This is a genomic window from Janibacter cremeus, from assembly GCF_013409205.1.
Classification (GTDB): Bacteria; Actinomycetota; Actinomycetes; order Actinomycetales; family Dermatophilaceae; genus Janibacter; species Janibacter cremeus.
Genome location: NZ_JACCAE010000001.1, coordinates 113,874 through 169,167, shown reverse-complemented (window position 1 = coordinate 169,167; position 55,294 = coordinate 113,874). Strand labels below are relative to the sequence as shown.

The window sequence follows — 55,294 nt, the reverse complement described above, 5'->3', positions numbered from 1 at the left end:
GACGCCGGTGACCCGTCGAAGGCCGTGTCGGCCGCGACCACTCTCATCGGCCAGGGCAGCGACATCATCGCCGGCTCCACCTCCTCGGGTGTGGCGCTGCAGGTGGCTCCGCTCGCCAAGGACAACGAGACCCTCTTCATCTCCGGTCCCGCCGCCACGGACGGGGTCACCGGGCTGAACGAGTACACCTTCCGGTCGGGCCGCCAGACCTACCAGGACGTCGCCACGGCGGGCACCATGCTCGGTGACGTCGACGGCAAGAAGGTCACGGTCCTGGCCCAGGACAGTGCCTTCGGTACGGCCAACATCGACGCCGTCAAGGGCGTCCTGGGGGAGAAGGGGGCCGAGGTCACCGCGATCGAGGCGCCGGCCGCGGCCAAGGACTTCACCCCCTTCGCCACGAAGATCAAGAGCCAGTCACCCGACCTGCTCTTTGTCGCCTGGGCGGGCGAGAACGCCACGTCGATGTGGGGAACCCTCTCGCAGCAGGGCGTCTTCGACACCACGAAGGTCGTGACCGGCCTGGACATCAAGGCCACCCACTCCCTGTTCGGCGAGGCCGGCACCAAGATCGACTTCCTGTCCCACTTCTTCAAGGGTGCTGCAGACAACGAGGCCTACACGGCGCTCTCCAGCGGCCTGGAGGAGAACGGCGAGGAGGTCGACCTGTTCAGCAACGACGGATTCGTCGCCGCGCAGATGATCGTCCAGGCACTCAAGGAGGGCGAGGGCGACACCAACGCGATGATCGACGCGCTCGAGGGGTGGACGTTCGAGGGCCCCAAGGGTGAGATGGAGATCCGCGCCGAGGACCACGCGGTCCTGCAGCCGATGTTCACCGTCTCCTTGGAGAAGGACGGCGAGGAGTTCGTGCCCGTCCTCGGCGAGACCGTCGACCCGGCAGACGTGGCTCCGCCCGTCTCCGAGTTCGAGTGATCGCCGCCACCGGGATCGGGTGGCGCATCGGGGGAGCTCGCATCCTCGAGGAGATCAGTCTCGAGGTCGGGGCCGGTGAGCTGCTCGGCATCATCGGCCCCAACGGCGCCGGGAAGTCATCACTGGTGAACATCCTCTCCGGTGTCACCCGCCCCACGCAGGGGCGGGTGACCCTGAAGGACGAGGACGTCACGCGCCTGAGCTCCACCCGGCGGGCACGCCAAGGGCTCGCCCGCTCGTTCCAGACATCGGCACTCTTCGACGGGCTGAGCGCCCGGGAGAATGTGCGACTGGCGATCCAGGCAGCCGGGGCGGCCCCCTTCTCGCCGTTCCGCGCCGCCAGCGGCACGGGCGCCGAGACGATCGAGCTCCTGCTCGCGCGGGTCCGCATGCCGGGCAAGGGGGAGACCATGGCCCGGGACCTCTCGCACGGGGACCGCCGCAAGCTGGAGCTTGCGATGGCCTTGGCCTCGCAGCCGTCGGTGCTCCTGCTCGACGAGCCGATGGCAGGGGTGTCCGCCGAGGACGTCGACGGTCTCACCGAGATCATCGGCGAGGTCCGTGACAGCGGGGTCGCGGTGGCGATGGTCGAGCACCACATGCACGTGGTGCTCGGTCTGGCCGACCGGGTGGCCGTCCTCCACCACGGGCAGCTGCTGGCCATCGGCAGCCCGAGCGAGGTCACCTCCGACGACCGTGTGCAACAGGCCTACCTGGGAGAAGCACTGTGAACGACGACGACACCACCGCCGCAACGGGGGAGGCCGGCGACGGCGCCACCGCCAGCGTCCCGGCTGCTGCCACAGGGGCCGGGCCGGTCCTGACGGTAGCGGACCTGCACGTGAGGTTCGGTGGTTCGCACATCCTCCAAGGTCTCGACTTCGAGGTACCGGCCACCGGCGTGACCGCACTCCTGGGACGCAACGGCGTCGGCAAGACCACGACGCTCAAGGCGATCCTTGGTCTGGCCCCGCGAACCGGCACGATCACCCTGGACGGCAAGACCATCCAGAACCGTGCGACGACGAAGATCGTGCGTGATGGTGTCGGATACGTCCCCGAGGACCGCGAGGTCTTCGGGGGGCTGACCGTCGAGGAGAACCTCCGTCTGGTCGAGCCCGATCTGGGCACCGACACGCCCATCGTCCAGCGACTGTTTCCCGACCTCGTCCCCCGACGCGCGCAGCGCGCCGGCACGCTCTCGGGCGGTCAGCAGCAAATGGTCTCGCTCGCGCGGGTCCTGCTGCGCGACAACCGGCTGCTGCTCGTCGACGAGCCGACGAAGGGATTGGCACCCAAGCTCGTCACCGAGGTGGCCGACGTGCTCGCCGAGGTCGCCCGGAGCACACCGATCCTCCTGGTCGAGCAGAACCTGCCACTCGTGCGCCGCATCGCCGACACGGTCGTCGTCATCGATGCCGGCCGGGTCGTGCACACCGGATCAGCCGCTGACCTCATCGCCGACCAGGAGCTGACCCGCGAGCTGCTCGGGGTCGCCATGCGACGGGAGGGAGCAGCATGAACGAGTTCACCCTCATCCTCGTGACCGGCCTGGGTCTGGGCGCGCTGTACTTCCTCGCGGCCAGCGGCCTCAGCCTCATCTACGGGCTCATGGGGGTGCTGAACTTCGCCCACAGCGCCTTCATGATGGCCGGCTCCTATGCCGGCTGGGAGGTCATGCGCCGACTCCCGGACAGCATGTCGGTGACCCTGCGCCTGCTCCTGGCCATCCTCGCCGCGCTGGTCGTCGGGGCGCTGATCGGGGCGGTGGTCGAGGTGACCCTGATCCGACCGCTCTACAAGCACCACATCCAGCAGGTGCTCGTCACCGTCGGTCTCTCGCTCGCGGCGGTCGCCGTGGCACAGGCCGTGTGGAGCGCCGACCCCAAGCCCATGGAGTCCCCCGAGTGGATGTCGACGACGACCGAGCTCGGTGGCGCACTCCTGCCCAACGACCGGCTGGTCTTCGTCGCCGTGGCACTCGCCCTCTTCCTCGGGTTGCTCGCACTGCTGCGCTACACCCGACTGGGCCTGATCATCCGGGCCGGCGTGGAGAACCGCACCATGGTCGAGGCCTTGGGTATCAACGTGCGCAGCACCTTCACCATCGTCTTCGCCATGGGAGGAGCGGCCGCCGCGTTGGCCGGGATCCTGTACTCCCAGTACGTGGGCGCGGTCTCCCCGGCCCAAGGTGGCTCCCTGCTGATCTACGCCTTCATCGTCGTCGTCATCGGTGGGATGGGCTCCCTCGTGGGCACCGCCGTCGCGGCCGTGGCAGTCGGTCTGGTGCAGCAGATGGCCAACTACTACGCCGCGAGCGGAGCCGGTGACCTGTCGGTCGTCCTGCTGCTGGCGATCGTCCTGCTCCTTCGCCCGGCCTCGATGAAGGGTGGTCACGCATGAGTGCCAAGACGGTGCTCAAGGTCCTTCCCGGTGTGGTCGTCCTGGTCGTCCTCGCTGTCCTGCCCTACATATCGGTGACCATCCCCGGCATCCTGCCGGGACGGGTCAACGGCCCCGGATCGCTGCAACTGCTCGCGGTCTGCTTCATCTTCGCCGGGTTCGCGCTGAGCTACGACGTGATCTTCGGACGCACCGGCCTGCTCAGCTTCGGTCACGCACTCTTCATCTCCGCCGGCAGCTACCTGCTGACGATCTCGCTGTCGACGTGGTCGCTGCCGCTGCCGCTGGCGATCGTCGTCTCCCTCGGCCTGACGACCCTGTTGGCACTCGTCGTCGGCGGTATCGCGCTACGGGTCGGCGGGATCGCTTTCGCCATGGTGACCCTCGCCTTCGCCCAGGCCGGCTCGATCATCATCCTGCGCAACCCGGGCGACCTCACCGGTGGTGAGGAGGGTCTGGTCCTCAACCGCGCGGCCATCCCGTCCATCCTCATCGGCGTACAGAATGCGTCCTACCGGTACTGGCTCGCCCTGGGCTTCGTCGTGCTGGCGTGGGTGCTGGTCGCGTTGCTCGCGCGTTCACGTGCCGGGCACGCCATGGCTGCCGTGCGGGAGAACGAGGCCCGCGCAGCGGTCCTTGGTTTCACCGTCTACCGAGTGAAGCTGCTGGCCATCGTGGTGGGTGCCTTCCTCGGTGGCCTCGGTGGCGTCGTGCACGCAATCGTCCTCGGTGGCTCCAGCCCACACCTGGCGACGGCGGAGTTCACGCTCGCGCTACTGGTCATGGTCGTCCTCGGGGGGGCCGGGCGGTTGTGGGGCGCCGTCGTGGGCGGTTTCGTCTACCACTACGCGGACGCGCGCCTGATCGAGCTGAGTGGATCATCGTTGGTCTCCTCCCTGCCCGACCTCATCGGGCGTCTCCTCGGCGAGCCGCTGTTCATCCTCGGTTCGCTGTTCGTGATCATCGTCTACTTCGCACCCCAGGGGATCACCGGCCTCGCGGTGCGAGCACTGCGAAAGGAACGCGCATGACCACCGATCCGTCCTTCGTCATCGAGCTGCCCGTCGGAAGTCTGGCCATCCACGACCTGACCATCGGCACGGCCGACCCCGGGGTACCCGTGGTGCTGGCCGTGCACGGGATCACCGCGAACGGCCTCTCCTTCCGCCAGGTCGCCGAGGAGCTGCACCGTCGTCACGGTCCCGGGGCGGTGCGTGTCCTGGCCCCGGACCTGCGGGGGCGCGGGGCGAGCCGCGAGGCGCCGGGGCCGTACGGGCTGGCAGCACACGTCGCCGACCTGACCACGGTCGTCGGGGCCTTCGGCGTGAACCCGGTGATCGTCGGTCACTCGATGGGCGGCTTCATCGCGGCACTCGCAGCGGCCGAGCACCCGCGGCTGTACCGCTCGGTCGTCCTCGTCGACGGGGGTCTGGCCTTCCCCCCGCCACCCGGCCTGGACGTGGACGCCGCTCTGGCCGCCGTCATCGGCCCGGCCATGGACCGGTTGTCGATGCGCTGGGAGGACGAGTCGGCCCACCAGGACTTCTGGGCAGAGCACCCGGCCGTCGGGCCCCTGCTCTCCGGCAGTCCGGCCGCCGAGTCGGTGCGGCGCTACCTCGACCACGACCTCGTACCGGCAACGGACACCCCCGGGGCAGTGATGAGCTCGTGCATCCTCGATGCCGTCCGCCGCGATGGTCGGGACGTCCTCGTCGACGAGGACACCCACTCCGCAGCCGGGCGAGCGGTGGCAGCGGGCGTTCCCGTGGAGCTGGTGTGGGCCCGTCGGGGCTTGCTGGACGAGCCCCAGGGGCTGTACGACGAAGGGCGGCTGGCCGCTCTGGACCTGCCCGACCAGCTGGCCGTCCACGGCGTCGACGCCAACCACTACGACGTGATCCTCACGGGCGAGGGACTCACCAGTGTCGTGGACGCCATCGACCGGGGTCTGGCGGTGGACCCGGCGGGCCGGGAGATCGCCTAGATCGCCAGCCCCTCAGGAGTCGTCCAGGAGCCGCCTCAGCCGTAGCGCCAGCTGGATCTCCAGCGCCTGCTCCGGGCGCTGCCAGTGCTCGCCCAGCAGCGCGCTGATCCGGCCCAGACGCTGGGCAACGGTGTTGACGTGCACGTGCAGGGAGGTGGCGGCGTGCCGTGGGCTCGACCCGGCGGCGAAGTAGGCAGCGAGGGTACCGACGAGATCGCTACCGTGGTCCAGGTCGTAGCGCAGCACCGGCCCCAGGACGGTCGTGACGTACTCCTGCACATCCGGATTCGAGCCGACGATCAGTCCGGCGAAGCCGAGCTCGGTCGCCGCGGCGCCGGTACCGGAGCGGCCGAGGGCGATCAGGGCACGGGCCGTGCGCGCCGCCTCATCATGGGCGGCCGGCAGGTCGTCGACATCGCGGATCGGGCCGCTGCAGCCGACGGTGACCGATGCGCCCTTCGCCATGCGGCCGGCCAGTGATCGGGCGAGGGCATCCGCGTCCTCTCCCGGCGCCAGCGCGACGATCTCGTCGTCGTGGGTCCCCACGAGGGAGCGCTCGCCCAGGACCGTGCTCACGGTCAGGGCCCGGGACCGCAGCTGTGTCGGGCCCGCGCCCCGGACGACCAGCAGGCACACGGGCGAGCGGGGATCCAGGCCCGCATCACGCAGGTAGGCGGTGCGGTCTTCGTGGCCACCACGTGCAGCGAGGAGGTCGGTGACGATGCGGTGGCGTGCGCTCTGTCGGGCTTCGTCGGCCTGCCGCTCGAAGAGCAGGACGAGGGCGGTGACGACGGCGGCCCGCTCGACGGTGCGCTGGTCCGCGTCCTCCAGGGTTCGCGGGGCACTCACGACGAGGGTGCCGAGCTGTTCCCGGGCGGCGATGACCCCGATGGCGTGGATGCCGTCGTCCTCGACGAGCCTGCCGATCTCGTGGCGGGCGCGGTCGACGACCGACAGCTGCACGATCGGGTCCGCGTCGGCCCCGCCGTCTGCGGGGTCCGGTGCGGGTCCGAATGCGCTGCGCCGCTCACCCGCGTCGTCGACGAGGACGACCCAGCCGCCGAGCAGCTCGACGAGCGCACGAGTGACGTCGCTGACGCCGCCGCCCTCGAGAACGACCGAGGCGAAGCGGTCGTGCGCGGCTGCGGCCCGCTCGACCCCCAGGGCTTGTTGCCGGACCATCTCGTGGGCCTCGGACAGCGCGGACAAGGCGGTCTGGGCCTCGGCCAGGGCGCGGGTCTGCACGATCGCAACGGCAGCGAGTGCGGCGAGGTTGCCGAGCAGCCCCACCTCGGAGCGGGAGAAGGGGCGAGGGCTGCGGTTGGCGGCGAAGAGCACGCCGACGAAGTGTGACTCGACGATCAACGGTGTGCCGCAGATGGCGACGATTCCCTCGTCGCTGACCCCGCTGTCGATCGCCGAGGTGTGGCTGAAGCGCTGGTCCGCGGAGTAGTCGGCCGTCCAGTAGGGCTTGTGGGTGGAAGCGACGAGCCCACCGAGGCCGTCCCCGAGCTCGAGGCGAAGTGACTGGAACTCCGCGGACACCGACCCGTCGGTCACCCGCATGAAGGTGTCCCCGGCCTGCGGGTCGTAGAGGGTGAGGTAGGTCAGGTCGGTGCCCAGCAGGGTGCGGGCACGTCGCACGATGGCTTCCAGGACGGTGGCCGGGTCGACCTCCGAGGCCAGCTCACGAGCGATGTCCAGCAGGGCCGTCTGGGCTGACTCTCGACGTCGGTGCTCGTCGCGGGTGCCACTGACACGCATCACCAGGTCCTTGATCCCATCGGGCGCCGGCGACGCCGCCAGGCGGGCCATCGATGCGTCCGAGGCCAGCAGTTCGAGCAGCCGGGTCACCTGGTCGATGGGGTCATCCTCCTCGCGCGCCATGGCAGTGATCCTAGGCACGCGGCTCAGTGCGCGGTCCAGCCGCAGTCCACCGGGAGGGATGATCCGGTGATCGAGGTTGCGGCCGGTGAGCAGAGGAAGAGCGCCATGGCTGCCACCTCGTCGACCTCGACGAGCCGCTTCAGAGCGACGGGGGAGAGCATGACCTGCCCGAGAACCTCGTCCTGGGAGATGCCGTGGGTGGCGGCCTGGTCGGCGATCTGCTTCTCCACCAGCGGGGTGCGCACGTACGAGGGGTTGAGGCAGTTGCTCGTGACCCCGTGCTCGGCACCCTCGAGTGCGACCACCTTGCTCAAGCCCTCGAGTCCGTGTTTCGCGGAGACGTACGCCGACTTGAAGGCACTGGCGCGCAGCCCGTGGACGCTGGAGATGTTGATCACGCGGCCCCACCCCCGCTCGTACATGTGGGGCAGCACGGACCGGACCAGCCGGAAGGGCGACTGGAGCATCAACCTGTGGATGAGGTCGAACCTGTCGACCGGGAACTCGTGGACCGGGCTGACGTGCTGGATGCCGGCGTTGTTCACCAGCACGTCGACGTCCGTGGGCAGGGCCGAGAGGGCCTCGAGGTCGGCCAGGTCCATCGTGTACGACGTGAGCGAGGACGCGGGAAGGCTCTCGCCGAGCCGGGCCAGGCCCCCTTCGTCCAGATCGACCGCCGTGACGCGCGCGCCGGCAGCAACGAAGGTTGCCGCGCACGCTGCCCCGATCCCGCTTGCGGCACCGGTGACCAGGGCGTGCCGTCCGGTGAGGTCGGGGACCAGGGCGGCGTTCGGATTCGTTGTCATGACCAGCAAGGTACGAGCCCGCCGATGAGGCGGGAGTGTGCTGCCAGAACGTCGTTTGATCGGCATCGTGTGGTGACACACCCGCAGATGGCACGAGGATCGCGATGGAGGCCCACCGACGTCCGCCACAGCGAAACCGGGCCCCACCGGTGATCCGGTGGGGCCCGGCTTCGCCGTGGTGGCCGGTCAGCCGATGTCGCGGAAGGGCTGCACGCTGGCGCCCAGGGCGTTGAGGCGCTCGGCGAGGTCCTCGTAGCCGCGGTGGATGACGTAGACGTTGCGCAGGTACGACGTGCCCGGCGCGGCGAGCATCGCCAGCAGGACGACCACGCCGGGGCGCAGCGCCGGCGGGCAGGTGACCTCGTTCGTACGCCACCGGCTGGGTCCGTCGACGAGGACCCGGTGCGGGTCGAGGAGGGTGACCTTGCCACCGACCTTGTTCAGCTCGGTCAGGTAGATGGCGCGGTTGTCGTAGACCCAGTCGTGGATCTGGGTCGTTCCCTCGGCACAGGCGGCGATGAGTGCGAAGAAGGGCAGGTTGTCGATGTTCAGGCCGGGGAAGGGCATCGGGTGGATCTTGTCGATGGGTGCCCGCAGGGGCCCTACCTGCGTGGTGATGTCGACCAGGCGGGTGCGGCCGTTGTGGGCCGTGTACTCCTCGCTCATCGTGTACTTCATGCCCATGCCGGCCAGGGTGGCCAGCTCGATCTCGAGGAACTCGATCGGGCAGCGCCTGATCGTGATCTCGGACTCGGTGACCACGGCTGCGGCGATGAGGCTCATCGCCTCGATGGGGTCCTCGCTGGGGGAGTACTCCACGTCGACGTCGATCTCACGCAAGCCGGTGACTTCGAGGGTCGTCGTGCCGATGCCGTTGACCGTGACGCCGAGCTTCTCGAGGAAGAAGCACAGGTCCTGGACCATGTAGTTCGGCGAGGCGTTGCGGATGGTCGTGCGTCCGGGGTGGCGGGAGGCGGCCATGAGGGCGTTCTCGGTGACGGTGTCGCCGCGCTCGGTGAGGATGATCGCGCGGTCCGTGCCGTCCTGGGCGGCGACCTGCGCCTCGTACCAGCCCTGGGTTGCCTGCACGTCGAGACCGAAGTGGGTCAGCGTGGTCATGTGTGGCTCGACCGTGCGGGTCCCGAGGTCGCAGCCACCGGCGTAGGGCAGGCGGAAGTCGTGGAACTCGTGCAGCAGGGGGCCGAGGAACATGATGACGCTGCGGGTGCGCCGGGCGGCTGCCTCGTCCATGGCCTCGAGGTTGAGCTTGGCCGGCGGGACGATCTCCAGGTCGGAGCTGTTCGGCAGCCAGCGGGTCCGGACACCGATGGAGTCGAGGACCTCCAGGAGACGGTTGACCTCCTCGATGCGGGCGAGGTTGCGCAGGGTCGTCGTGCCCTTGTTGAGCAGGGATGCGCACAGCAGCGCCACGGCGGCGTTCTTGCTGGTCTTGACGTCGATGGCACCGGACAGCTGACGGCCACCTTCCACCTTGAGGTGGACCGCGCCGGAGCTGGGGGTGCGCGTCAGCGCGACGAGCTCGGTGTCAAGGGCCTCGCTGATGCGGGCGAGGCTGTCCAGGGTGAGGTTCTGGCCCCCGGCCTCGATGCGGGTGACCGCACTCTGACTCGTCTCGAGGCGAGTGGCGAGGTCGGACTGGGACAGGCCGGCGCGGTGACGCGCCTCCTTGATGGTCGTTCCGATACGGACGAGGTAGTCATCAGACATGCCTTCAACCGTAACTCATATATGAGTTACATGCAGGTTGGGGGTGCCGCGCGTGTCGCAGTCGTGCACAACAGGGACGCCAGGTGCAGATTGCCCGGAGATCGTGGGGTGCCGGTTGCCGGGAGTCCCCTTCGTGCACGTCGGAGACTGATGATCAGCGCCTACGCGTCCGGGTGGTCCTCGAAGGCCGCGACGAGCAACGGCGCGACGATCTCCTGCTGCCACGGGCGCACGCCGCGCTCGGCCAGCGCCGCCTCGAAGCCCTCGACGCTGCGCTCGGTCGGTGGGCGCCACACGACGCGGCGCAGCGGATCGGGGGAGCAGACGTTCTCGATCGGTATCGTGCGCTCATCGGCAAAGAAGGTGAGGGCGGCACGGGTTGCCGTCAGCCGCTCTGCGGCGAGTGGGTCGCGGTTGGCCCACGAGCGCTGGGGCGGAGGGCCGTCGGACTTCACCGTCGCGGGTGGCAGCTCGTCGTCGGACAGGTCCCGGGCACGCTCGACGGCGGCGAGCCACGCGCGCTGGTTGCGCTGGATGGCCCGGTGCCCGCGGGGCAGGTCGCCCGGAGCGGCCGGGGCCGCCTGCGCGATGTCGACCAGGACCGTGTCGGGGATGACCCGCCCGGGCGAGGTGTCGCGGTCACGGGCGATCCGGTCGCGCTCCCACCACAGCTCGCGCACGGTGGCCAGGACGCGGGGTTGGCGGATCTTGTGCAGGCCCGAGGTGCGTCGCCACGGGTCCTGGCGCTGGACCGGTCGCCAGTCCAGCAGGGAGGCGAACTCCTGTCGGGCCCACTCCGACTTGTCCTGGGCAGCGAGGTCGGCGCCCATGAGGTTGCGCACCTCGGTGAGCACCTCAACGTCCAGGGCCGCGTAGCGCAGCCAAGGCTCCGGCAGCGGTCGCGTGGACCAGTCCACGGCGGAGTGCTCCTTGGCCAGGGAGATCCCGAGGTAGTGCTCGATGACGGAGGCCAGCCCCACCCGGGGCAGACCGAGCAGTCGCGCGCCGAGCTCGGTGTCGAAGATCTGTCGTGGCACCAGCCCGACCTCACGCAGGCAGGTGAGGTCCTGGGTGGCCGCGTGCAGGATCCACTCGCCGGTCCCGATCGCCTGGTCGAGGGGCTCCATGTCGGGCAGGAAGACCGGGTCGATCAGCCAGGTGCCTGCGCCCTCCCGCCGCAACTGCACCAGGTAGGCGGCCTGGCCGTAGCGGTAGCCGGAGGCGCGCTCGGCATCGAGGGCGACGGGCCCGAAGCCCGACGCGATCGCGTCCGCGCACTCGATCAGCTCCGACTCGCGCGTGATGACCTCGGGGACGCCCTCGACGGGTTCGCTGAGGAGTGGGAGAGGTGCCGTCGTGGATTCCTCGTTCCCGCCCTTCGCCGGTCCCGGGCTCAACGGCGCCGACCCGGTAGCGCGACGACCCCGTCGGGCAGCGGGGGCAACCCGCCGACCGTCCCCAGCATGTCCACCCATGCGGACAAGTGTGTACCGGCCTCTGCGTCGGCGGGGCTCCACGAGGCGCGGATCTCCATCTCGACGCTCTGCTCGCGGTCATCGAGGTCGCCGAAGGACTCCGACACGACGTGGGTGACGGTCCCGGCGAGGTTGCGGGCCTCGATCCCGTGCGCCTCGAGCGCGTCGGTGAGCCACGACCAGCCGACTGCGCCGAGCATCGGGTCGCCGGCGACCTCTGCCTCGAGCTCGGCCCTGGCGAAGGTGACCACCCGCCAGGCGCCGCTCCACGGCTCGGGTTCGTCCGGGTCGTGCAGCAACACGAAGCGACCCGTTGCGACGTCCTCGCCGTCCGAGGCATCGACGATGTCGGCGGTCATCGCCACTGCATGGGGTGCGAGTCGGGTGGGCGCCGGGACCTCGGTCAGGCGCACCTCCGGGCGCAGCCGAGCGTCGTGCACGCTGCGCAGGGCGTGATCGAAGTCGGACGACGGTGCGCCGGAGATCTGGGATGCCACCCTGTGAGGGTAGGTCGCCGGGGCCGGTGTGGTCGGTAGGCCACGCCGGGGGAGACGTACCGTTGCCCCCGTGACGATCGCCATCGCCCTCGCGGCCTCCGTGACCTGGGGGGCCTCGGACTTCATCGCCGGCCTGTTGTCCGCGCGACTGCCGGCACGCACCGTCGTCACCTGCTCGCAGACCGTCGCTCTGGTCGCGATCTCCGTGGTCGTGCTGGTCGTCGGCCTGCCCCTGCCACCCGGCTCGTGGTGGGTGTGGGGCGCGCTCGGGGGAGTGGCAGAGGGTGCCGGCCTGCTCGCGCTCTACACCGGTCTGGCCCGTGGCCCGATGGGGATCGTCACGCCGATCGCCGGTCTCGGTGTCCTCGTCCCGGTGGTCGTCGGCCTCGTCCGCGGCGACCCGGTGACCGTCCTGCTCGGTGCCGGGATCCTGCTGGCGATCGTCGGCGGTGTCCTCGCCAGCGGTCCGGAGGTCAAGGGCGCAGGCGAAGGGGGTGATGCCACCTCGATCCTCTACGCCGTCCTCGCGGCGCTCGGTCTGGGCACGGCGATGGCCTGCGTCGACCTGGGCAGCCGGGTCTCGGGGATCCACACGTTGTGGGCGATGCGGATCGCGTCGGTGAGCGTCTTCCTCGTGCTCGCCCTGGTGCTGACGACCCGGTGGCGCCTGCCCCGACGGCTGGTCCCGGGCATCGTCATCGTGGGACTCGCGGACCTGTCGGCCACGGCCCTGTTCAGCGTGGCGACCACGCGCGGTCACCTGAGCATCGCCGGGGTCCTCGCCTCGCTCTACCCGGTGACGACGATCCTGCTCGCGTGGCTCGTCCTGCGGGAGCGACTGCGTCCCGTCCAGCTCGTCGGGGTGGCTGCCGCGCTGGTGGGCATCGCCCTCATCGCAGCCTGACCCGCCCCCTTCGCCCGGGGGTCCGACGCGCCGACCTGCATGGGAGGATCGGGAGCGTGAACACCGCAGCCTCGCCCTCCGACAGCCCCCTGGTCCGCGCGGCCCGGGGGGAGTCCGTCCCGCACACCCCCGTGTGGTTCATGCGCCAGGCCGGCCGCTCCCTCCCGGAGTACCGTGAGCTGCGGGCCGGCACCACCATGATGGAGGCCTGCCGCACGCCCGATCTCGTCACCGAGATCACCCTGCAGCCGGTGCGACGCCACAACGTGGACGCTGCGATCTTCTTCTCCGACATCGTCGTCCCGCTCGAGGCCGTCGGCATCGACATAGACATCGAGCCGGGCGTCGGACCCGTGCTGGACGTGCCCTTCCGCTCCCGCGAGGACCTCGACCGGATCCCGGAGCTGACCGCGGACATGGTCCCGGACATCACCGAGTCCGTGCGCCGCATCGTCATGGACCTCGGGGCCACCCCGCTCGTCGGGTTCGCGGGTGCCCCCTTCACCCTCGCCTCATATCTCATCGAGGGTGGTCCGAGCAAGAACCACGAGCACACCAAGTCGCTCATGCACGGGGACCCTCAGTTGTGGCACGACCTGTGCGCGCGCCTGTCGCAGATCGCCGCCACCTTCCTCCAGGTTCAGGTCGACGCCGGGGCGAGCGCGGTCCAGCTCTTCGACTCGTGGGCCGGATTCCTCTCCAAGGCCGACTACCGTCAACACGTCCTGCCGCACAGCAGGGTGGCGCTGGCCGCACTCGCGGATCGCGAGGTCCCGCGCATCCACTTCGGGGTGGGTACCGGGGAGCTGCTTCCCGACATGGCCGCCGAGGAGACCGAGGTCATCGGCGTCGACTACCGAGTCTCCCTGGCCGAGGCCATCGAGCGCGTCGGCGCCGACCGGCCCGTCCAGGGCAACCTCGACCCGGCACTGCTCTTCGCCCCCTGGGAGGTCATCGAGACCCAGGTCCGTCGCATCCTCGCGGAGGGGCGTGCGGCGCCCGGACACATCTTCAACCTCGGCCATGGCGTCCTGCCGGACACCGACCCGGTCGTCCTCACCCGTGTCGTCGAGCTGATCCACGAGGTCAGCGCCCGCTGATGCCGGCCGTCAGGTGACGTCAGTGCGGACCCGCCGGCCACCACGGCGCCGCAGCCACAGCACAGGACCGGCGATCACCAACCCCAGCACAGCGAGGGGGGTGACCGCCCCGAGCGCGGTCATGCCCGCCCCGAGGGCGGTTGTGAAGGCACCCCATCCCGACGCGAGGCCGGCAAGAAACCCGCTCGGGTCCTCGGCCGCGGCCCCGGGCGACTGCAAGTCGACCGTGATCGGCGCGGTGCTCGTGCGCTTCTCCAGTGCCTTCTGCTGGGCAAGCGTCGACTCGAGGTCGGCCTCGCGCTCGGTCAGCTCGGACTCGAGGGCGACGATCTCCTCGAGGCCGTCGGCTGAGTCGATGAGCTCCTGCAGACGGGCCACCGACTTCTTCAGCGTGCCGACCCGCGAGGTCGTGTCCGTGTACTGCTGCGACAGGTCCTGGACGTCACCGGAGCGCTCGGTGACCTTCCCGATGCCTGCCAGCTCGGACACGATCGTGTCGAGCTCGTCGACAGGCACGGTCACGACGATCTCAGCCGACGATCGGTCGTCGCTCGCTCCGTCGTCGCCGGGGGAGATGTGTGTCTCCTCGCTGGAGACGTACCCTCCGGAGGCCTCGGCGATCGAGCGAACCTTGGCGCTCGCCCGCGGGACGTCGTCCACCGTGGTCGTCAGGGCAGCGGTCCGCGCGAGGTGGGTGCCGCCCGCGTCCTGCTCGGTGATCTTCTTCGTCGACGCGCCTTCGGCCGGTGCCGGTTCGTCCTGCACGGCCCGGTCGGCACTCGCGCCGGACGGCGCAGACGCCGCACCGTCCGGGTGGTTGCCGGTATCAGCGCTGCATCCTGCCAAGACCAGCGTTCCTGCTGCGGCCAGCGTCACCACTCGCATCGTCGTACCTCGCATCGTCGTCCTTTCACGTCCTCGGCCTGCTCTGACCCGGGCGGTCGTGGACTTGGACGCGCCCGGGCCCGGGCCGGTTGCACCGGACCGGGTCACGATGTGGTCACTGTAGGTGGGAAACTGGGGCCATGCGTCCTCGCGTGATCGTCGTCGGTGGTGGCATCGCCGGTCTGGCGACCGCCCACCACCTGCTGGCACAGCGCCCCGACCTCGACGTCCTCGTCATCGACGCGGGGGAGCGGCCGGGCGGCAAGATCCGTGGCTTCCGAGTCGGAGGCGTCACCGTCGACGTGGGCGCCGAGTCCATCGTGGCGAGCAGCCGCCCGGCGCGTGAGCTGATCACCGACCTCGGTCTGGCCGACCGCCTCGTCCACCCCGAGCCGGTGCCCGCCAGCATCTGGTCACGGGGTGCGCGCCACCGCGTACCCGCCCGCAGCTATCTGGGCATCCCCTCCGCCGAGACCGACCTGGGCGGGATCCTCGACGAAGGGGAGGTCGCCCGCGCGGCGCGACCGGCACCCTTCGCCCTCGACGATCGTGATGTGACCGTCGCCGACGCCGTCGGATCCGTCTACGGCCGGGCGGTCGTCGACCGGGTGGTCGAGCCCCTGCTCGGCGGGATCTACGCCGGGCGGGTCGATGCGCTCTCCCTGCGCGCGACGATGCCGGGGCTGTGGTCGGCGATGGCCGAAGGCAGGTCCGTGCCCGACGCGGTCGCCTCCCTCGTGCCGGAGCCGACGACGCCACCGAAGCCACGGGTCATGGGGCTCGTCGGCGGCATCAGCACGCTCGTCGACGCACTCGCCGCCGGCGTCACCACCGGCGGCGGCACGATCCTGCAGCAGACCATCGCCCGAGAGCTGCACCGCACCCCGGCCGGGTGGCGTGTGGTGACCGGGCCGACCATCGACCCCGTGGTCCACGACGCCGACGCCGTCGTCCTCGCCACCCCGGCGCCGCCGACGTCCCGACTGCTCACCGACCACGCGCCCGCCGCATCCCGTGCCCTGGCCGGGGTCGACTACGCGTCGATGGCCGTCGTCACCCTCGCCCTGCCCACCGCACAGCTGCCGACGCCGCCCGGGAGCGGCTTCCTGGCCCCCGCCGTCGACGGGCACACGATCAAGGCCGCGACCTTTTCCGCGGCCAAGTGGGCCTGGGTGCGCGCCGCGTCCGACGAGGTGACCCTCCTGCGTGCGTCCGTCGGCCGGGCCGGTGAGGTCGCGAGCCTGCAGCGCAGCGATGATCAGCTGCGAGCCATCGCCCTCGACGAGGTCGGGCAGGCGTTGGGCACCCGGCTGCCGCAGCCCCTGGACGCGCACGTGCAGCGCTGGGGCGGCGGGCTGCCCCAGTACGACCTCGGGCACACTGACAAGGTCGCCACGACGCGCGCGGATGTCGCCGGACTGCCCGGGATCGAGCTCGTCGGCGCCGCCTACGACGGGGTGGGCATCGCGGCCGTCCTCGACGGAGCGGCCCGGGCCGCGAGCACGATCTCGACCACTTGCCCCCCTTCGACCCCCACCCGACAGGAGCAGCGATGACCGACCGTCCCGCACCCACCAAGCCCAGCCGCGAGCAGCTCGAGGCGATCAACTCGTCCGTGCACTACGCGATGTTCTCCGCCTTCGCCCTGGCCACGCCGCTGGGCGACGCAGACCGTCCCGCGCTCGTGGCCGAGGTCGAGGAGCTCATCGCCGCGGTGACCGAGGGCGGCGTGACCGTCCGTGGTGTCTATGACGTCGCCGGCTTGCGCGCCGACGCGGACCTGCTGATCTGGTGGCACGCCGACGAGGTCGAGCTGCTCCAGGACGCCTACAAGCGCCTGCTGCGCACCGAGCTGGGGGCGCATCTGGAGCCGGTGTGGTCCAACGTCGCCTGCCACCGCCGGGCCGAGTTCAACCGCAGCCACATCCCCGCCTTCATGGCCGGCGAGCCGGTGCGCAACTACGTGTGCGTCTACCCCTTCGTGCGGTCCTACGACTGGTACGTCATCGACGAGAAGGAGCGTCGCGCGATGCTCGCCGAGCACGGCGCCATGGCCCGCGACTACCCGGACGTGCGCGCCAACACCATCCCCGCCTTCGCCCTGGGCGACTACGAGTGGATCCTGGCCTTCGAGGCCGACGAGCTGCACCGCATCGTCGACCTCATGCGCGAGCTGCGTGCCTCCCGGGCACGCCTGCACGTGCGCGAGGAGGTCCCGTTCTTCACCGGGCCGCGCGTGAGCGTCGAGGCGCTCGTGGAGGGGCTGCGCTGAGGTCTGCTCGCCTCACCCGCCCCTCGCGCCTCACCCGCCTCCCGAATACCGGGTGACCCGATAAGCCCCTGGTTCGCACGGGTTTCATACTCCTGCGGACCGGGGGTTTCTCCTGCAGAGTCCCCGGGGACTCTCGTCACCCACACCCTCGCTGTCCCCGGCGAGGAGTCCACAGGCCCGCGCGAGGTCATCCCAGCCGTGTCGGATGCGAGCCACTGTTGCTCCCATGATCGATGTGGCTTCCTACCTCTACACCGAGCTGCTTGCTCTCCCCGACGCGATCTTCACCCGTCAGGACGCCCTGAGGATGGGTCTGGGAGATGAGGTGCTCAAGGCGGCACTGCGTCGCGGGCTGATCACGCGCATCTGCCGCGGTGCCTACACAGGACCAGGCACGTGGACGAAGGAAGAGCACCGTCAGCTCCTCGCCAAGGCCGCACTGCGCACATATCCCGACGCGGTGCTGACCGGTGCAACGGCCGTCGCCGCCCACGGCATCCCGCTCTTCGAGGTAGCGGCCGTGCGGGCGGACATCGCGCGACCCGTCGCTCGCGAAGCCAGCACGGAACACCTGCGCATCCGCCCCCTTCGCCACGACCCCGTGGACACCCCGTGGGGGCCAGCGACGGAGCTGGCGACGGCACTCGTGCAGATGACCATCGACCACGGCATCACTGCGGGTGTGACATCGATCGACGCCGCCCTGCACTGTGGTGCGACAACCAGGGGATCCCTCGACGCGGTCTACGAGACCGTCCGAAGATGGCCCCTCTCGTCGCGGGTCCGGTGCGCCCTGGAGTGGTCGGACGGTGACGCCGAATCCCCCGGAGAGAGCGTCACCCGAGTCATCCTCCGGGCAGCGGGATGGCGCGTCGTCTCGCAGGTTCCGATCGCCGATCGTCACGGTGAACTGGTCGCCCGGGCCGACCTGGGCATCGAGGGGACCAGGGTCCTGATCGAGTTCGACGGGAAGGTGAAGTACGCCGACGGCGGAGCCGACGCACTCTTCCGCGAGAAGAAGCGTGAGGACCGCCTTCGAGCCCTTGGCTACGTCATCGTCCGGGTGACCTGGGCGGACTTGTTCCACTCGCAACGCATCGTCGCTGCGGTAGCCGCGGCGCTGGCCGTCGCGGCGTAGGAACTCGCTGGACCGACGAGCCGTCCGGTTGATTGGCTGGGAGGCATGACGAGCAGTGATCTGTGGACGGCCGAGCAGGCGGAGCGGTACGACGGCGCGGACGGGATGTTCAGCCCCGACGTCGTCGATCCGGCAGTGGAGGCCCTCGCCGACCTGACCGAGGGAGGCCCGGCTCTGGAGTTCGCCATCGGCACGGGACGGATAGGTGTCCCACTCCGGGCGAAGGGGGTCCAGGTGACGGGGATCGAGCTGTCCCGCCCGATGGTCGAGCAGTTGCGTAGCAAGGTCTCGCCGGACGAGCTCCCGGTGACGATCGGGGACATGGCGACGACGCGCGTCGACGGTGAGTTCTCGTTGGTCTACCTCGTCTTCAACACCATCGGCAACGTGCGCACGCAGGCCGAGCAGGTCGAGTGCTTCCGTAATGCGGCACGCCACCTCCGGCCGGGAGGACGCTTCGTCGTGGAGGTCGGCGTGCCCCCGCTTCGTTCCCTGCCACCGGGGCAGTGGGCCGTGCCGTTCGACGTGTCCGACGAGCACCTGGGGTTCGACACGTTCGACGTGGTGACTCAGCAGGCGACGTCCCACCACGTCAATCGGCAGGCGGACGGGACCTATCGGCGAGGTACACACAACTACCGGTACGTCTGGCCCAGCGAGCTCGACCTGATGGCTCAGCTGGCGGGGATGGAGCTCGAGCGGCGCACAGAGGACTGGGGCGGGACCCCCTTCGCCGCCGAGAGTGGCGGACACGTGAGCGTCTGGCGGCTGCCCAGCTGACTCAGCAAGACAGACCCCTGGTTCGCATCAGTAGGAGACTCATGCGAACCAGGGGTTTGTCGGATGACCCGAGAATCGGGAGGCGGGTGAGGCGCCTCAGCCCTGCGCCGGGCGCAGCGTCATCGAGATCGAGTTGATGCAGTACCGCTGGTCCGTGGGGGTGTCGTACCCCTCACCCTCGAAGACGTGACCCATGTGGCTGCCGCAGTTGGCGCAGCGGACCTCGACGCGGGGGCGGCCCGGCAGGGAGGCGTCCTCGATGTACTCGACGCGGTTCTCGGCGAGCGGGGTGTAGAACGAGGGCCAGCCGCAGTGGCTGGAGAACTTCGTCTCCGAGGTGAACAGCTCGGACCCGCAGGCGCGGCAGGCGTAGACGCCCTCGGTCTGCGTCTCGTTGTACTCACCCGTGAAGGGGCGCTCGGTCCCGGCGGCACGCAGCACGGAGTACTCCTCCGGGGCGAGCTCCTGACGCCACTGCTCGTCGGTCTTGCTCACGGCGTAGTCGCGGTCGGTCTGCTCCATCATCGTGTGACTCCTTCATCGTCGATGTCTCCATCATGCAACGCCGCGGCCGCCGAGGATCTTCCGGGGCTGCCACGGCGATGGATGATGGGTAGGGATCAGCCGACGTCGCGGTGGGCAAGGTGGTCCGGCCGCGGGGCGGAGGCCGCGAAGGGCTCCCGCAGCTGGTTGGAGACGGCGTTGAAGACGACGAAAAGGTTGTTGCGCGGATCCGGCGAGATGTTTCCTGCGGACGCGTGCATGCAGTTGGAATCGAAGTACAGCGCCGACCCGGCCGGACCGGTGATCATGTCGATCCCGTGCTCCTGCGCCAGCTGGGTGACGTCCTCCTCGTCCGGGGTTCCGAAGGGGGGACGGTAGGAGCTGAGTGACTCGCGGTGGTAACCATCCGGCGTTTCCCCGACGCAGCTGACGAACTGCTTGTGCGAGCCGGGGATGATCATCAACGCGCCGTTCGTCTCGTAGTTGGGCGTCAGCGAGAGCGAGACGCTCAGGGCGCGCGGGGCGGGCATCCCGTCCTCGGCGTGCCAGGTCTCGAAGTCGCTGTGCCAGTAGAACGGCCCGCCGGCGAAGCCCGGCTTGAGGTTCATCCGGCTCTGGTGGACGTACACGTCGTCGCCGAGGATCTGGCGGGCGACGCCGACGATGTCCTCGCGGTTGACGATCTCGGCGATCGCGTCGCTGAGCCGGTGGACGGCGAAGACCGAGCGCAAGTCGCCGTTGGAGCGCTCGCGGATGATCCGCTCGTCGTCCCCGAGCCGGTCGGTGATGGCATCCACCTCGGACAGGCAGGTGGTGATGTCCTCCTCGGAGAGGACCGGGTCGGCGGTGTGGTAACCGCGCCGGTCGTAGCCGCGCAGCTGGTCCCCGGAGAGCGGACCCGAGGCGTCCTTGCTCCACACGACGGAGTGCGAGCGGGGCTCGATCTGGCTGCGGTCGGCCAGGCGGGTCCGGTAGACATCAATGGTTCGAGTTGCGGTTTGAGTTCCCGTGATCACAGAAGATCCCTTTCGCTCAATCCGGCGCATCGGTGGTGCCGGTGGTGCTGTTTTGTTGTCAGGACCCGCCTCATGGACGGGCCCCGTGGACGGGCGAAGGGGGCTGCTCGCCCCCGCTCGCACGTTCTCAACTTCCGTGGACGGAATCAACACACGGCAGCCCATAGGCTGATGCCATGGCCAAGACACCGGCAGCGGTCGTGACGGCGGGGGAGCGGGAGGTTCGTGTCTCCAGCCCCGATCGGGTCGTGTACGAGGCGAGCGAGCGGACCCCGGCGATCACCAAGCTCGAGGTGTGCGAGTACGTCGCGGACGTCGGCGCGACGATGATGCGCACGATCGGCCAGCGCCCCACCGCGATGGAGCGCTGGCCGGACGGGTGGCGCGAGGGGATGCGACTCGCGGTCGGCCCCAAGGACTCCGGCGCCGACGGCTTCTACCAGAAGCGTCTGCCCCGGGGCGCGCCCGACTACGTCGAGACGGTCGACATCACATTCCCGAGTGGACGCAGCGCCGCCGAGTTGTGCCCGACGGAGCCGGCATCGCTCGTCTGGGCGGCCCACATGGGGACGCTGACCTTCCACCCCTGGCCGGTGCGGCGGGCCGACGTCGATCACCCCGACGAGCTGCGACTCGACCTGGATCCGCAGCCCGGCACCGACTTCGCCGATGCGCAGCGGGTGGCCGGCGTCGCCCGTGAGCTGCTCGAGGAGCTCGGCCTGCGCGGCTACCCGAAGACCAGCGGCAACCGCGGCATCCACGTCTACGTGCGGATCGAGCCCCGGTGGTCCTTCGAGGAGCTGCGGCACGCGGCGATCGGCTTCGGCCGCGAGCTGGAGCGGCGCGACGACTCCGTGACGACCGCGTGGTGGAAGGAGGAGCGGGGGAAAAGGATCTTCGTCGACTTCAACCAGAACAACCGCGACCGCACGATCGCCGGCGCGTGGAGCCTGCGCGCTCGTCCCGGCGCGCCGGTGAGCACCCCGATGACGTGGGAGCAGCTGGCCGCGGTCACCGATCCACGCGAGTACAACCTCACCACCGTGCTCGACCACCTCGCCGACGGTGACCCGTGGGCCGACATGGACGAGCAGGCGTACTCGCTCGACCCCCTGCTGCGGTTGTGGGAGACCCTGCCCGGCGGCGAGCTGAACTTCCCGCCCGACTACCCGAAGATGCCCGGCGAGCCACCGCGCGTGCAGCCGAGCAAGAAGGTCGCCGAGCACTGGGACGCGGACGGCAACCGGATCGGGGAATGATCCGTCACGACGACTCAGTCGGCGAGGACCTCGCCCAGGTCGTAGGCGGCGGCCCGGTCGATCTGGTCGAGCGTGCACGAGGCGGGGTCGCGGTCGGGTCGCCAGCGCAGGAACTGCACCGTGTGGCGGAAGCGGTGCCCCTCGAGCTGGTCGAAGGCGACCTCGACGACGCGCTCGGGTCGCAGCGGCACGTACGAGACGTCCTTGCCCGAGGAGAAGCGCGAGCGGTCCGTCTCAGCGTGCTCGATCTCCCCGTCGGCGTCACGTCGCACGAGCGGCTCGAGCTCGTCGACGAGTTCCAGGCGCTTCTTCGTCGTGAAGGCCGCGATCCCACCCACGTTGATCAGGTTCCCCTCGTGAAAGAGCCCGAGCAGCAACGAGCCGACCCCCTGCCCGGACTTGTGCACCCGGTAGCCGGTGACGACCGCCTCCGCGGTCCGTTTGTGCTTGATCTTCAGCATCGTGCGCTTGCCGGGTTGGTAGGTCGAGGCGAGCGCCTTGGCGACCACGCCGTCCAGGCCGGCCCCCTCGAACCGCACGAACCAGTCCCGGGCCTCCTGCGCATCCCGCGTCACCCTCGTCAGGTGCAGCGGCGCCCCCTTCGCGATCGTGGCGAAGACCGACTCGAGGACCTCGCGGCGGTGGGCGAAGGCGGACCCGGTCACGTCCTCGTCGCCGAGGGCCAGCAGGTCGAAGGCGATGAACTCCGCCGGCGTCTGCGCGGACAGCTTCGCGATGCGCGACTGGGCGGGGTGGATCCGTTGGCCGAGTGCCTCCCAGTCCAGCCGTTGCCGGCCCGGCTCGCCGCTGCGTACGACGATCTCGCCGTCGAGCACGACCTGTTCGGGCAGGTGCTCGTGACAGGCATCGACGAGCTCGGGGAAGTACCGGGTGAGGGGCTTCTTGCCGCGGCTGGCCAGTTCGACGTCGTCGCCGTCCTTGACGATGATGCAGCGGAACCCGTCCCACTTCGGCTCGTAGGAGTAGCCCGCGTCGACGGCGTCGGCCGCGGGCACGTCCTTGATCGCCTTGGCGAGCATCGGGGAGAGGTCCAGGTGGGGAAGGGGTGCCACTCGTCACATTCTGCCTGTTCGGCGCAGGATTTGAGACGATGGGCACGTGACGACGAGGACCCTGGCTGAGCGCGCAGTGACCTACGGGTCCGTGGCGGCCGCGTCCGCCCTCGTCGGCGCGGGCTCGGTGTGGGTCGGGGGTGCGACCTACTTCGCCCGCCGGGTCCTGACGCCGGACCCGATCCGACCGGACGACACCGTCATCCACGTCGTGCACTCCGACAGCCTCACGCTCTCGGGCACCGAGGACATCGTGGTGCCCGGGCGCTACGGACTCTGGCTCGACGGCGGCAAGGGCCACGCCCGCATCGGCGGCGTCCTCGAGGTGGACCACCGGCGGCAGCGGGTGCGCCGCGAGCTGCTCGGGGTGGACTTCGGTGTCCTGCAACCCGGCCCGGCCCGGTTCAACCCCTACTACTGGGGTCGCGACCCGCAGACCGACCTGGGTCTGGCGACCGAGGACGTCATCGTCCCCGCCGAGCTCGGCCCGATGCCGGCCTGGATCACGCCGACCCCGCACGGTACCGGCGACCGCTGGGCGATCCTCGTCCACGGTCGCGGTGCGCGTCGGATCGAGGCGATCCGGGCGATCCCGGCCCTGCACGCGGCGGGCCTGACCTGCTTGGTCCCCAGCTACCGCAACGACGGGGAGGCCCCGGTGGGGCCCGACGGGCGCTACAACCTCGGCCTGTCCGAGTGGCGCGACATCGAGGACGCCGTCTCCATGGCGCTGGCCCGCGGAGCCCGGGAGATCATCCTCGTCGGCTGGTCGATGGGCGGCGCGATCGTCCTGCAGTTCCTGGATCGCTCTCGCCTGTCGAGCGTCGTCTCACGGGCCGTGCTGGATGGTCCCGTCGTCGACTGGGGCCAGGTCCTCAAGCACCACGCCGAGCTGCACCGCGTCCCTGCACCCGTCTCGCACCTGGGCAGCGCCCTCATGGGGCAGCACTGGGCCAAGCGGCTCGTCGGAGTCTCCGAGAGCGTCGATGTCGCGAAGACCGACTGGGTCACCCGGGCGGACGAGCTGCACCACCCGATGCTGCTCATCCACTCGCGCGACGACGAGTTCGTCCCCGTCGGGCCGAGCGAGGCGCTGGCGCAGGCGCGTCCGGACCTGATCACCTACGAGCCGTGGTCCCTCGCGCGGCACTGCAAGGAGTGGAACGTCGACCCGCGTCGCTGGGACGCAGTGGTCGCCGACTTCGTACGCTGACTCAGCGCTCGACGCGCCACAGGCCCAGCAGGCTGCCGTCCTCCTCGAGCAGGTGCCGGCAGGTGAGGTCGACGTCGACGTCCGCCCCGTCGAGCAGACGCGGGTGGGAGCTGCGGTCGCCACCGACGAGGTTCGGCGTCCACGACAGGCCGAGCTCGTCGACGAGCCCTGCGGTGACCAGCTCGGCAGCCAGCGTCGGTCCCCCTTCGCACAGCACGTGGGGACCGAAGGTCCGCCGGGCGCGCTCCACGACGACTGCCGGGTCGACGCGGTCCTGGCCACACAGCCATGTGGTCTCCGACTCCGGGGCGCCGGAGGACCGGGTCGTGGCGAGCACGACATCGTCGCCCCGTGTCGTCGGCGGCAACTGGGCTCGGGAGGAGACCACGACCATCGGCGTGCCCGCCGGCGCGTACCCCTCGACACGCGCCGTCCCGGCCCCGATGAGCAGGACGTCGGCGGCCCGGCGCATCGCCGTGAAGCCACGGTGGTCGGCCGCCGAGTTGATCGTCCCGGAGCGCCCGTCCGCACCCGTCGCCGCCCCATCGAGGGTGGTGACGAAATTCAGCCGCAGGAGCGGATCCGATGCGGCGTAGAGGGCGTCGATGTCGTCGTCGGTGAGCTCGTCCCCCGGGGAGACGGTAGCGGCGGCATGGTCACAGGTCAGGACGCGCATGCTGCGAGTCTGCCTCACGACCTCCTTGACTGACATGATCCGTGGATGGCCAAGAAGAAGAAGTCAGGCAAGAAGACGGCATCGCCGAGCACCCCGTTCCGGGATGCCTTGTGCGCACCCGCGGGGACCGACCTGACCGCCATCGACACCCGTGGTACCCCGGCCTTCGACGGTGACAAGGGAGATGGCAAGAAGGCCTTGGCTGCTCTGGCCGGACCTGTCTCCGACCTGCAGGAGCGCCTTTTCGCCGGGGCCACCTCCGGAGGCAGGCGCAGCATCCTGCTGGTCATCCAGGGCATGGACACGGCCGGCAAGGGTGGAGTGATGCGTCACGTCGTGGGCAATGTCGACCCACAAGGCGTGGCGATCACCGCCTTCAAGGCGCCGACCGAGGAGGAGCTTCGGCACCCCTTCCTCTGGCGCATCCGCAAGGCGCTGCCGCACCCCGGGCAGATCGGTGTCTTCGACCGCAGCCACTACGAGGACGTCCTGATCGCCCGCGTCCACGACCTCGTCCCGAAGTCGCAGTGGGCGCGTCGCTACGGCCAGATCAACGCCTTCGAGCAGGGTGTCGTCGACCAGGAGACGACGATCATCAAGGTGATGCTGCACACCAGCAAGGAGGAGCAGAAGGAACGCCTGGCCGAGCGGCTCGACCGAGGGGACAAGCACTGGAAGTTCAGCCCTGTCGACATCGACGAGCGCGCCTACTGGCAGGACTACCAGCAGGCCTACCAGGCCGCCATCGACAGGTGTTCCACCGACGTCGCCCCCTGGTACGTCGTGCCGGCGGACCGCAAGTGGTACGCCCGGCTGGCCGTGATGAACCTGCTCAAGGAGCACCTGGAGCCGATGGACCTGCAGTGGCCCGAGGCGGACTTCGACGTCGAGAAGCAGCGGGCGCGACTGGAGAAGTCCTGACGCCTCCCTGGGCCTATGCCGAGACCGTGGCCCGCGCGATGGCCGTCGTGCCCGCGAGTGTGACGAGGTCGGGGTCGAGCGTGCCGAAGTTCATCCCCTTGCCACCGCCGAGCCGGGAGGCGACGAAGGCCTCGGCCAGGTCGCTCGGAGCGTGCGTGACCATCAGGCTCGCCTGCAGCGTCTGGGCGAGGCGCTCGACGAGGTGGCGCGAGCCCATGGCCGCGCGGTCCGGGTCCTGCGCCCCGAGCTCGCTGCAGTCGCGCTCGAGGTCGTCCAGCGCGGCATCGAGGACGGGCAGCTGCCCACGGGCGACGGAGGCCTCCTTGAGCAGAGCCATCAGCGAGGCCGGCTCCTTGGCGATCGCGCGGAGCACGTCCAGCGCGTTGACATTGCCCGAGCCCTCCCAGATCGAGTTCAGCGGGGCCTGCCGGTAGAGCCGGCCCATGCCGTGCTCCTCGACGTACCCGTTGCCACCGAGGCACTCCATGGCTTCCGCGGTGAAAGTCGAGGTGCGCTTGCACACCCAGTACTTGCCCACCGCGACCCCTAGACGGGTCAGCTCGGTGTCGCCCTCGTCGAGGGCGTGGGCCAGACGCAGGCCCAGCAGGGTCGCCGCCTCCGACTCGAGGGCGAGGTCGGTGAGGACGTTGCGCATCAACGGCTGGTCGACGAGCGTCGCACCGAAGGCGACGCGGTGCTGCGTGTGGTGGACCGCCCGCGTCAGAGACGCACGCATGGTGGCCGCCGACCCGAGGACACAGTCCAGTCGTGTCGTCGCGACCATGTCGATGATCGCGCGCACGCCGCGGCCCTCTTCGCCGACGAGGGCACCCCAGGTCCCGTCGAGCTCGACTTCCGATGATGCGTTGGAGCGGTCGCCGAGCTTGTCCTTCAGCCGCTGCAGGGCGAAGGGGTTGCGCGTCCCGTTCTCGAGGACCCGGGGGACGAGGAAGCAGCTGGGTGGCGCCTCGGGGGAGGTCTTTGCCAGGACGAGGAAGACATCACTCATGGGAGCCGAGCAGAACCACTTGTGGCCGGTGAGCCGGTAGGTGCTACCGGTCAAGGGGCCGTCCGGGGTCGCCACCGCGAGCGTGGAGTTGGCTCGTACATCCGAGCCACCCTGCTTCTCGGTCATCCCCATCCCGGCGATCGCGCCGGCCTTCGTCCCGACTTCGCGCAGGCCGAAGTCGTAGGTGCGCGAGGCCAGCTTGCTCTCCCACCGCTCGGCGAGCTCGGGGGAGTGGCGAAGGGCGGGGACGGCCGCGTTGGTCATCGTGATCGGGCAGATGTGACCGGGCTCGGCCTGGCTCCACGCGATCAGACCGGCCGCGCGACGTACGTGCGAGCCGCTCCCTTCGCGCTGTGTCCATGCCTCACCGGTGAGTCCGGCGCCGGCAGCGGTACGCATCAGCTCGTGCCACGCGGGGTCGAACTCGACCTCGTCGATGCGGTGGCCGAAGCGGTCGTGGGTGTACAGCCGGGGGGTGTTGCGGTGGGCCCGGTCGGCCCAGCCGGCGGCCTCGTCGGAGCCGGCCAGGAGGCCCAGTGCGGTGAGCTCCTGCACGGCGTCGTCACGACGGTCGGCGGGGACCCAGCGGGCGACCCCCTCCGTCAGTGCGGGATCCGTGGAGAAGACGTCCTGACCGCTGAACGGCGGGGGCTGGTTGGTCACCTCGTGCGTGGGCATGGGGCCAGCCTACGAGTGGGGGTCCTGGGGTGGGAATGAGCCCATCGCAGGGCGGAGTTGACCGGATATCCGGGCGACCGGGCCGGGGTTCACCCTCAGTTTGGAATTGGCGGAAGCTATGGGCTAATCTTCCACAGCACGCCGACGCAGAGAAGCGGTAAGCGTGAGTGCGGATGTAGCTCAGTTGGTAGAGCGCAACCTTGCCAAGGTTGAGGTCGCCGGTTCGAGGCCGGTCATCCGCTCGGAAGGTTCACCGCCTTCAGTGGTGGAGTGGCCGAGAGGCGAGGCAACGGCCTGCAAAGCCGTCTACACGGGTTCAAATCCCGTCTCCACCTCGACCATGCAGAGCCTGCATGGAGTTGAAACTGCATACACTCGGGCGATTGGCGCAGCGGTAGCGCGCTTCCTTGACACGGAAGAGGTCACTGGTTCAAACCCAGTATCGCCCACCATCGGGGCAAGGCCCCTGACCAGCGGAAACGCCGGTCAGGGGCCTTTTCGTCGTGTGGGCCCTCAGTGCAGGGGACTACGCGCGTCCACGTCGTCGAGGACTCCCTGGGCGACATCGCGCAACTTGGTGTTGCTGTCGTTGGAGTGGCGACGCAGCACCTCGAACGCCCTGTTGAGGGTGAGCCCGTAGCGCTCCATGAGGATCCCCTGGGCCGCTCCGATGATGAGTCGGTTGTTCAGCGCACTGCGCAGGCCGCTGATCTCACGAGCCTGCTCGAGTGCGACTGACGCGAGCCGGGCGTAGACGACTGCCCGGTCGACGGCGTCGTCGTCGAAGCCTCCCTCGCGGTACGAGTACATGTTCAGGCAGGCGAAGTACGGCGCCGTCGCCGAGAGACGCACGCTCAGGGACGACTTGACCCCCTGCGCGTGTGCCTGCTCGGCCCACCGGGGCCAACGACGCTCGTGCTCGGTGTCGGGGACGCTGGCGAGCTCGTGCTCGGACAGCACGTTGAGGCAGGGACCCTCGTCGAGCTCGAACTGCAGCTCGTCGACTCGGGAGGCCGTCGCGTCCGAGTTGGCAGCCACCTCCACGGTGCCGTGTCGCCGCACGAAGACGCTGCACATGTGGCACCCGGGGACGTTGGCGACGGCCTGGTCGACCACCTGCTGGAGGGTGTAGGCCTCCTCCGGCTCCGCGCTGAGCTGCTCGATGATGCGAGCGAGCTGGTCGTCCTGCATGGCACTCCTCGTAAGGGTCGTGACCGGCCCGGTGCACCGGGCCGGTGGGGCAGACCATGGTCGAGGCTCAGTGCGCGGTCCAGTAGGCGCGGAGATCCAGTTCCTGCCGGGCGGTCATGGCGGTTCCCAACCTGATCTGGGGCGAGTCTCGCAGAGTCGTGCGGGAAACGGGCACGACCAAGCCGTGCGCCGTGCGGAGCAGAAGCGCGAACGGGAGCGCCCGGTGCCGAGGCAGGAGGCCACGAAGGGTGACCACTGCCCACTGTGGGACGCCGGATCGGGCGTCCGCGAGGATGTCGACGATGTGCCCGAGCAGGGGGCCTGCGGTGCTGTGCACCTCGTGCCCGAGGTAGTTGCGGATCGCCATGTCCGGACTGTGCACGGCCACGTCCCCTCCTCGGTGTCGCGCTGGATCCACCTGCCGGTCGTTACGGGCCTACCCTTCCCCCGTGCGGCCCAATCGCTCGTTGCGCGATCGACCTTCCCGATTTGTTGCATGCCGCGGATCACTGTGATTGTCTGAAATCAGTTGTCGGCTCGAGACCGTGGCTGGCGTGGTTCTTTTGAGGAAGAGGCCGCCATGTCCGTTGCACCACAGGAGAGCACGTCCCAGGTCCGCGACCGTGAGTCCGCAGAGCTCTTGACCCAGGCGTACGCCGAGCCGGACGCGGCCCGGGCGAGTCGGCTGCGTGAGCGCGTCGTCCTCGCGAACCGGGGTCTGGCGGACTCGCTGGCACGACGATTCGAGGGGCGTGGCATCGAGGCCGACGACCTGCACCAGGTCGCGATGCTCGGCCTCGTGCAGGCCACACGCCGTTACAGTCCCGAGAAGGGCCACGGCTTCACGGCTTTCGCCGCGCCGACCATCACCGGTGAACTCAAGCGCTACTTCCGCGACCATGGGTGGGCGGTGCGTCCACCGCGGGCCCTGCAGGAGTTGCACCAGCAGGTCCGCAACACCTCGGCCGCCCTGGGCCAGACGCACCAGCGCGCCGTCTCCGACGCCGAGGTCGCCGCCGAGCTGGGTATCGGTGTCGACGAGGTCCGTGCCGCCAGGGCGGCGGGGGACCGGTATCGCTCGACCTCGCTGGATGCACCGACCCGGGCCCTCGGCCCGGTGCTCTCCGAGACGCTGGCCGACGGCGACGGCGAGGAGCCCTACGACAGGGTCGTCACGCTGATCTCGTTGCGCTCGGCGATGGCGGACCTCGACGGACGTGAGCGGCAGATCCTGAAGTTGCGCTTCTCCGCCGACCTGACCCAGCAGGAGATCGGTGAGCAGGTCGGGGTGAGCCAGATGCAGGTCTCGCGCATCCTCAGCTCCGTCTGCCGCCGACTGCGCACGCGGATCGAGGGGTGGGCCCCGACGTCCTCGAGCAGTCACCAGGTCCAGGTGAATCCGTAGGCTCCGGGGTCGGCGTCCTCGAGGACGAGTGCCGCCTGCCGGCTGTCGTCCAAGGGCACCTCGTCGAGGAACTCGAAGTGCCTGCCCGGGGCCTTCTGCACGCGACGCAGTGTCGCCGGCGCCACGGCGAACTCGACCGAGACGACGAGGCTCCGCGTGGTGTGCGGCGCGCCCCAGATGAACCCGTCCGAGTAGCCCAGAGTGCCGTCGTCGTCGGGGTGGGAGAGCACCTCATACTCGTAGGAGTGGAACTGCCCCTTGGCCAGGCGGCGCGGGAGGTCCACCCCGAAGACGGTGACGTTGCTGTCCTCGAAGTCCCACCGGCCGGAGAGTCGGCTGCCTCGTAGGGCGCGGAACTCCAGGCGGGAGGCGGTGGTGTGCTCGTCGCCGTTCTGGACGTTGAAGACCCGTTCGAGCCCGTCCTCGACCGCCTCCAGCGCGATCTGGCAGCGGGTCGTGGACATCCTCCGGTCGGTGCCGACGCTGGTGTGCCAGTTCTGGCTGATCACCCGGTATGCCCCCAGGGCGGATCGGGTCATCGCGTCGATCTGCTCCATCTCCGACAGGGTCGGGTCGACGAGCAGGCCGTCGTAGCCGGGCTGCTGCGGCGTGGCCCACGCATGCAGGAACTCGGCCTGCTGCTGCGCGGACAACTCAAGTGCCAGCGCCAGAAGCTGCAGTGTGGCCAGCTGGGGTCGCTGGATCTCGCCGCGCTCCAGACCTCGGATCGTGCGCACGCTGACCCCGGAACCGTGACCGAGGTCGCTCTGCGTGGAGCCGTGCGCCTGCCGAAGACTCCTCAGCAGGGCGCCAGCGCGTGCGGGATGACTCATGGATCCAGCCTGCCGGAAACGGACGGATTCGTCGCCCCGAACGGCGGCTCGGGCCGCCCCTTCCTCTTGAGGAGCGGCCCGCCGTCCATCCCCCCGGAGCCAGCCGCTAACGACATTAGGGGCTCACCCAGCCGATGAACAGACCTCGTGACCGAATTGCCGCTTGGTTGCCGCTCGACCGCCGACTCCACCCCGGGCCACCTATCCTTCCAGCGTGGAGTTCGCGAGATTCGGGTCGACGACGTGGTCCGACCCGGTGGAGGTCAGCCACGACGCCGCCGATCTCGAGCGCGGCTCATGGGTCGTCGTGGTCACGTTCGAGGGAGAGCTGACTGCCGTCCGCTTCGCCCATCGTGACGAAGGGGGCCGGGCGCCCAGCCGTCCTGAGCGGTGGCCGGGGGTGGCCGGCTGGCGGGCGAGTCTGGGGCGGGCCGATTATGTCGCCGGGGTCGAGGATGTTCGGCGGCGGATCGCTGCCGGCACGCTCTACCAGGCGAACCTCACGACCATGCTCGAGACGGACCTGCCGCAGAATGCACACCTGCCCGATCTCGCGGCGCGGCTGGCCAAGGGGAACCCGGCGCCCTTCGCCGGGACCGTCCACGTGCCCTCTGCGGGGCTGGACCTCGCCTGCGCCTCCCCGGAGCGCTACCTGACCCGCGCCGGCGACCGACTGCTCTCCAGTCCCATCAAGGGGACTGCCCCGACGGCCGAGCAGATGCTGACCAAGGACGTCGCGGAGAACGTGATGATCGTCGACCTCGTGCGTCACGACCTGCAGCAGGTCTGCGAGGCGGGCACGGTCGTCGTCGAGCGTCTCTGCTCACCCGAGACGCACCCGGGGCTGGTGCATCTCGTCAGCGACGTGGCCGGTCGACTGCGAGGAGGCACCACGTGGGCGGACGTCATCGGCGCGACCTTCCCACCCGGCTCGGTCAGCGGCGCCCCCAAGTCCAGTTCCCTCCGGGCGATCGCCGACCTGGAGACCTCCCCCAGGGGCGCGTACTGCGGTGCCATCGGGTGGATCGACCGGGACGACAGGGGTGCAGCGGTGGGGGAACTCGCGGTGGGTATCCGCACGTTCTTCGCCACGACGGATCCGTCCGGGGGACGCCTGCTGCGCTTCGGTACCGGAGCGGGCATCACGTGGTCCTCGGACCCGGAGGGGGAGTGGGCCGAGTGCGAGCTGAAGACCCGCGTCCTGATGGACCTGGCATCTGGAAGAGTGGAGTCATGAGCGACGTACGCGTATGGGTCAACGGATCGATGGTGGGGCCGGACGAGCCGTCCCTGGCCGCGCTGGACCACGGTGTGACCGTGGGGGACGGGGCGTTCGAGACGTGCAAGATCGTTGACGGGGAGATCTTCGCCGCGAACCGGCACCTTGCGCGGATGGACCGCACGCTCGCCGGTCTGGGACTGGCGACCGCAGACCGGGACCTGGTCCAGCAGGGCGTCGACACCGTCCTGGCGGCCGGGGAACGGATCGGCTTCGGTCGCCTGCGGTACACGATCACGGGCGGGCCGGGACCGCTCGGCTCCGACCGGGGGGACCGGGGGATGACCTACATCGTCACGGCCGCACAGGCCGCACCCCCCGCTTCGACCACGGCCGTCGCGACGGTGCCGTGGACCCGCAACGAGCGTGGTGCCACCGCCGGGCTGAAGACGACCTCGTACGCGGAGAACGTCATCGCGCTGGCGCACGCGAAGGACAAGGGCGGGACCGAGGCGATCTTCGGCAACACCCGCGGGGAGCTGTGCGAGGGGACCGGCAGCAACATCTTCGTCGTCGTCGACGGGGTGCTGCGGACACCGCTGCTGGACAGCGGCTGCCTTGCCGGCATCACCCGCGAGCTGGCCATCGAGTGGGCGCGCGGCGCCGGCATCGAGGTACGCGAGGAAGCCCTGCCGATGACGGTGCTGGAGACGGCCGACGAGGCCTTCCTGACCAGTACGACCAGGGACGTCCAGCCCATCCACGCCGTCGACGGACGCGAGTTGCGTGCTCCCGGACCCGTCACCATGCGCGTGCAGGAGGCCTTCGCGAAGGCCTCCGCCGCCTCGTTCAACCCGTGAGCCCGACGGAGAGCACCATGACCGCCGAGTCGTCGACCCCCGAGAAGCCGGCCCCGGGGCGCACTGCCGACGGACGGCGCAAGTCCTACCGGGTCGTGCGCGACGAGCAGCACGCCATCGTGCGCGAGGAGCTGCTCGAGCGCTTCGGTGAGGACGGGCGGATCGACGCGCACGAGGACCCGATCCGGTGGCGACGCGCGATCCGCACCAACCCGATGACCGGGACGGTCTACCGTGTCGTCGTCGCCGTGCTCGGCCTGGCGCTGGTCGTCACCGGGCTGCCCCTGGTGCCGCTCGTCGGTCCGGGCTGGGCGATCATCTTCATCGGGTTGTTCCTGTGGAGCACCGAGTTCATGTGGGCCCGTCGTGTGACGCAGTTCGTCAAGGCGGAGGTCAAGGCCTTCGAGCAGTACACGCGTGCCCTGCCGTGGAAGTGGAAGCTGCCGTTGCTGTGCATCTCCGTCGTCTTCGGGTGGGTGTGCTTCTGGCTGGCGCTGACCATCACCGGTATCCCGGGCTGGCTGCCGGACCAGATGGAGGACTTCCTCCTCCAGGTCCCCGGCATCGACCTGATCCCACCCCGCTGACGTGATCCACTGGATCGAGGGCGGGGTCGAGCACTCCGCACGGTGGCACTCGGAGAACTTCTCTCCGGCTCCGTCGCAGGTCGTCGTGGCAGACGACACGATGAACGCCAACACCGCCTACCGCCTGGCGAAGGGGGACACCGCCCTGCTGTGGCGCGGGGACTACCACAACGCCCGCCAGTTGCTGCGCGCCATGGACCGACGCGTGCAGAAGGACGCCGCCAAGCGGGCCGCGAGGCAGGCCTCGAGGAAGAGCCGTGGCGGCACGGAGTTCACCGCGCACCGGGCGGCACGGGCCCGGCGGGCCCGCATCCTGGGCAGGCTCCTCGTCCAGCTCGAGGACGACCACTCACTGGACCTGCGACGTGCCCCCGACGTGCGCCGAGCCTGCCACGACGCGTACGGACCGCCGACCGGCACGACATGCGTCGCCCTGCCCGAGCTGCTCGGGGTCCTCGGCGCGCACCAGTGGCACGAGAAGGGAGTGCCGATCCCCGCCCTGGGTGAGAGCATCCACCCCGGATACGGCGTGTTCTCGCCAGTGCGGGGGGAGTACATCGACCTGGTCGCCGGCGCACCGTTGCCACGGGCGCAGCACCTGACGGCCTTCGACCTCGGCACCGGCACCGGTGTCCTGGCCGCGGTCCTCGCCCGCCGCGGAGCCCACCGGGTCGTCGCGACGGACATCAGTGCGCGGGCGGTCTCCTGCGCCCGGGAGACCATGACGCGACTCGGGCTGGCCTCCCGGGTGGAGGTCATCGAAGCAGATCTGTACCCGGCGGGTCGCGCGGACCTCGTCGTGTGCAACCCGCCGTGGCTGCCGGGGGAGCCGACGTCGATGCTCGAGGCCGGCATCTACGACCCGGACTCGCTGATGCTGCGCCGCTTCCTCGAGGGACTCGCGGCCCACCTCGAGCCCGGGGGCGAGGGATGGCTCGTCCTCTCCGATCTGGCCGAGCATCTCGGGCTGCGGGCGAAGGGGGAGCTGCTCGACCTCGTTGCCGCTGCCGGCCTGCGGGTTGTGGGACGGGACGACACGATGCCGCGACACGCGAAGGCGAGTGATGCCAAGGATGCCCTGCACGCGGCCCGCCGGGCCGAGGTCACCTCGCTGTGGCGGCTCGTACCCGACACGCAGTCGGACCCGATTGGCCCTGCGAGGAGCGCTGCGGGTAATCTGCTCAAGTTGCCCGACCGGGACACCGGACCGGGGAGCACCACGGACGTATAGCTCAGTTGGTTAGAGCGTTCGCTTCACACGCGAAAGGTCAGGGGTTCGAGTCCCTTTACGTCCACCACAACCATGGCCCCTGACCGCGGAAGCGAAAGGTCGGGGGCCTTCGTCACGGAGCTGCAGATCACCAGAGTGGGGCTCGCACGACGACTGGTCAGGAGTCACGACCAGGTCGGTTGCGCACGGCAGGGAACGGCTGACCTCGGCCCGTCGAGTAGGGTCCAGCGGAAGCAGTGGCATGCGGCTGGGGCCCTGCCATCCATGCGCGTCGAGGGTGAGCGGCCACCCCGACGCGATTGCCAGGAAGTGAGGCAACCATGCGGGTTGACATCGACATGGACCGAGTGCGGACGCTGATCCAGTCCCGCGACCTGAGCACCCTCTCCCTCCTCGTGCGACAAATGAGCCCGGCCGAGATCGTCGCGAGCATTGAATCGGCGACATCCGAGGACGCGGCCGTCATCTTCCGGTTGCTCGACAAGGATGTCGCAGTCGTCGTCTTCGACGACCTCGACACCGTCGCCCAGGCGGACCTGATCAACCGTTTGGGCCACGCCCCGCTGACCGACGTCTTCGCCAACCTCGATCCGGACGAGCAGGCCCGCCTCCTGGATGAACTACCGGCGAAGGTGGCCAAGCGGCTGCTCGCGTCCTTCGACGGTGACGAGCTCGACGCGACGATGGAGCTGCTGGGCTACCCGCAGGGGTCCGTCGGTCGACAGATGTCCTCGGTCGCCGTGCACGCGCGTCCCGATGCGAGGGTCGGGGAGGTCCTCGGACGGGTCAACCGCCACCCCGGCGACATCGATCAGCTCACGGTCATCCCGGTCATCAGCCATGACCGGATCGTCCTGGGCACGATCGACACGATCGAGCTGATGCGCCACCCGAGCGACGCGATGGTCATCGACCTCATGGACGACGACCCGCAGATGGCCGGCACGGAGGACAACGCCGAGCGCATCTCCCGCCGGTTGCTCGACAGCGGTCTACTCATGGTTCCCGTCGTCGACCGCGAGCGCCGGCTCGTCGGGGTGCTCCCGATCACCGATGCGGCCCGCATCGACAAGGAAGCCGTCGCCGAGGACCACGCCCGCGCCGGCGCGAGTGAGCCACTTCGTCGCCCCTACCTCGCCACGCCCGTGCGGGTCGTCGCCCGCTCCCGCATCGTCTGGCTCTTCGTGCTCGCGATCTCTGCGGTGCTGACGGTCCAGGTGCTGGAGATGTTCGAGGCCACCCTGACGCAGCTGACCGCGCTGGCCCTCTTCATCCCCCTCGTGACCGGCATCGGTGGAAACACCGGCTCGCAGGCGGCCACCACCGTCACCCGCGCGATGGCCTTGGGAGACATCCGCATTCGCGACGTGGTCCGGGTGGCCTTCAAGGAGGTCCGCACCGGACTGACCCTGGGGCTCCTGCTGGCCATCGCCGCGTTCGTCCTGGGATCGCCCTTCTACGGCATGGACATCGGGCTGGTCATCGCGCTGACCCTGTTCCTCAACTGTCCGATCGCCGCCACCGTCGGCGGGGTGGTCCCGCTCGTCGCGCGCTACTTCCGTGTCGACCCAGCCGTCTTCTCCACACCGTTCATCTCAACCTTCTGCGATGCCAGCGGCCTGCTCGTCTACTTCACCGTCGCCATCACCCTCCTGGGTCTGTGACGCGGGGCGCCACACCAGCGACTGGCCGTAGGCTGGGCCCATGCCACGCATCGTCACCGATCAGAAGACCCGAGTCGTCAGCGCCCCTGTCGCGGTCCTCGTCGCGATCCTCTCGGCCGGCTACATGCTGCCGTGGGCCATCGCCGCGGTGCGGGGCACCCACAACGCGTGGACCGTCTTCTGGGTCAACCTGCTCCTGGGCTGGACCGTCGTCGGCTGGATCGTCGCGCTGGTGATGTCGATCAGAGAGCACCGCATCCTGGCTGTGCGCTGACGACTCAGAACTGCGCCAGGTCGTCCATCATCTCGGTGGTGAGCCACTCGTCGGGGATGCCGAAGGCATCGACGAGGGTGCTGGCGTGGGGGCGCAGTTCGTCGCACAGCTCGTTGACCCTCGCGACGACTCCCTTGGCCTGGCCGGCACTGAGGCGACCGTGCTCGAGGTACCACGCGCGATTCTCCTCGACCGAGCTGAGGACGAAGAGGTCACATACCTTCTCCAGCAGATCCCGACCGGGACCCTGCGCGGCGTCATCGAGCGCGGTGACGAACGCCTCGAGGACCACTCGGTCCATGTGGGCGTGAGCGGCCTCGAGCAGGTGGTCCTGGGCGTCGTTGAAGACCCTGAACGAGTCACTCCCGTCATCCCCGGACCGTCGCAGCCTCATCGCCAGGGTCTCGGTCATGTGGGACTCCCGGTCCTCGAAGAGCGCGAGCTGCCCACCTCGGTCACGCAGTGCGTCGTCACCGTCGCGTCCGGGCGCGCCCGAGAGGAGGCGCTGGATGAGAGAGCCGCCGATGGTGTGCTCGATGACCGAGGTGCTCAGCTGCCTGGCGCCGAAGAGGATGGCGCCGGCGGTGTCCAGGTCGGCGAAATCGGCCTGGTAGTTGGTGAGCATCCCCTTGGCGACCAGCTGCAGGAGGATGGTGTTGTCGCCCTCGAAGGTGGCGAAGACGTCCGTGTCCGCCTTGAGGTCGGTGAAGCGGTTCGCGCTCATGTACCCCGCGCCGCCGCATGCCTCGCGGCAGGCTTGGATGGTGTCGGTCGCGTGCCAGGTCGTCACGGCCTTCAGCCCTGCAGCCCGAGCCTCGAGCTCGCGCTGGGCGTTCTCGCTCGACTCCGCGCCCACGGCGATGTCGTGCATCCGGGCGATGATGGCGTTCTGGGCCAGGGCAAGCGCATAGGAGCGAGCGAGCCGCGGGAGCAGCTTGCGCTGGTGGCCGCGGTAGTCCAAGATCACGACCTCGTGCTCGCCGTCCGGGTAGTGGAACTGGGTGCGATGGAGGCCGTACTCGATGGCGACCGCCAGGGCGCTGCGGGCGGCTGCCCCGGCCCCGGCACCGACAGTGATCCGACCGCGCACCAGAGTGCCGAGCATGGTGAAGAAGCGACGGTTCTTGCTCTCGATGGGGGAGGTGTAGTTTCCCTCGTCGTCGATGTCCCCGTACCGATTGAGCAGGTTCTGCCGGGGCACGCGGACCTGGTCGAACATCAAGCGGCCGTTGTCCACCCCGCGCAGGCCCATCTTGGGTCCGCAGTCGGTGATGGTCACGCCGGGCATCGCTCGCCCCTCCTCGTCTCTGATCGGCACGAGGACGCAGTGCACGCCATGGTCCTCGCCGGCGACGACCAGCTGGGCGAAGACGGCTGCCATCCGTGCGTCACGGGCGGCGCCCCCGATGTAGTCCTTGCGGGCCGCGGGCGAAGGGGAGTGGATGACGATCTCATCGGTCTCCGGGTCGTGCGTCGCGGTCGTCAGCAACGACTGCACGTCCGACCCGTGGCCGGTCTCGGTCATCGCGTAGGCACCCGGCAGGTCCAGCTGCAGTGCGTCCTGCAGGTGGGCATCGTGGTGGCGGGCGGTGCCGAGGTTGGAGATGGCGCCCCCGAAGAGGCCGAACTGGACCCCGGCCTTGATCATCACCGACAGGTCGCCGTGCCCCAGCATCTCCAGCCCGGTGATCGAGCCACCGAGATCACCGGTCCCACCCTGCTCCGGCGGGACGGCGCCGAGTACGAAGTCGCTGCCGGCCAGGGCCCGACACGCGTCCAGGGTCCGGGCGCGGTGCTCATCCAGACCGAGCTCGAGGGCGGGTACCGCCACGGGGAAGTCAGGGTCTGCTCGAAGGTGCTGCCGCACATCTGCCCAGCGACCGTCCAGGACGGTCCTGATCTGATCGGCGGCGGGATCCTTGGGCGACTCGGAAGTGACCATGTCCGCATCGTCGCAGATGGCGGTGACGGGCGGACAGGACAGGTTCCGACCGGCGATGTGACTCCCGGTGTCTCCTTCAGCACGAGTGCGAACCGGACAGTGTCGAGGCCGCGGATTCGAGCAGGTGCGGGACGAGCGGTCCGATCCGCTCGAAGCCGGCGCCGAGGGTCATGCCTTCGTCGTGCCGATGGCGGATCCCCTCGAAGATCGCCGCGATCTTGTAGAACGCGAACCCGAGGTACCAGTCGAGGTCGGTGAGATCGAGATCGCTCTCGCGGGCATAGGCTGCCGCGAGGACCTCACGACTCGGGTAGCCGGGGATGTCACCGGGATGGGCGGCTACGGGCGAGTCGAGCCCGCGCATCCCGTCCCACCAGATGAGTGCGGAGGCAACGTCGGCCAGCGGGTCTCCCCGGGTGGCCATCTCCCAGTCGAGCACGGCCACGACCTCATGTGCAGTGTCGACCACGACGTTGTCGAGGCGGTAGTCACCGTGCACGAGGCTGGCGCGTTGGGTGGTCGGCACGCGGTGGCGAAGGGAGGCTGCCACGTCCTCGAACCGCAGGTGGAGAGCGGAGTCGATCGTCGCCACCTGCCGCAGCCAGCGCTCGATCTGCCGTTCGAGATATCCGTCGGGACGGCCGAGGCCACCGAGGCCCACGTCGTGGGGATCAATCGCATGAAGGTCTGCCAGGCACCGCATGAGACGTCGGGAGAGTCCCTCGGGGTCGGTCAGGGCGGCGAGCTGCGGCTCCTCCCGCAGGACCTCGCCTTCGGCACACCCCATGATGAAGAAGGCGGAACCGAACACGGACTCGTCCTGGGCACGTGACAGGTACACCGGTCGGGGTACGGGAACGCGGGAGTGATGCAGTGCCTCGATCATGCGGTACTCCCGACCCATGTCGTGCGCCGTCTCGAGTATCGCTCCCAGGGGAGGACGCCGTAGAACCCACCGCCGTGTGCCGTCGGTGAGGAGGTAGGTGAGGTTGGAGCGGCCCCCGGAGATCAGCGATGCCTGTAGCCGAGCACCATCGATCTCGGGGACGCGCTCCGCGAGGATGCTGCCCAGGGTCGCCAGAGGCAGACCCGGGGGGTCACCCTCCCGGGTCTGCATCGACTCACCCACGCAGCTGCCTGCGCAGGATCTTGCCGGTGACGGTCTTCGGGAGGTCCTCGATGATCTCCAGGTGGCGGGGGTACTTGTACGCCGACATGCGTTCCCGGCAGTGTGCGATGAGGTCGTCCGGCTCCACGTGCTGCCCTTCACGCAGGCTGACGAAAGCCTTGACCGTCTCTCCGCGCTTCTCGTCCGGGACGCCCACGACCGCAGCCTCACGGACCGCGGGATGCTCGGCGAGTACGTCCTCGACCTCGCGCGGCCACACCTTGTAGCCGGATGCGTTGATCATGTCCTTCTTGCGGTCGACGATGAAGACCCAACCGTCCTCGTTCATGAAGCCGACGTCACCACTGCGCAGTGCACCGCCCGGGATCGATGCCGCGGTCTCCTCTGGTTTGCGCCAGTACCCGGCGACGACCTGGGGTCCTTCGGCGACGATCTCGCCGATCTCCCCCAGGGATACGTCGCTGCCGTCGTCATCGATGATGCGCACGGTCGTCGACTGAGCTGGGGCACCCACCGATAGAGCCCCTGACGCCGGGTCGACCGGTGATTCCGCACCAAAGGGGGTGAGGGTCATGGGGCTCGTCGTCTCCGTGAGGCCGTAGGCGTTGTGCACCTGGTGGCCGGTGGCCTCGCGGAAGCGACGCTCGGCTGCGGGCGAGATGGCAGCTCCACCCGAGTACACCGAGTCGAAGGACGAGAAGTGGTCCGCTGTGAAGTCGGGATGGTCGAGCAGTGCATTGAGAGCGGTGATCGCGCCGATCGTGCACGTCGGGCGGTGCCGCTCGAGCGCATCGAGGACGACACCGGCCTCAAAACGGTAGGCGAGCACCAAGGGCATCGGCGCCAGCATGCTGATGGCGATGTGCCCGATGAGACCCGTGATGTGGAAGAGCGGCGCCACCGCCATCACGGAGCCGCCCGGTGCGAATCTCGCGCCATCGCGGTAGATCATCGCGGTGAAGACGACGTTCCCGTGGGTGTTCATCGCGCCCTTGGGCTGACCGGTGGTCCCCGACGTGTATGTGAGGAACGCCGTGTCCTGGGCTGTGAGGGTCACCGGTGGAGGCACCTGCCCGCGGTGACGTTCGATGAACTCGGTCAAGTCGGTCGTGCCCTCGTGCCGGATGCGGGTCGTGTCGCCGAAGAGTCGCGGGTCGGCCTCCGTCTGGTACTCCAGCTCGCTCGTCGTCAGGACGAGCCGCACCGGTGAGTCAGGAACGACGTGGCGGGCGACCCCGTCGTACAAACCCTCCAGCGACAGGAGCACGGAAGCTCCCGAGTCGTCGAGGAGGTAGTGCAGTTCGCGCTCCCTGCTCATGGGGTTGATCGAGACGAGCATGCCGCCCGCCTTCCAGGCAGCGAGCATCGCGACGACGAACTGGGGGACGTTCTGGAGATAGACCGCCAGACGGTCGCCGGCGACGAAGCCTTCCGCAAGCAGTCCGCTGGCCAAGGCGTCGCTCTGCTCCTCGAGCTCGCGGCGACTGACCACGCCGTCGAAGTACCGGATGGCCTCACCGTCGGGGTCGGCCAGCAACCCCGCCCTGAACATGTCCAGGGCGGAGACGTACTCGGGCGCAATGGTGGCCGGTTTATCGCCGTACAGCGCGACCCACGGCTTCTCGTCATAGACGCTCATCACGACCTCACTTGATGACGAGGGGATTCACCGGCGAGCCACTGCCCTGCGAGACCTTGAGCGGCGCCGCGGCGTAGAACACGTCGTAGACGCCGTCCTGGGCGCTGTCGGCAGCCAGCTCCTCGAGGTCGACGATCTCGGTGAAGGCGACCCCCAAGTTGCGCATGAGCGCGTTGTGGAGCGTGAGCGCCACCCCGGTCTCCGGATCGGTGGTGACCTCGTTGGCGATGGTGTCCGTCACGAGGTTCGGGATCTCCATGTCCGCGAACCAATGCACCAGCTCCGGGCTGTAGATCAGGCCCGGCTCGCAGAAGTTCTCGTAGAACTCGTCGCCGACGTCGAAGAACTTCTGCAGGTAGTTCGTTCGGATGAGCAGGATGTCGCGCTTGCGGATCTCGACGCCCTGCTGCTTGGCGCACGCCACGAGGTCCTCGTGGGTGAACGTCTCGGCCGAGTCCAGGTAGTCCTTGTCCCGGAAGCGGGCCATGTCGAGCAGCACCGCCCGGCCGACGACCCCGCGGTCCGCGATCGGCTCGACGCTGGCCTTGTCCATCCCTCCGACCGTGGACCGCGCGTCGTAGCCGTTCCAGAGCTTGCCGTCGTACCAGACGTGACCGAGCGCGTCGTACTGCGTCGAGCCCTGCAGGAAGGCCTCGATCTTGTCGTCGGCGTAGTGCAGGCCACCGGGGAAGGCCGGGGCGTCTTCCGAGTCCCACGTTGATTCGTCCATGATCTGGGTCCGCACTGCGGGTTTGCGGCTGGGCCAGACCGGGTCGCCCTTGGGATCACCAATGAGCCGTTGGATGGGGAAGACCTTGCCGCTGCGGATGAGGCCGGCTGCGGCGATCACCTGCTCCGGTCCGAGGTAGTTCAGGCTACCGACCTCGTCGTCAGGGCCCCACTTGCCCCAGTTCGACGGGGCGTCCTTGAGCAGTTCGGTCAGGGACGGTGCGGTGTCGGTCATGGCTCCTCCTTGAGCATGATGCAACTAGAACAATCACTTGGTCGGGCAGTGACAAGACCACCGTGCTCTGGGCCGCTATTGTTGTCAACGACAATCTTGTTCAGGAATCCTGAAATAGTGAGTGAGGTCGACGTCGTGACTGACAGCGGTGGAACATCAGTTCACAGAGTGGTCCTCGGAGCGACCGTGCGAGACGTGCGGCGAGAGCGCGGGATGAGTGCGCGGCAACTCGCGCAGCAGCTCGCTGTGAGCGTCGGGACGCTCAGCGCCATCGAGAACGGCCGGGTCGGCACGTCCTCGGAGCGAGTGGTCGACCTCGCCGACGTCCTCGGCGTACGCGCCGATCGACTCCTTGCCGGGATCGCCGAGCCGATCCAGGATGGACGGTGGGAGCAGCTGGTGGATCCGGTGGTGCTCGCCGGGGCCGGAGGGTGGCGACGCTTCGAACCGCTCGACCTCGACCCGGCGTTGCGGGGTGCCCTGGCGTCCTTCCTGGAGTTCGGCTACCACGGCTCCACGATGCGTGGGATCGCCGAGCGGGCAGGGCTGTCGGTGGCCGGCCTCTACCACTACTACGCGGGCAAGCAGCAGCTACTCGTCGCGATCCTCGACCGGACCATGGGCGAACTCCAGCAGCGGACGTCTGCTGCCCGCCATGGGGCCAGCGACCCCTGGACCCGTTTTGCCCATTTGGTCGAGTGTCAAGTGCTCTTCCACAGCCATCGCCGTGAGCTGGGATTCATCGGCGCCACCGAGATGCGCAGCCTCGCCGCCCCGGCGCGAGGTCGCATCGCTGAGATGCGAAGGGAGGAGCAGTCCCGAGTCGATGCGGAGACCGTTGCGGCATGCCGGGCCGGGGTCTTCCGCACGCCGCAGCCGAAGGAGGCCGCTCGCGCCGTCGTGACGTTGTGCACGGCGATCCCGCAGTGGTACCGGCGTGCGGGCCCGTCCACGCCGGAGGAGATCGCCCAGTGGTATGTCGACTTCGCCCTCGACCTGGTCCAGTGTGACCCGGCCGTCCGGCCTCGCCATGGCTGACTCCTGACGCGAGCCCACATCCGACGACGTGCCGCAGGCGAGTCAAGGGTGGGAAGCGGTCAGGTGGCCGGACGCGTCCAGGCGATCTTGATGCCCGACCACGCGAGGTTGGTCAGCTGCTCGGTCAGCTGCTCGCGGGTGAAGTCGCCGGCCGACCCGGCCAGCCAGGCGTCGGCGCCGGCGCGGACGAGCCCCACGAGGGACTGTCCCCACAGCCGGGCCGGAGCCGGGTCATTGCCCCGGTCGACGAGGGCCGCCGAGATCAGCTCACTGATCTGCCCCGCCATCTTGCCGGTGGCCGTTGCAACGGCCTCGGCAGCGTTGCCGGACTTCCCGCTGCCGACGATCGGGGCGGAGACGATGAAGCGGTAGAGCTCAGGATCGCGCTCGACCAACATCAGGTAGGCGTCGATCGCAGCCCGGATCACCGCGCGGGGGTCCACCTCGAAGGCGTCGAGACTGCCTCCCTTCACCCCCTTCGCCACGCCCTGGCCGAGCGCCGTGCCGATGTCGCGCAGGATCAGCTCGTCCACACGATCGGCCACGGCCTGGTACAGGCCGTGACGATCGCTGAAGTGCCGGTAGAAGACCGTCTTGGAGGTCGCGGCACCTGCGGCCAGCTCGTCCATGCCGACAGTGGCGCCCCGGCTGCGGATGGTCCGGATCGCCGACTCGACCAGCTCCTTGCGGCGCTGTTGCCGGTGGACCTCCCAGCGGGCGCTGCGTCCGTCGGTGGTGGTACTCACACTGGAGGACGGTAGCAGGTACTGCGAGTACCTGCTACCGTCCGTATCGTATAATTCGTGTGGGATTCCTCGGCGACGAGCGGATCGCACACACACCCAACTCACGACCAGGAGACCCGGAGTGGCCAACAACCAGCCCCGCCGTGCCGCTGTCCTCGGTGGCAACCGCATCCCCTTCATGCGCCAGTTCGGCCCCTACGCCGAGGCGTCCAACCAGGACATGTTCACCGCCGCCCTGGACGGGCTCGTCGCCCGGTACAACCTCGGCGGCAAGCACATCGACGAGGTCGCCGGCGGTGCCGTCATCAAGCACTCCCGCGACTTCAACCTCATCCGTGAGTCGGTCCTGGGCTCAGCGCTCGCACCGACGACGTCGGCCTACGACCTCCAGCAGGCGTGCGGCACGGGCCTGGAGGCCGCGCTCCTGGTGAGCAACAAGATCAAGCTCGGTCAGATCGAGTCCGGCATCGCCGGTGGTGTCGACACCGCGTCCGACGCGCCCATCACCGTCAGCGAGAAGCTGCGCACCAAGCTGCTCAAGGCGAACCGGGCGAAGGGGACCGCCAACCAGCTCAAGGCCATCGCCGCGATCCGTCCGACCGACCTGGGCATCGCCTTCCCCGGCAACTCGGAGCCGCGGACCGGCCTGTCCATGGGTGACCACATGGCCATCACGGCCAAGAAGTGGGGCATCACCCGCGAGGCGCAGGACGAGCTGACCGCCAAGAGCCACCAGAACATGGCCCGCGCCTATGACGAGGGCTTCAACGACGACCTCATGACCAGCTTCATGGGGCAGTCGCGTGACCAGAACCTGCGTCCCGACTCGTCGATGGAGAAGCTCGCGAAGCTCAAGCCGGTCTTCGGCAAGGGCGATGACGCGACCATGACCGCCGGCAACTCCACGCCGCTGTCCGACGGCGCCTCGACCGTCCTCCTCGGATCCGAGGAGTGGGCCGCCGAGCAGGGCCTGACCCCGCTCGCCTGGTTCGTCGACGGCCAGTCCGCTGCGGTGGACTACGTCCACGGTGCCGAAGGCCTGCTCATGGCGCCGGCCTACGCCATCCCGCGCATGCTCGAGCGCAACGGTCTGGCCCTGCAGGACTTCGACTACTACGAGATCCACGAGGCCTTCGCGTCGACCGTGCTCTCCACGCTGAAGGCCTGGGAGGACGAGTCCTGGTGCCGCGAGAAGCTCGGGCGCGACTCCGCCCTGGGCTCGATCGACCGCGACAAGCTCAACGTCAACGGCTCCTCGCTCGCCGCGGGCCACCCCTTCGCCGCCACCGGTGGTCGCATCACTGCCGCCATGGCGAAGCTGCTCCACGCCAAGGGCCCGGGCAGCCGCGGTCTGATCTCCATCTGCGCCGCAGGCGGACAGGGCGTCGTGGCCATCCTCGAGGGCGCCTGAGCCCTCCCCGAAGCGAATCAAGGAGAACCCCATGGGATTCGAGTACGGCAAGTTCGTCAGCTCCGGTCTGGGCAAGCAGATCGCCAACACCCTCGGCCTGCCCCGGCCGACCACCCTGCGTCGCCACACGGCAGGCGCCCCGCTCATCAACGGCGCGGTGCTCCTCGACGGTCACGGTGACGCCCCCGTCGCCACGGCGCTGACCCAGGTGCTGTCCGCGGACGGCATCCAGATCGCCACCTCACCCTCGACCTCCGTCGCGGGGGTCATCGTCGACATGACGCAGGTGGAGACCCCGGCCGACCTCGAGACGCTGCGCGGCATCCTGTCGCCGGCGCTGAAGACGCTGGCCCCGACCGGCCGCGTCATCGTCATCGGCCGTCCGGTCGAGGACGCCGAGGACGTCGCCCAGACAGCGGCCCGGCGTGCCCTGGAGGGAATCGTGCGATCGGTCGGCAAGGAGATGCGTGCTGGTGGCACGGCCAACATGGTCCACGTCGCCGAGGGCGCGGAGGCCGACGCCGAGGCGACCATCCGCTTCCTCCTCTCCGGTCGCTCGGCCTACGTCTCCGCCCAGGTCATCGACGTGGGCGAGCGGGTCGGTGACGTCGTCGCGCCGGCCAGCTGGGACGTCCCGCTGGCCGACAAGGTCGCCGTCGTCACCGGCGCCGCCCGCGGCATCGGCGCAGCCATCGCGCAGACCCTCGCCCGCGACGGTGCCACCGTCGTGTGCGTGGACATCCCCGCCGCCGGAGGCCCGCTCGCCGACGTCGCCAACAGCATCGGTGGCTCGGCCCTCCAGCTCGACGTCACGGCAGAGGACGCCGGCGCCAAGATCGTCGACCACGCACAGAGCCTGCACGGCGGATTCGACATCGTCGTGCACAACGCGGGCATCACCCGTGACAAGCTCCTGGTCAACACCGACGCCGACCGCTGGGGCTCGGTCCTCAACGTCAACCTGCAGTCCATCCTGCGGATGAACGAGACGCTCATCCCGGCCATCAACGAGGGCGGCCACATCGTCAACATCTCCTCGATCGCCGGCATCGCCGGCAACCGGGGCCAGGTGAACTACGGCGCGAGCAAGGCCGGCGTCATCGGGATGACGAAGAGTCTGGCCGAGGACCCGCAGGTCGTCGCCAAGGGCATCACCGTCAACGCCGTCGCCCCGGGCTTCATCGAGACCGAGATGACCGCGAAGGTGCCCCTCGCCACGCGCGAGGTCGGTCGCCTGACCAACTCCCTGTCGCAGGGTGGCCTGCCGGTGGACGTCGCCGAGACCATCGGTTGGTTCTCCTGGGACGCCAACCGCGCCGTGACCGGCAACGTCGTGCGCGTCTGCGGCCAGATGATCCTGGGGGCCTGATGGCACTCGAGACCCTCACGTCCGTCCCCGCGCTGGGCGCGATCTATGCGAAGGCGGCCCTACCCTCCGTGCCGGGTATGGGGCCGAAGACCACGGGAGAGCTGCCGGAGCGCTCGCTGCGCCTGACCGGGCACCAGGTCGACCGGCACGATCTGCTGGAGTACGAGCGGATCTGTGGCTTCAACAACTCCGACGTGCTGCCACACACCTATCCGCACGTCGTCGGGTTCCCCCTGCAGATGGAGCTGATGTCCCGAAAGGACTTCCCCCTGCCACTCATGGGGCTGGTCCACCTCGAGAACGTCATCACGGTCCACCGTGAGGTCCGCTTCGAGGAGGAGCTCGACATCACCGTGACCGCGCAGCACCTGCGCGACCACCCCAAGGGAACGGTCGTCGACCTCGTCACCGAGGTGGACGTCGCGGGGGAGCGGGTCTGGGAAGGGCGCTCGACGTACCTGTCCCGAGGGCGCGGTGACGCCGAGGCCACCCGAGGGGAGCAGCCCCCTTCGATCCCGACGGGTGCCGCTGCCGCGAAGTGGAGCCTGCCGGCCGACCTCGGACGCACCTACGGGTTCGCCTCGGGCGACATCAACCCGATCCACATGAGCGCGCCCACGGCCAAGGTGATGGGCTTCCCGCAGGCCATCGCCCACGGCATGTGGACCTACGCGCGCACGCTCGCCGCCGTCGGCTCGGTCACCAGCGGTCCGGGCACGAGCCATGTGTGGTTCTTCAAGCCGGTCCTGCTGCCGGGCAAGGTCGACTTCGTCATCGACAAGGACGACCAGGGCGGCTCCGTCGTCGCGGGCCTGCGCAACTCCCGCAAGCCGGCAACAGAGCACCTCGTGCTCACCCTGTCCTGACGACACGTCGAGGCCCGTGTCCCCACGCAGGGGCACGGGCCCTCGACTGCCACCCGGGTGACCGCTCGGCGCTCGGGAGTGATGTACGTCACAGCAACGTGGGATGCTCGAGTCATGGCACACGGAGACATCACCCACATCGACATCCCGGTCGCGGACATGGACGCGGCCAGCGCCTTCTACAGCGGCCTCTTCGGCTGGCAGATCGCCGAGATCCCCGGTTTCGAGGGGTACCCCATGTGGCAGGCGCCGAACAAGATCAGCGGTGGTGGCCTGGCCCCGCGCGAGGACGGGTTCACCCACCCGCGCTCCTACGTGGAGGTCGACTCCATCGACGATGTCCTGACGCAGGCCACCGTCTCCGGTGGTTCGGTCGTGATGGAGAAGTCACAGATCTCTCAGACGAGCTGGTTCGCCGTGCTCGCCGACCCGGACGGCAACCACATCGGGCTGTACGAGGGCACGACATAGACCTGACGAGCGCCCCGCGCCGGACGTGTGGCGTGCGGCCTCACGGTCCGGTGGTGGCTGACACCGGGTCGCCGGTGTGCACCGTGCCCGGTACCAGCACCTCGGCATCCAGGCCGAAGGGGAGCTCGCCCACCGGGCGGGGCCGGCCCGCCAGGGTTGCGAGGTGGCGGGTGTCCATCGTCCCCGTGCCCGTGTTGATGTCGATGACGCGGCACCGGGGGAGCATGGAGCGCACCCGGATGAGCGCCTCCCCGACGGCGAGTTGCGTCCCGGGCTCCGGGAGCCGCGCGGAGTCGAGCGTGAAGGTCGCCCGGAACCGAGCCGGATCGGTCTCACCGAGCTCGGCGATCTCGCCGGTGCTGACCAGGCTCACCGACCCGGCGTAGACGACCTCCCCGGGCCGGGTCACCCGGGCCAGCCGCACCGATCGACCGAGGTGGTCCCCGAGCTGCTCGGCGTGGGGGGAGTCCTGCAGCTCGACCCGGGCCTCCCGGCCCCAGTACTCGAAGGCCAGCTGCTCCCCGGTGGGCCGTGGAGCAGCGGCGACCACGCCCCCTTCGGGCGTGGTGGTCGTGAGCGCGGTGCCGTCCCAGCCGGCCTCCACGAGTACCAGGCGCGGGTGCTCCACGGTGCGCAGCACCCGGCCCTCGGTCGGGTCGACGAGGCAGAAGAGCCGGTCGCCGACCGGGCCACCCTGCTCGAGTCGCACGGAGGTCTGCGCGGCGTGCCGCGCACCCTTGAGCACGGCGAGACCGATCCGGGAGACACGCATGCGGCCCAGTCAACCAGCGACGATAGAGTTCGTGGGTACCCACTCGGGACCCCAACCGTTACCGACCCAGGAGAATCATCGTGCCTGCCCAGATCACCATCACCGTCGCCGGAGACGAGCGATCGGTGGCCCAGGGCACGACGGCGGCGGAGATCTTCCAGGACGAGCGGGCAGTCCTCGTCGCCCGTGTCGGCGGCGAGTTGCGCGACCTGGCCCACGTCCTGTCCGACGGCGACGTCGTCGAAGGGATCACGGCTGCGGACCAGGACGGTCTCGACGTCCTGCGTCACTCGTGCGCCCACGTGCTCGCGCAGGCCGTCCAGCAGATCCACCCGAAGGCCAAGCTCGGCATCGGTCCGCCCATCCGGGACGGCTTCTACTACGACTTCGACGTCGAGGAGCCGTTCACCCCCGAGGACCTGAAGGCCCTCGAGAAGGCGATGCAGAAGATCATCAACGAGGGACAGACCTTCCACCGTCGCGAGATCAGCGACGAGGCCGCCCTGGCGGAGTTGTCCGACGAGCCGTACAAGTGCGAGCTGATCGGGCTGAAGGGTGCAGGGGAGGAGGATCCGGAGTCCTATGGTGAGGGCGCCAGCGTCGAGGTCGGCGGCGCCCAGCTGACGATCTACGACAACCTGCGCCGCGACGGCTCCGTGGCGTGGGGGGACCTGTGCCGCGGACCCCACATCCCGAGCACCAAGCTACTCGGCAATGCCTTCAAGGTGATGCGTTCGGCTGCCGCCTACTGGCGCGGATCGGAGAAGAACCCGCAGCTGCAGCGCATCTACGGCACCGCCTGGCCGACGAAGGCCGAGCTGAAGGAGTACCTCGACCGCCTGGCCGAGGCGGAGAAGCGCGACCACCGCAAGCTCGGTCGTGAGCTCGACCTCTACTCCTTCCCGGACGAGATCGGCTCCGGTCTTCCCGTCTTCCACCCCAAGGGCGGCGTCATCAAGCGGGAGATGGAGGACTACGTCCGCCGTCGTCACATCGAGGAGGGCTTCGAGTACGTAGGCACCCCGCACATCGCCAAGGAGGGGCTGTTCCACACCTCCGGGCACCTGCCCTACTACGGCGAAGGGATGTTCGCCCCCCTCGACGTCGACGGCATGGACTACCGCCTCAAGGCGATGAACTGCCCGATGCACAACCTCATCTACCGCTCCAAGCAGCGTTCCTATCGTGAGTTGCCGCTGCGTCTCTTCGAGTTCGGGCACGTCTACCGGCACGAGAAGTCCGGTGTCATCCACGGCCTGACGCGTGTGCGCGGCTTCGCCCAGGACGACAGCCACTCCTACGTCACCAAGGAGCAGGCGCCCGACGAGATCCGTCACCTGCTCGACTTCGTCCTCGGCCTGCTGCGGGACTTCGGTCTCGACGACTTCTACCTCGAGCTGTCCACACGGGACGACGAAGGGGAGTCGAGCACCAAGTTCATCGGTTCCGACGAGGACTGGGCCGAGGCGACCGCGGTGCTCGAGCAGGTCTGCTCCGAGACCGGTCTGGAGCTCGTGCCCGACCCGGGCGGCGCCGCCTACTACGGTCCCAAGGTGTCCGTGCAGGCGCGGGACGCCATCGGCCGCACCTGGCAGATGAGCACGATCCAGTACGACTTCAACCAGCCCTCCCCGGACCGGTTCGCCCTCGAGTACCAGGCGGCGGACGGCTCCCGCCAGCAGCCGGTGATGATCCACTCGGCGAAGTTCGGCTCGATCGAGCGCTTCATCGGTGTCCTCGTCGAGCACTACGCCGGGGCCTTCCCCGTGTGGCTGAGCCCCGTCCAGGTGCTCGGGGTCCCCGTCGCCGAGGAGTACAACGACTACCTCTGGGACGTGCTGTCGCAGATGCGGGCCAAGGGTATCCGAGTCGAGCTCGACGAGAGCGACGACCGCTTCCCCAAGAAGATCCGCAACGCGAGCAAGGCCAAGGTACCCTTCACCCTCATCGCGGGTGAGGAGGACCGAGGCAACAACGCCGTCTCCTTCCGCTACCGCGACGGGTCGCAGGAGAACGGTGTGCCGATCGGGGCGGCGATCGCCAAGGTGCTCGCCGCCATCGAGGGCAAGGGTCAGGTCACCTCCGCGCCGGCGAGCGACTGAGCATGACCGATCCCCGCGAGAGCCCCATGGAGGACGAGCGCTCCTTCGTCGGCGTCCCGGACGGTTTCGACCGCCTGTGGACGCCGCACCGGATGGCCTACGTCACCGGAGAGCGCCCGAGCGAGGACGCGGGGGACGGGTGTCCCTTCTGCGTCGCGCCGGACAAGGAGGACGCGGAAGGCCTGGTCGTCCACCGCGGCCGGAGCTGCTTCGTCGTGATGAACCTCTTCCCGTACAACGCCGGTCACGTCCTCGTCTGCCCCTACCGGCACGTCTCCCTCTACATCGACCTCACCGACGAGGAGACGGCCGAGTTCACGGCGCTGACCAAGGCTGCGATCCGCGCCATGCAGGAGGCCTCGTCGCCGCACGGCTTCAACATCGGGATGAACCAGGGCGCGGTCGCAGGGGCGGGCGTCGCCGCACACCTGCACCAGCACGTGATCCCGCGCTGGGGTGGAGACATGAACTTCCTGCCGATCATCGCCCAGACCAAGGCGCTGCCGATCCTCCTGGAGGACGCGCGCACGGCGCTGGTGCGAGCCTGGCCGACCGACTGACGCGACGTGCCCACCGGGCGGCGTCGGTCACCCGTACGGCGCATATACCCTGTTGTCCCGAGATGCTGAATCGATACGCGCGCGCGACCTTCACCCGGATCCTCACTCCCGTGGCGAAGGTGTTGCTGCGTCTGGGCATCAGCCCCGATGTCGTCACCGTCATCGGCACACTGGGCGTCTCGCTCGGTGCCCTGATCTTCTTCCCCCGGGGTGAGCTGTTCATCGGGGTCCTGGTCATCACGGCGTTCGTCTTCTCCGACACCGTCGACGGGATCATGGCCCGCCAGCTGGAGCGCTCGGGCAACTGGGGCGCCTTCCTCGACTCGACGCTCGACCGGATGGGCGACGCAGCGGTCTTCGCGGGTCTGGCGATCTGGTTCTTCCAGGGCGGTGACGACCGGGTCATGGCCTGGCTCGCCCTGGCCTGCCTCGTGCTGGGCAGCCTCGTCTCCTATGCCCGGGCCCGGGCCGAGGGTCTGGGCATGCGCGCCGACGTCGGCATCGCCGAGCGGGCCGACCGTCTGGTGGCCGCGCTGGTGACGGCGGGGCTGGTCGGCCTGGGCCTGCCCGAGGTCGTGCTCAAGGTCGTCCTCGGGCTGCTGGCCCTGGCCAGCTTCGTCACTGTCGTCCAGCGGGTCCTGTACGTGCGCCAGCAAGCCCGTGCATCGTCCTCGCCCGCGACCTCGTGACCCGGTTGCGGGAACGGCTCACCGTCCTGGCCTTCCTCCTGGCGTGGCGGCTGCTCCGCCTGATCCCGGCACGACTGGCCTACCGTCTCTTCGACGTCGCGGCAGACCGCACCACGGCAGCGGACGGGACCTCCGTGCGCAGGCTGCGGGACAACTACGCCCGGGTCCGTCCCGACCTGACCGAGCAGGAGCTGCAGGACACCACGGCGAAGGGGGTCCGCGCCGCCCTTCGCTACTACGTGGAGGCCTTCCGCCTCCCGTCGGTCCATGGCGATGACGTCGACCGCCTCGTGCGCTGGGAGGGCGCGATGCCCCAGCTGAAGGCCGAGCTGCTCGCCGGACGGCCGGTGCTCTGCTTCCTCGGGCACACCGGCAACTGGGATCTCGCCGGAGTCTGGTGCGCCCGACACCTCGGGCCCGTGGTCACGGTCGCCGAGCGGCTCGAGCCCGAGGAGATGTTCCGCGCCTTCCTCGACTACCGGGAAGGTCTGGGCATGCGGATCCTGCCGGCGCAGAAGGGCACCTTCGACGTCCTGCGTGCCCAGCTCGACACCGGTGAGCCGGTCGTCATGCCGCTGCTCGCGGACCGGGACCTGTCGACCACCGGCGTCGAGGTGCAGCTGTGCGGTCACGCCGCCCGGATGGCCGCGGGACCCGCCGCCCTCGCCGTCGAGAGTGGCTACCGGCTCCATCCCGTCACCTTGCGCCACGAGCGCGTCGGTCGGGACTGGGGGATGGTCATCACGATCCACGACGCCGTCGAGGTCCCGCCCGCGGGAACGCCGGAGGCGGTCACGCAGGTGACGCAGTCGTGCGCCGACGCCTTCGGGGCAGCCATCTCGGAGCACCCCCAGGACTGGCACATGATGCAGCGGGTCTTCGTCGACGACCTGGCCGCCGGCACCGATGACCGACGGACTGCGGCATGAGGGTCGGCCTCGTCAGCCCCTACTCCTTCGACGTGCCCGGGGGAGTGCAGTTCCACATCCGCGACCTGGCCGAGTACCTGCGAGCGGCCGGGCACCATGCCAGCGTGCTGGCGCCAGCGGACGAGGGCACCGAGCTGCCCGACTACGTCGTGCCGGCCGGTCGGGCGGTGCCGATCCGTTACAACGGATCGACCGCGCGACTGCTCTTCGGTCCGGTGGCGGCGGCGAAGGTGGGCCGGTGGCTCGAGGACGGCGACTTCGACGTCCTGCACATCCATGAACCGCTCGCGCCCAGCCTGTCGATGCTCGCCCTCTGGGCCGCGGAGGTGCCGGTCGTCGCGACCTTCCACACCTCGAACGTGCGCTCCCGCGTCATGCAGGCGGCCTCCCCCCTGCTGCGCCCCTCGCTGGAGAAGATCCACGCTCGGATCGCCGTCTCCGAGGACGCGCGTCGCACCGTGACGACGCACCTCGGCGGGGACGCCGTCGTCATCCCCAACGGCGTCAACACGTCGGCCTTTGCCGGCGCCGACCGACGGCCGCAGTGGAGCGGAGGGCCGGGGCGGCCGACCCTCGTCTTCCTCGGGCGTATCGACGAGCCGCGCAAGGGCCTGCTCGTCCTGGCCGAGGCGATGCCCCGGATCCTGGACGAGATCCCGGGAGCACGCCTGCTCGTCATCGGGCCGGGGGGAGCGCAGGCCGCGCGGGCGCGACTTCCGGAGCGGGTGGCCGAGGCCACCGAGTTCCTCGGGGCGCTGTCCGAGGTGGACAAGGCGAGCGCCCTCGCCTCGGCCGACCTCTACATCGCTCCGCACACCGGCGGGGAGAGCTTCGGGATCGTGCTCGTCGAGGCCATGGCCGCCGGCGCCCCGGTGCTCGCGAGCGACCTCGCCGCCTTCCAGCGCGTCCTCGACGGTGGGCGAACCGGGATGGCGGGAGCGACCTTCGCGACCGGCCGTCCCGACGACCTGGCCGACCAGGCGGTGGATCTGCTGGCCGACCCGGACCGCCGACGCGCCCTCGGCGATCTCGGGCGCGAGCGGGCCGCGGCCTTCGACTGGGACGTCGTGGCCGAGGAGATCCACGCCGTGTACGAGACCGTCGTCGACGCCGGGCCACCACGCCAGGAGGTCACCCGCCTGCGGCCGGGCCGCGGTCACGCAGGAGGAGGCGGATGAGCACCCTCGCCTGGGTCGCCGTCGCCGCCGCCGTCGGCGTGCTGCTGCTCCTCGCGTGGTACCTCTCCTACAGTGCCGCCCGTCTGGATCGACTGCACGCGAAGGTCGAGGGAGCCCTGTCCGCTCTCGACGCCCAGGTCGTGCGCCGGGCGGAAGCCACCCTCGAGCTCGCCAACAGCGGTGCCCTCGACCCTGCGACCGCTCTGCTGCTCGTCGGGGCGGCGAGCGGATCGCTCGAGCGCGTCAACGAGCACACCTTCGCCGGCGATCCGCTCGAGGGGCAGCACTTCGCCGGGCGCGAAGGGGTCGAGAGCGAGCTGACCGAGGTGATCCACGCGGCGTTGCCCCCCGAGGTCGCCGTGGACATCGAGGCGTCCAGCGGACCCGGCGCTGCTGCCCTGGGTCGACTGCGTGCGGCCGGTCTGCGCGTGCAGCTGGCCCGTCGGTTCCACAACGACGCGGTCAAGGAGGTGCAGCGGGTCCGCGCCAAGCCGGTCGTGCGCCTCTTCCGTCTCGCCGGCCACGCGGTGCTGCCGCAGACCGTGGAGTTCGACGACGCCCTGATCCACGGCTGAGGGGTACGGGTCAGCTCAGCCCGCCGCGTGCACGGCATCGGCGAGGTCGTTGGCGAGGGCGGCCGCGTCCTCCTCGCCCAGGTCGTGCACGGTCAGCCGCAGGTGGCGGGAGCGCTCGTCGGTCTGCTCGAGCCGGAACTCGTCGCCGGTGCGAACCAACCAACCCCGCCGCGTGAGTCGATCAGCGACCTCCCGTGCCGCGACGGGCAGCGTGACCCACAGGCTCATCCCGTCGCCCGCCTCGGTCGGCAGGCCCCGGGCCGTGAGCAGGTCGGCGAATGACCCGTTCCGCTCGGCGTAGTGCGCACCCGCCTGCTCGATCAGCGCCAGGGCGGCCGGGTCGCTCATGACCGAGTGGGTGATCCGTTGCAGCAGGTGGCTGACCCAGGTGGTGCCCGGTCGCAGGCGCATCTCCAGACGCGCGGCGGTATCCGCATCGGAGGCCATCACCGCCAGGCACATGTCCGGACCGGCGAACTTCGAGACCGAGCGCACCAGGGCCCAAC

The 55,294-nt window shown here is 69.6% G+C and carries 54 protein-coding genes and 4 tRNA genes (2 of these 58 only partly in view); 37 read left to right on the top strand and 21 right to left on the bottom strand.

Annotated elements, in window-relative coordinates:
• From BJY20_RS00830 to BJY20_RS00805, 6 genes are all read left to right on the top strand, one after another.
• Positions 1-936, top strand: partial view of a substrate-binding domain-containing protein gene (locus tag BJY20_RS00830; RefSeq protein WP_185989781.1) — the 3' portion only. It extends 261 nt beyond the left edge of the window; the window shows 936 of its 1,197 coding nt (coding positions 262-1,197); the start codon falls outside the window, past its left edge; the stop codon is at positions 934-936.
• Positions 933-1,667 carry an ATP-binding cassette domain-containing protein gene (locus BJY20_RS00825; RefSeq protein WP_185989780.1) on the top strand — a complete coding sequence of 245 codons (735 nt, stop codon included), beginning with the start codon at positions 933-935 and terminating at the stop codon, positions 1,665-1,667. The genes BJY20_RS00830 and BJY20_RS00825 overlap by 4 nt, the downstream gene beginning before the upstream one ends.
• An 89-nt stretch (positions 1,668-1,756) precedes the next feature.
• Positions 1,757-2,458: an ABC transporter ATP-binding protein gene (locus BJY20_RS00820; RefSeq protein ID WP_185992390.1), complete on the top strand. Its 702-nt coding sequence runs from the start codon at positions 1,757-1,759 to the stop codon at positions 2,456-2,458.
• Positions 2,455-3,339, top strand: a complete 885-nt coding sequence (locus BJY20_RS00815; protein WP_185989779.1) for a branched-chain amino acid ABC transporter permease — start codon at positions 2,455-2,457, stop codon at positions 3,337-3,339. Before BJY20_RS00820 ends, BJY20_RS00815 begins: the two co-directional genes overlap by 4 nt.
• Positions 3,336-4,370, top strand: a complete 1,035-nt coding sequence (locus BJY20_RS00810) for a branched-chain amino acid ABC transporter permease (protein ID WP_185989778.1) — start codon at positions 3,336-3,338, stop codon at positions 4,368-4,370. The genes BJY20_RS00815 and BJY20_RS00810 overlap by 4 nt, the downstream gene beginning before the upstream one ends.
• Positions 4,367-5,323 (top strand): alpha/beta hydrolase, encoded by a 957-nt coding sequence (locus BJY20_RS00805; protein WP_185989777.1) that lies wholly within the window; start codon positions 4,367-4,369, stop codon positions 5,321-5,323. Before BJY20_RS00810 ends, BJY20_RS00805 begins: the two co-directional genes overlap by 4 nt.
• A 12-nt stretch (positions 5,324-5,335) precedes the next feature.
• Here the strand turns inward: BJY20_RS00805 and BJY20_RS00800 are convergent, their stop codons facing one another.
• The 5 genes from BJY20_RS00800 to BJY20_RS00780 form a co-directional block, all read right to left on the bottom strand.
• On the bottom strand, positions 5,336-7,210 hold the full coding sequence (locus BJY20_RS00800; RefSeq protein WP_185989776.1) for a helix-turn-helix domain-containing protein: 1,875 nt from the start codon (positions 7,208-7,210) through the stop codon (positions 5,336-5,338).
• A gap of 23 nt (positions 7,211-7,233) precedes the next feature.
• Positions 7,234-8,016 (bottom strand): 3-hydroxybutyrate dehydrogenase, encoded by a 783-nt coding sequence (locus BJY20_RS00795; RefSeq protein ID WP_185989775.1) that lies wholly within the window; start codon positions 8,014-8,016, stop codon positions 7,234-7,236.
• Between the two features lie 186 nt (positions 8,017-8,202).
• Positions 8,203-9,744, bottom strand: a complete 1,542-nt coding sequence (locus tag BJY20_RS00790) for a helix-turn-helix domain-containing protein (protein ID WP_185989774.1) — start codon at positions 9,742-9,744, stop codon at positions 8,203-8,205.
• Between the two features lie 161 nt (positions 9,745-9,905).
• On the bottom strand, positions 9,906-11,141 hold the full coding sequence (locus BJY20_RS00785) for an HRDC domain-containing protein (RefSeq protein ID WP_246297076.1): 1,236 nt from the start codon (positions 11,139-11,141) through the stop codon (positions 9,906-9,908).
• The gene (locus BJY20_RS00780; RefSeq protein ID WP_343062725.1) at positions 11,138-11,716 is read right to left on the bottom strand and encodes a DUF3000 domain-containing protein; all 579 of its coding nucleotides are present in this window, start codon (positions 11,714-11,716) and stop codon (positions 11,138-11,140) included. The genes BJY20_RS00785 and BJY20_RS00780 overlap by 4 nt, the downstream gene beginning before the upstream one ends.
• Before the next feature lie 70 nt (positions 11,717-11,786).
• Here BJY20_RS00780 and BJY20_RS16335 point away from each other — a divergent pair, with 70 nt between their 5' ends.
• Together BJY20_RS16335 and hemE are read left to right on the top strand one after the other, a co-directional pair.
• Entirely contained in the window at positions 11,787-12,620 is an 834-nt protein-coding gene (locus BJY20_RS16335; RefSeq protein WP_185989771.1) for an EamA family transporter, read from the top strand.
• A 56-nt stretch (positions 12,621-12,676) separates the two neighbouring features.
• A complete protein-coding gene (hemE, locus tag BJY20_RS00770; RefSeq protein ID WP_343062724.1) occupies positions 12,677-13,720 on the top strand; it encodes a uroporphyrinogen decarboxylase in 1,044 nt (347 codons plus the stop codon).
• A 9-nt stretch (positions 13,721-13,729) separates the two neighbouring features.
• Here the strand turns inward: hemE and BJY20_RS00765 are convergent, their stop codons facing one another.
• Complete coding sequence (locus BJY20_RS00765) at positions 13,730-14,620, bottom strand: DUF4349 domain-containing protein (RefSeq protein ID WP_185989770.1); 891 nt, start codon at positions 14,618-14,620, stop codon at positions 13,730-13,732.
• A gap of 125 nt (positions 14,621-14,745) precedes the next feature.
• Between BJY20_RS00765 and hemG the strand changes: the two genes are divergently transcribed.
• The 4 genes from hemG (at position 14,746) to BJY20_RS00745 (ending at position 18,795) form a co-directional block, all read left to right on the top strand.
• On the top strand, positions 14,746-16,161 hold the full coding sequence (hemG, locus tag BJY20_RS00760; RefSeq protein ID WP_185989769.1) for a protoporphyrinogen oxidase: 1,416 nt from the start codon (positions 14,746-14,748) through the stop codon (positions 16,159-16,161).
• Positions 16,158-16,877 (top strand): hydrogen peroxide-dependent heme synthase, encoded by a 720-nt coding sequence (gene hemQ, locus BJY20_RS00755; RefSeq protein WP_185989768.1) that lies wholly within the window; start codon positions 16,158-16,160, stop codon positions 16,875-16,877. The genes hemG and hemQ overlap by 4 nt, the downstream gene beginning before the upstream one ends.
• A 226-nt stretch (positions 16,878-17,103) precedes the next feature.
• Positions 17,104-18,015: a type IV toxin-antitoxin system AbiEi family antitoxin domain-containing protein gene (locus BJY20_RS00750; RefSeq protein WP_185989767.1), complete on the top strand. Its 912-nt coding sequence runs from the start codon at positions 17,104-17,106 to the stop codon at positions 18,013-18,015.
• Positions 18,016-18,060: 45 nt separating this feature from the next.
• Entirely contained in the window at positions 18,061-18,795 is a 735-nt protein-coding gene (locus BJY20_RS00745) for a class I SAM-dependent DNA methyltransferase (protein WP_185989766.1), read from the top strand.
• A gap of 96 nt (positions 18,796-18,891) precedes the next feature.
• Here the strand turns inward: BJY20_RS00745 and msrB are convergent, their stop codons facing one another.
• Positions 18,892-19,317: a peptide-methionine (R)-S-oxide reductase MsrB gene (gene msrB, locus BJY20_RS00740; RefSeq protein WP_425484172.1), complete on the bottom strand. Its 426-nt coding sequence runs from the start codon at positions 19,315-19,317 to the stop codon at positions 18,892-18,894.
• A 98-nt stretch (positions 19,318-19,415) separates the two neighbouring features.
• Complete coding sequence (gene thpD, locus BJY20_RS00735; protein ID WP_343062723.1) at positions 19,416-20,315, bottom strand: ectoine hydroxylase; 900 nt, start codon at positions 20,313-20,315, stop codon at positions 19,416-19,418.
• Positions 20,316-20,491: 176 nt separating this feature from the next.
• Between thpD and BJY20_RS00730 the strand changes: the two genes are divergently transcribed.
• Positions 20,492-21,574, top strand: coding sequence for a DNA polymerase domain-containing protein (locus tag BJY20_RS00730; RefSeq protein ID WP_185989763.1), 1,083 nt, complete (start codon positions 20,492-20,494; stop codon positions 21,572-21,574).
• Between the two features lie 14 nt (positions 21,575-21,588).
• Here BJY20_RS00730 and BJY20_RS00725 read toward each other — a convergent pair whose 3' ends face one another.
• A complete protein-coding gene (locus BJY20_RS00725) occupies positions 21,589-22,614 on the bottom strand; it encodes an ATP-dependent DNA ligase (RefSeq protein WP_185992388.1) in 1,026 nt (341 codons plus the stop codon).
• A gap of 79 nt (positions 22,615-22,693) precedes the next feature.
• On the opposite strand from BJY20_RS00725, the gene BJY20_RS00720 reads away from it, so the two are divergent.
• Positions 22,694-23,860 (top strand): alpha/beta hydrolase family protein, encoded by a 1,167-nt coding sequence (locus tag BJY20_RS00720; protein WP_343062721.1) that lies wholly within the window; start codon positions 22,694-22,696, stop codon positions 23,858-23,860.
• Position 23,861: 1 nt separating this feature from the next.
• On the opposite strand, the gene BJY20_RS00715 is transcribed toward BJY20_RS00720, so the two are convergent.
• On the bottom strand, positions 23,862-24,536 hold the full coding sequence (locus BJY20_RS00715) for a dihydrofolate reductase family protein (RefSeq protein WP_185989762.1): 675 nt from the start codon (positions 24,534-24,536) through the stop codon (positions 23,862-23,864).
• Between the two features lie 45 nt (positions 24,537-24,581).
• Here BJY20_RS00715 and BJY20_RS00710 point away from each other — a divergent pair, with 45 nt between their 5' ends.
• Entirely contained in the window at positions 24,582-25,457 is an 876-nt protein-coding gene (locus BJY20_RS00710; protein WP_185989761.1) for a PPK2 family polyphosphate kinase, read from the top strand.
• 13 nt (positions 25,458-25,470) lie between these two features.
• Here BJY20_RS00710 and BJY20_RS00705 read toward each other — a convergent pair whose 3' ends face one another.
• Positions 25,471-27,144 (bottom strand): acyl-CoA dehydrogenase family protein, encoded by a 1,674-nt coding sequence (locus BJY20_RS00705; RefSeq protein ID WP_185989760.1) that lies wholly within the window; start codon positions 27,142-27,144, stop codon positions 25,471-25,473.
• A gap of 169 nt (positions 27,145-27,313) precedes the next feature.
• Here BJY20_RS00705 and BJY20_RS00700 point away from each other — a divergent pair.
• The 3 genes from BJY20_RS00700 (at position 27,314) to BJY20_RS00690 (ending at position 27,596) form a co-directional block, all read left to right on the top strand.
• Positions 27,314-27,386, top strand: a tRNA-Gly gene (locus tag BJY20_RS00700).
• Between the two features lie 22 nt (positions 27,387-27,408).
• Positions 27,409-27,479, top strand: a tRNA-Cys gene (locus BJY20_RS00695).
• A 42-nt stretch (positions 27,480-27,521) separates the two neighbouring features.
• Positions 27,522-27,596 (top strand) — tRNA-Val (locus tag BJY20_RS00690).
• A gap of 61 nt (positions 27,597-27,657) precedes the next feature.
• Here BJY20_RS00690 and BJY20_RS00685 read toward each other — a convergent pair.
• A complete protein-coding gene (locus BJY20_RS00685; RefSeq protein WP_185989759.1) occupies positions 27,658-28,335 on the bottom strand; it encodes a GAF and ANTAR domain-containing protein in 678 nt (225 codons plus the stop codon).
• Between the two features lie 67 nt (positions 28,336-28,402).
• The gene (locus BJY20_RS00680; protein ID WP_185989758.1) at positions 28,403-28,723 is read right to left on the bottom strand and encodes a PRC-barrel domain-containing protein; all 321 of its coding nucleotides are present in this window, start codon (positions 28,721-28,723) and stop codon (positions 28,403-28,405) included.
• A 192-nt stretch (positions 28,724-28,915) separates the two neighbouring features.
• Here BJY20_RS00680 and BJY20_RS00675 point away from each other — a divergent pair, with 192 nt between their 5' ends.
• Positions 28,916-29,740, top strand: coding sequence for a sigma-70 family RNA polymerase sigma factor (locus BJY20_RS00675; protein ID WP_185989757.1), 825 nt, complete (start codon positions 28,916-28,918; stop codon positions 29,738-29,740).
• Here the strand turns inward: BJY20_RS00675 and BJY20_RS00670 are convergent.
• Positions 29,716-30,573, bottom strand: a complete 858-nt coding sequence (locus tag BJY20_RS00670) for a helix-turn-helix domain-containing protein (RefSeq protein ID WP_185989756.1) — start codon at positions 30,571-30,573, stop codon at positions 29,716-29,718. The two genes, BJY20_RS00675 and BJY20_RS00670, sit on opposite strands and share 25 nt — an antisense overlap.
• 214 nt (positions 30,574-30,787) lie before the next feature.
• Here BJY20_RS00670 and BJY20_RS00665 point away from each other — a divergent pair, with 214 nt between their 5' ends.
• The 7 genes from BJY20_RS00665 (at position 30,788) to BJY20_RS00635 (ending at position 36,408) form a co-directional block, all read left to right on the top strand.
• On the top strand, positions 30,788-31,810 hold the full coding sequence (locus BJY20_RS00665; protein WP_185989755.1) for a chorismate-binding protein: 1,023 nt from the start codon (positions 30,788-30,790) through the stop codon (positions 31,808-31,810).
• A complete protein-coding gene (locus BJY20_RS00660) occupies positions 31,807-32,652 on the top strand; it encodes an aminotransferase class IV (protein ID WP_185989754.1) in 846 nt (281 codons plus the stop codon). Before BJY20_RS00665 ends, BJY20_RS00660 begins: the two co-directional genes overlap by 4 nt.
• A 17-nt stretch (positions 32,653-32,669) precedes the next feature.
• Positions 32,670-33,239 carry a PGPGW domain-containing protein gene (locus BJY20_RS00655; RefSeq protein ID WP_185989753.1) on the top strand — a complete coding sequence of 190 codons (570 nt, stop codon included), beginning with the start codon at positions 32,670-32,672 and terminating at the stop codon, positions 33,237-33,239.
• A 1-nt stretch (position 33,240) separates the two neighbouring features.
• Complete coding sequence (locus tag BJY20_RS00650; RefSeq protein WP_343062720.1) at positions 33,241-34,470, top strand: methyltransferase; 1,230 nt, start codon at positions 33,241-33,243, stop codon at positions 34,468-34,470.
• A tRNA-Val gene (locus BJY20_RS00645) sits at positions 34,461-34,537 on the top strand. Before BJY20_RS00650 ends, BJY20_RS00645 begins: the two co-directional genes overlap by 10 nt.
• 253 nt (positions 34,538-34,790) lie before the next feature.
• On the top strand, positions 34,791-36,134 hold the full coding sequence (gene mgtE, locus BJY20_RS00640) for a magnesium transporter (RefSeq protein WP_185989752.1): 1,344 nt from the start codon (positions 34,791-34,793) through the stop codon (positions 36,132-36,134).
• Positions 36,135-36,174: 40 nt separating this feature from the next.
• The gene (locus BJY20_RS00635; protein ID WP_185989751.1) at positions 36,175-36,408 is read left to right on the top strand and encodes a superinfection immunity protein; all 234 of its coding nucleotides are present in this window, start codon (positions 36,175-36,177) and stop codon (positions 36,406-36,408) included.
• Between the two features lie 4 nt (positions 36,409-36,412).
• Here the strand turns inward: BJY20_RS00635 and BJY20_RS00630 are convergent, their stop codons facing one another.
• The 4 genes from BJY20_RS00630 to BJY20_RS00615 all read right to left on the bottom strand — a co-directional run bounded on the left by BJY20_RS00630 (position 36,413) and on the right by BJY20_RS00615 (position 42,082).
• Positions 36,413-38,350 (bottom strand): acyl-CoA dehydrogenase family protein, encoded by a 1,938-nt coding sequence (locus BJY20_RS00630; protein WP_185989750.1) that lies wholly within the window; start codon positions 38,348-38,350, stop codon positions 36,413-36,415.
• A gap of 76 nt (positions 38,351-38,426) precedes the next feature.
• Positions 38,427-39,467 carry a phosphotransferase family protein gene (locus BJY20_RS00625; RefSeq protein ID WP_185989749.1) on the bottom strand — a complete coding sequence of 347 codons (1,041 nt, stop codon included), beginning with the start codon at positions 39,465-39,467 and terminating at the stop codon, positions 38,427-38,429.
• Positions 39,468-39,471: 4 nt separating this feature from the next.
• The gene (locus tag BJY20_RS00620) at positions 39,472-41,118 is read right to left on the bottom strand and encodes a class I adenylate-forming enzyme family protein (protein ID WP_185989748.1); all 1,647 of its coding nucleotides are present in this window, start codon (positions 41,116-41,118) and stop codon (positions 39,472-39,474) included.
• A gap of 7 nt (positions 41,119-41,125) precedes the next feature.
• Entirely contained in the window at positions 41,126-42,082 is a 957-nt protein-coding gene (locus tag BJY20_RS00615) for a cyclase family protein (RefSeq protein WP_185989747.1), read from the bottom strand.
• Positions 42,083-42,097: 15 nt separating this feature from the next.
• Here BJY20_RS00615 and BJY20_RS00610 point away from each other — a divergent pair, with 15 nt between their 5' ends.
• Positions 42,098-43,120, top strand: coding sequence for a TetR-type transcription factor C-terminal domain-containing protein (locus tag BJY20_RS00610; protein ID WP_343062719.1), 1,023 nt, complete (start codon positions 42,098-42,100; stop codon positions 43,118-43,120).
• 59 nt (positions 43,121-43,179) lie between these two features.
• Here BJY20_RS00610 and BJY20_RS00605 read toward each other — a convergent pair whose 3' ends face one another.
• Positions 43,180-43,866 (bottom strand): TetR/AcrR family transcriptional regulator, encoded by a 687-nt coding sequence (locus BJY20_RS00605; RefSeq protein WP_343062718.1) that lies wholly within the window; start codon positions 43,864-43,866, stop codon positions 43,180-43,182.
• Positions 43,867-43,987: 121 nt separating this feature from the next.
• Between BJY20_RS00605 and BJY20_RS00600 the strand changes: the two genes are divergently transcribed.
• The 4 genes from BJY20_RS00600 (at position 43,988) to BJY20_RS00585 (ending at position 47,983) form a co-directional block, all read left to right on the top strand.
• The gene (locus BJY20_RS00600; protein WP_185989744.1) at positions 43,988-45,277 is read left to right on the top strand and encodes an acetyl-CoA C-acetyltransferase; all 1,290 of its coding nucleotides are present in this window, start codon (positions 43,988-43,990) and stop codon (positions 45,275-45,277) included.
• A 31-nt stretch (positions 45,278-45,308) separates the two neighbouring features.
• Positions 45,309-46,646 (top strand): 3-oxoacyl-ACP reductase, encoded by a 1,338-nt coding sequence (locus tag BJY20_RS00595; protein ID WP_185989743.1) that lies wholly within the window; start codon positions 45,309-45,311, stop codon positions 46,644-46,646.
• Entirely contained in the window at positions 46,646-47,512 is an 867-nt protein-coding gene (locus BJY20_RS00590; RefSeq protein ID WP_185989742.1) for a MaoC family dehydratase, read from the top strand. Before BJY20_RS00595 ends, BJY20_RS00590 begins: the two co-directional genes overlap by 1 nt.
• Before the next feature lie 114 nt (positions 47,513-47,626).
• Entirely contained in the window at positions 47,627-47,983 is a 357-nt protein-coding gene (locus tag BJY20_RS00585) for a VOC family protein (RefSeq protein WP_185989741.1), read from the top strand.
• Positions 47,984-48,023: 40 nt separating this feature from the next.
• Here BJY20_RS00585 and BJY20_RS00580 read toward each other — a convergent pair whose 3' ends face one another.
• Positions 48,024-48,755 carry an MOSC domain-containing protein gene (locus BJY20_RS00580; protein ID WP_185989740.1) on the bottom strand — a complete coding sequence of 244 codons (732 nt, stop codon included), beginning with the start codon at positions 48,753-48,755 and terminating at the stop codon, positions 48,024-48,026.
• A gap of 80 nt (positions 48,756-48,835) precedes the next feature.
• On the opposite strand from BJY20_RS00580, the gene thrS reads away from it, so the two are divergent.
• The 6 genes from thrS to BJY20_RS00550 all read left to right on the top strand — a co-directional run bounded on the left by thrS (position 48,836) and on the right by BJY20_RS00550 (position 54,788).
• The gene (gene thrS, locus BJY20_RS00575) at positions 48,836-50,857 is read left to right on the top strand and encodes a threonine--tRNA ligase (RefSeq protein WP_185989739.1); all 2,022 of its coding nucleotides are present in this window, start codon (positions 48,836-48,838) and stop codon (positions 50,855-50,857) included.
• 2 nt (positions 50,858-50,859) lie between these two features.
• Entirely contained in the window at positions 50,860-51,417 is a 558-nt protein-coding gene (locus BJY20_RS00570) for an HIT family protein (protein WP_185989738.1), read from the top strand.
• A gap of 62 nt (positions 51,418-51,479) precedes the next feature.
• On the top strand, positions 51,480-52,106 hold the full coding sequence (pgsA, locus tag BJY20_RS00565) for a phosphatidylinositol phosphate synthase (RefSeq protein WP_185989737.1): 627 nt from the start codon (positions 51,480-51,482) through the stop codon (positions 52,104-52,106).
• On the top strand, positions 52,103-53,035 hold the full coding sequence (locus BJY20_RS00560) for a phosphatidylinositol mannoside acyltransferase (RefSeq protein WP_185989736.1): 933 nt from the start codon (positions 52,103-52,105) through the stop codon (positions 53,033-53,035). Before pgsA ends, BJY20_RS00560 begins: the two co-directional genes overlap by 4 nt.
• Positions 53,032-54,213, top strand: coding sequence for a glycosyltransferase family 4 protein (locus BJY20_RS00555; protein ID WP_185989735.1), 1,182 nt, complete (start codon positions 53,032-53,034; stop codon positions 54,211-54,213). Before BJY20_RS00560 ends, BJY20_RS00555 begins: the two co-directional genes overlap by 4 nt.
• A complete protein-coding gene (locus tag BJY20_RS00550) occupies positions 54,210-54,788 on the top strand; it encodes a hypothetical protein (RefSeq protein WP_185989734.1) in 579 nt (192 codons plus the stop codon). The genes BJY20_RS00555 and BJY20_RS00550 overlap by 4 nt, the downstream gene beginning before the upstream one ends.
• A gap of 15 nt (positions 54,789-54,803) precedes the next feature.
• Here the strand turns inward: BJY20_RS00550 and BJY20_RS00545 are convergent, their stop codons facing one another.
• Positions 54,804-55,294: the 3' end of an aminotransferase class I/II-fold pyridoxal phosphate-dependent enzyme gene (locus BJY20_RS00545; RefSeq protein WP_185989733.1), read on the bottom strand. It continues 847 nt past the right edge of the window; only the last 491 of its 1,338 coding nucleotides appear in the window; the start codon falls outside the window, past its right edge — the gene reads right to left on this strand; the stop codon is at positions 54,804-54,806.

What these genes read in the sequence shown, in the direction of transcription:
- BJY20_RS00815 (WP_185989779.1), top strand. Translation starts at nt 2,455, where the DNA reads ATGAACGAGTTCACCCTCATCCTCGTGACCGGCCTGGGTCTGGGCGCG.
- BJY20_RS00810 (WP_185989778.1), top strand. Translation starts at nt 3,336, where the DNA reads ATGAGTGCCAAGACGGTGCTCAAGGTCCTTCCCGGTGTGGTCGTCCTG.
- BJY20_RS00805 (WP_185989777.1), top strand. Translation starts at nt 4,367, where the DNA reads ATGACCACCGATCCGTCCTTCGTCATCGAGCTGCCCGTCGGAAGTCTG.
- BJY20_RS00800 (WP_185989776.1), bottom strand. Translation starts at nt 7,210, where the DNA reads ATGGCGCGCGAGGAGGATGACCCCATCGACCAGGTGACCCGGCTGCTC.
- BJY20_RS00795 (WP_185989775.1), bottom strand. Translation starts at nt 8,016, where the DNA reads ATGACAACGAATCCGAACGCCGCCCTGGTCCCCGACCTCACCGGACGG.
- BJY20_RS00790 (WP_185989774.1), bottom strand. Translation starts at nt 9,744, where the DNA reads ATGTCTGATGACTACCTCGTCCGTATCGGAACGACCATCAAGGAGGCG.
- BJY20_RS00765 (WP_185989770.1), bottom strand. Translation starts at nt 14,620, where the DNA reads ATGCGAGGTACGACGATGCGAGTGGTGACGCTGGCCGCAGCAGGAACG.
- hemG (WP_185989769.1), top strand. Translation starts at nt 14,746, where the DNA reads ATGCGTCCTCGCGTGATCGTCGTCGGTGGTGGCATCGCCGGTCTGGCG.
- hemQ (WP_185989768.1), top strand. Translation starts at nt 16,158, where the DNA reads ATGACCGACCGTCCCGCACCCACCAAGCCCAGCCGCGAGCAGCTCGAG.
- BJY20_RS00750 (WP_185989767.1), top strand. Translation starts at nt 17,104, where the DNA reads ATGATCGATGTGGCTTCCTACCTCTACACCGAGCTGCTTGCTCTCCCC.
- BJY20_RS00745 (WP_185989766.1), top strand. Translation starts at nt 18,061, where the DNA reads ATGACGAGCAGTGATCTGTGGACGGCCGAGCAGGCGGAGCGGTACGAC.
- msrB (WP_425484172.1), bottom strand. Translation starts at nt 19,317, where the DNA reads ATGGAGCAGACCGACCGCGACTACGCCGTGAGCAAGACCGACGAGCAG.
- BJY20_RS00730 (WP_185989763.1), top strand. Translation starts at nt 20,492, where the DNA reads ATGGCCAAGACACCGGCAGCGGTCGTGACGGCGGGGGAGCGGGAGGTT.
- BJY20_RS00725 (WP_185992388.1), bottom strand. Translation starts at nt 22,614, where the DNA reads ATGCTCGCCAAGGCGATCAAGGACGTGCCCGCGGCCGACGCCGTCGAC.
- BJY20_RS00715 (WP_185989762.1), bottom strand. Translation starts at nt 24,536, where the DNA reads ATGCGCGTCCTGACCTGTGACCATGCCGCCGCTACCGTCTCCCCGGGG.
- BJY20_RS00710 (WP_185989761.1), top strand. Translation starts at nt 24,582, where the DNA reads ATGGCCAAGAAGAAGAAGTCAGGCAAGAAGACGGCATCGCCGAGCACC.
- BJY20_RS00705 (WP_185989760.1), bottom strand. Translation starts at nt 27,144, where the DNA reads ATGCCCACGCACGAGGTGACCAACCAGCCCCCGCCGTTCAGCGGTCAG.
- BJY20_RS00685 (WP_185989759.1), bottom strand. Translation starts at nt 28,335, where the DNA reads ATGCAGGACGACCAGCTCGCTCGCATCATCGAGCAGCTCAGCGCGGAG.
- BJY20_RS00675 (WP_185989757.1), top strand. Translation starts at nt 28,916, where the DNA reads ATGTCCGTTGCACCACAGGAGAGCACGTCCCAGGTCCGCGACCGTGAG.
- BJY20_RS00670 (WP_185989756.1), bottom strand. Translation starts at nt 30,573, where the DNA reads ATGAGTCATCCCGCACGCGCTGGCGCCCTGCTGAGGAGTCTTCGGCAG.
- BJY20_RS00660 (WP_185989754.1), top strand. Translation starts at nt 31,807, where the DNA reads ATGAGCGACGTACGCGTATGGGTCAACGGATCGATGGTGGGGCCGGAC.
- BJY20_RS00655 (WP_185989753.1), top strand. Translation starts at nt 32,670, where the DNA reads ATGACCGCCGAGTCGTCGACCCCCGAGAAGCCGGCCCCGGGGCGCACT.
- mgtE (WP_185989752.1), top strand. Translation starts at nt 34,791, where the DNA reads ATGCGGGTTGACATCGACATGGACCGAGTGCGGACGCTGATCCAGTCC.
- BJY20_RS00635 (WP_185989751.1), top strand. Translation starts at nt 36,175, where the DNA reads ATGCCACGCATCGTCACCGATCAGAAGACCCGAGTCGTCAGCGCCCCT.
- BJY20_RS00630 (WP_185989750.1), bottom strand. Translation starts at nt 38,350, where the DNA reads ATGGTCACTTCCGAGTCGCCCAAGGATCCCGCCGCCGATCAGATCAGG.
- BJY20_RS00625 (WP_185989749.1), bottom strand. Translation starts at nt 39,467, where the DNA reads ATGCAGACCCGGGAGGGTGACCCCCCGGGTCTGCCTCTGGCGACCCTG.
- BJY20_RS00620 (WP_185989748.1), bottom strand. Translation starts at nt 41,118, where the DNA reads ATGAGCGTCTATGACGAGAAGCCGTGGGTCGCGCTGTACGGCGATAAA.
- BJY20_RS00615 (WP_185989747.1), bottom strand. Translation starts at nt 42,082, where the DNA reads ATGACCGACACCGCACCGTCCCTGACCGAACTGCTCAAGGACGCCCCG.
- BJY20_RS00610 (WP_343062719.1), top strand. Translation starts at nt 42,098, where the DNA reads ATGATGCAACTAGAACAATCACTTGGTCGGGCAGTGACAAGACCACCG.
- BJY20_RS00595 (WP_185989743.1), top strand. Translation starts at nt 45,309, where the DNA reads ATGGGATTCGAGTACGGCAAGTTCGTCAGCTCCGGTCTGGGCAAGCAG.
- BJY20_RS00590 (WP_185989742.1), top strand. Translation starts at nt 46,646, where the DNA reads ATGGCACTCGAGACCCTCACGTCCGTCCCCGCGCTGGGCGCGATCTAT.
- BJY20_RS00585 (WP_185989741.1), top strand. Translation starts at nt 47,627, where the DNA reads ATGGCACACGGAGACATCACCCACATCGACATCCCGGTCGCGGACATG.
- BJY20_RS00580 (WP_185989740.1), bottom strand. Translation starts at nt 48,755, where the DNA reads ATGCGTGTCTCCCGGATCGGTCTCGCCGTGCTCAAGGGTGCGCGGCAC.
- BJY20_RS00570 (WP_185989738.1), top strand. Translation starts at nt 50,860, where the DNA reads ATGACCGATCCCCGCGAGAGCCCCATGGAGGACGAGCGCTCCTTCGTC.
- pgsA (WP_185989737.1), top strand. Translation starts at nt 51,480, where the DNA reads ATGCTGAATCGATACGCGCGCGCGACCTTCACCCGGATCCTCACTCCC.
- BJY20_RS00555 (WP_185989735.1), top strand. Translation starts at nt 53,032, where the DNA reads ATGAGGGTCGGCCTCGTCAGCCCCTACTCCTTCGACGTGCCCGGGGGA.
- BJY20_RS00550 (WP_185989734.1), top strand. Translation starts at nt 54,210, where the DNA reads ATGAGCACCCTCGCCTGGGTCGCCGTCGCCGCCGCCGTCGGCGTGCTG.